Source organism: Streptomyces sp. WM6378 (assembly GCF_001279695.1).
Classification (GTDB): Bacteria; Actinomycetota; Actinomycetes; order Streptomycetales; family Streptomycetaceae; genus Streptomyces.
This window is the reverse complement of the sequence record NZ_LGDD01000212.1, coordinates 1-56831: the sequence shown is the minus strand read 5'-3', so window position 1 is coordinate 56831 and position 56831 is coordinate 1. Positions and strand designations below refer to the sequence as shown.

At 69.8% G+C, this 56831-nt stretch carries 52 protein-coding genes and 1 tRNA gene (1 of these 53 running past the window's edge); 38 read left to right on the top strand and 15 right to left on the bottom strand.

Translation table 11 applies throughout. From position 1 onward, the window contains the following. The 5 genes from ADK54_RS46785 to ADK54_RS17455 form a co-directional block, all read left to right on the top strand. Positions 1–773 carry the 3' portion of a hypothetical protein gene (locus ADK54_RS46785; protein ID WP_063801996.1) on the top strand. The gene continues 52 nt to the left of window position 1, outside the view, so 773 of the gene's 825 nt are visible here — the last part of the coding sequence; its start codon lies beyond the left edge, outside the window; its stop codon occupies positions 771–773. 95 nt (positions 774–868) lie between these two features. Then, entirely contained in the window at positions 869–1762 is an 894-nt protein-coding gene (locus tag ADK54_RS17470) for a hypothetical protein (RefSeq protein ID WP_053726572.1), read from the top strand. 124 nt (positions 1763–1886) lie between these two features. Further along, positions 1887–2072: a hypothetical protein gene (locus ADK54_RS17465; RefSeq protein WP_053726571.1), complete on the top strand. Its 186-nt coding sequence runs from the start codon at positions 1887–1889 to the stop codon at positions 2070–2072. Between the two features lie 210 nt (positions 2073–2282). Further along, positions 2283–4811, top strand: a complete 2529-nt coding sequence (locus ADK54_RS17460) for a hypothetical protein (RefSeq protein WP_053726570.1) — start codon at positions 2283–2285, stop codon at positions 4809–4811. A gap of 117 nt (positions 4812–4928) precedes the next feature. After that, a complete protein-coding gene (locus tag ADK54_RS17455) occupies positions 4929–5348 on the top strand; it encodes a DUF3592 domain-containing protein (RefSeq protein ID WP_053726569.1) in 420 nt (139 codons plus the stop codon). Between the two features lie 161 nt (positions 5349–5509). Here the strand turns inward: ADK54_RS17455 and ADK54_RS17450 are convergent, their stop codons facing one another. Beyond that, positions 5510–5875 (bottom strand): hypothetical protein, encoded by a 366-nt coding sequence (locus tag ADK54_RS17450; protein ID WP_053726568.1) that lies wholly within the window; start codon positions 5873–5875, stop codon positions 5510–5512. Between the two features lie 695 nt (positions 5876–6570). Between ADK54_RS17450 and ADK54_RS17445 the strand changes: the two genes are divergently transcribed. From ADK54_RS17445 to ADK54_RS17415, 7 genes are all read left to right on the top strand, one after another. Then, positions 6571–6843 carry a hypothetical protein gene (locus ADK54_RS17445; RefSeq protein WP_053726567.1) on the top strand — a complete coding sequence of 91 codons (273 nt, stop codon included), beginning with the start codon at positions 6571–6573 and terminating at the stop codon, positions 6841–6843. Between the two features lie 82 nt (positions 6844–6925). Beyond that, positions 6926–7768, top strand: a complete 843-nt coding sequence (locus tag ADK54_RS17440; RefSeq protein WP_053726566.1) for a hypothetical protein — start codon at positions 6926–6928, stop codon at positions 7766–7768. 346 nt (positions 7769–8114) lie between these two features. After that, positions 8115–8345, top strand: coding sequence for a hypothetical protein (locus tag ADK54_RS17435; protein WP_053726565.1), 231 nt, complete (start codon positions 8115–8117; stop codon positions 8343–8345). Positions 8346–8564: 219 nt separating this feature from the next. Then, positions 8565–8960 (top strand): DUF3307 domain-containing protein, encoded by a 396-nt coding sequence (locus ADK54_RS17430; protein ID WP_053726564.1) that lies wholly within the window; start codon positions 8565–8567, stop codon positions 8958–8960. A 121-nt stretch (positions 8961–9081) separates the two neighbouring features. Next, positions 9082–9621 (top strand): HD domain-containing protein, encoded by a 540-nt coding sequence (locus tag ADK54_RS17425; RefSeq protein ID WP_053726563.1) that lies wholly within the window; start codon positions 9082–9084, stop codon positions 9619–9621. 127 nt (positions 9622–9748) lie between these two features. Next, positions 9749–9958, top strand: coding sequence for a hypothetical protein (locus ADK54_RS17420; RefSeq protein ID WP_053726562.1), 210 nt, complete (start codon positions 9749–9751; stop codon positions 9956–9958). Between the two features lie 26 nt (positions 9959–9984). Then, positions 9985–10488, top strand: a complete 504-nt coding sequence (locus ADK54_RS17415) for a hypothetical protein (protein WP_053726561.1) — start codon at positions 9985–9987, stop codon at positions 10486–10488. 67 nt (positions 10489–10555) lie between these two features. Here the strand turns inward: ADK54_RS17415 and ADK54_RS17410 are convergent, their stop codons facing one another. Together ADK54_RS17410 and ADK54_RS17405 are read right to left on the bottom strand one after the other, a co-directional pair. Beyond that, positions 10556–10774: a hypothetical protein gene (locus ADK54_RS17410; RefSeq protein ID WP_053726560.1), complete on the bottom strand. Its 219-nt coding sequence runs from the start codon at positions 10772–10774 to the stop codon at positions 10556–10558. 133 nt (positions 10775–10907) lie between these two features. Continuing rightward, the gene (locus ADK54_RS17405) at positions 10908–11162 is read right to left on the bottom strand and encodes a hypothetical protein (protein WP_053726559.1); all 255 of its coding nucleotides are present in this window, start codon (positions 11160–11162) and stop codon (positions 10908–10910) included. A 748-nt stretch (positions 11163–11910) separates the two neighbouring features. Between ADK54_RS17405 and ADK54_RS17400 the strand changes: the two genes are divergently transcribed. The 11 genes from ADK54_RS17400 (at position 11911) to ADK54_RS17350 (ending at position 23564) form a co-directional block, all read left to right on the top strand. Then, a complete protein-coding gene (locus ADK54_RS17400; RefSeq protein WP_053726558.1) occupies positions 11911–13041 on the top strand; it encodes a helix-turn-helix domain-containing protein in 1131 nt (376 codons plus the stop codon). A gap of 86 nt (positions 13042–13127) precedes the next feature. Then, positions 13128–14369, top strand: coding sequence for a helix-turn-helix domain-containing protein (locus ADK54_RS17395; protein ID WP_053726557.1), 1242 nt, complete (start codon positions 13128–13130; stop codon positions 14367–14369). A gap of 236 nt (positions 14370–14605) precedes the next feature. Further along, on the top strand, positions 14606–15031 hold the full coding sequence (locus ADK54_RS17390; RefSeq protein WP_053726556.1) for an ATP-binding protein: 426 nt from the start codon (positions 14606–14608) through the stop codon (positions 15029–15031). 68 nt (positions 15032–15099) lie between these two features. Then, positions 15100–16170 (top strand): radical SAM protein, encoded by a 1071-nt coding sequence (locus ADK54_RS17385; protein WP_234392113.1) that lies wholly within the window; start codon positions 15100–15102, stop codon positions 16168–16170. Beyond that, a complete protein-coding gene (locus ADK54_RS17380) occupies positions 16170–17354 on the top strand; it encodes an enolase C-terminal domain-like protein (RefSeq protein ID WP_053726555.1) in 1185 nt (394 codons plus the stop codon). Before ADK54_RS17385 ends, ADK54_RS17380 begins: the two co-directional genes overlap by 1 nt. After that, complete coding sequence (locus ADK54_RS17375) at positions 17336–18061, top strand: HAD family hydrolase (protein WP_053726554.1); 726 nt, start codon at positions 17336–17338, stop codon at positions 18059–18061. The genes ADK54_RS17380 and ADK54_RS17375 overlap by 19 nt, the downstream gene beginning before the upstream one ends. Continuing rightward, complete coding sequence (locus ADK54_RS17370; protein WP_053726553.1) at positions 18061–19224, top strand: hypothetical protein; 1164 nt, start codon at positions 18061–18063, stop codon at positions 19222–19224. The genes ADK54_RS17375 and ADK54_RS17370 overlap by 1 nt, the downstream gene beginning before the upstream one ends. After that, positions 19221–21380, top strand: a complete 2160-nt coding sequence (locus tag ADK54_RS17365; protein WP_053726552.1) for a phosphoketolase — start codon at positions 19221–19223, stop codon at positions 21378–21380. Before ADK54_RS17370 ends, ADK54_RS17365 begins: the two co-directional genes overlap by 4 nt. After that, the gene (locus tag ADK54_RS17360) at positions 21377–22225 is read left to right on the top strand and encodes a phytanoyl-CoA dioxygenase family protein (RefSeq protein ID WP_053726551.1); all 849 of its coding nucleotides are present in this window, start codon (positions 21377–21379) and stop codon (positions 22223–22225) included. The genes ADK54_RS17365 and ADK54_RS17360 overlap by 4 nt, the downstream gene beginning before the upstream one ends. Positions 22226–22270: 45 nt before the next feature. Next, positions 22271–23080 carry a class I SAM-dependent methyltransferase gene (locus ADK54_RS17355; protein ID WP_053726550.1) on the top strand — a complete coding sequence of 270 codons (810 nt, stop codon included), beginning with the start codon at positions 22271–22273 and terminating at the stop codon, positions 23078–23080. Positions 23081–23096: 16 nt separating this feature from the next. Further along, positions 23097–23564 carry an NUDIX domain-containing protein gene (locus tag ADK54_RS17350; RefSeq protein ID WP_063801995.1) on the top strand — a complete coding sequence of 156 codons (468 nt, stop codon included), beginning with the start codon at positions 23097–23099 and terminating at the stop codon, positions 23562–23564. A 155-nt stretch (positions 23565–23719) separates the two neighbouring features. On the opposite strand, the gene ADK54_RS17345 is transcribed toward ADK54_RS17350, so the two are convergent. After that, positions 23720–26206, bottom strand: a complete 2487-nt coding sequence (locus ADK54_RS17345; RefSeq protein WP_053726549.1) for an ATP-binding protein — start codon at positions 26204–26206, stop codon at positions 23720–23722. 339 nt (positions 26207–26545) lie between these two features. Between ADK54_RS17345 and ADK54_RS17340 the strand changes: the two genes are divergently transcribed. After that, entirely contained in the window at positions 26546–26737 is a 192-nt protein-coding gene (locus tag ADK54_RS17340; protein ID WP_053726548.1) for a hypothetical protein, read from the top strand. 140 nt (positions 26738–26877) lie between these two features. Here the strand turns inward: ADK54_RS17340 and ADK54_RS17335 are convergent, their stop codons facing one another. Both ADK54_RS17335 and ADK54_RS17330 read right to left on the bottom strand, forming a co-directional pair. After that, positions 26878–27372 (bottom strand): hypothetical protein, encoded by a 495-nt coding sequence (locus ADK54_RS17335; RefSeq protein ID WP_053726547.1) that lies wholly within the window; start codon positions 27370–27372, stop codon positions 26878–26880. Between the two features lie 46 nt (positions 27373–27418). Further along, on the bottom strand, positions 27419–27802 hold the full coding sequence (locus tag ADK54_RS17330) for a hypothetical protein (protein WP_063801994.1): 384 nt from the start codon (positions 27800–27802) through the stop codon (positions 27419–27421). Positions 27803–28000: 198 nt separating this feature from the next. Here ADK54_RS17330 and ADK54_RS17325 point away from each other — a divergent pair, with 198 nt between their 5' ends. Continuing rightward, the gene (locus ADK54_RS17325) at positions 28001–29254 is read left to right on the top strand and encodes a hypothetical protein (protein ID WP_053726546.1); all 1254 of its coding nucleotides are present in this window, start codon (positions 28001–28003) and stop codon (positions 29252–29254) included. Here the strand turns inward: ADK54_RS17325 and ADK54_RS17320 are convergent. Further along, entirely contained in the window at positions 29235–29900 is a 666-nt protein-coding gene (locus tag ADK54_RS17320) for an HAD family hydrolase (RefSeq protein ID WP_078966445.1), read from the bottom strand. The genes ADK54_RS17325 and ADK54_RS17320 overlap by 20 nt on opposite strands. 72 nt (positions 29901–29972) lie before the next feature. On the opposite strand from ADK54_RS17320, the gene ADK54_RS46035 reads away from it, so the two are divergent. Then, positions 29973–30149 carry a hypothetical protein gene (locus ADK54_RS46035; RefSeq protein WP_159047804.1) on the top strand — a complete coding sequence of 59 codons (177 nt, stop codon included), beginning with the start codon at positions 29973–29975 and terminating at the stop codon, positions 30147–30149. Positions 30150–30273: 124 nt separating this feature from the next. On the opposite strand, the gene ADK54_RS17315 is transcribed toward ADK54_RS46035, so the two are convergent. Beyond that, positions 30274–30951, bottom strand: coding sequence for a hypothetical protein (locus ADK54_RS17315; protein ID WP_053726544.1), 678 nt, complete (start codon positions 30949–30951; stop codon positions 30274–30276). A 552-nt stretch (positions 30952–31503) separates the two neighbouring features. Between ADK54_RS17315 and ADK54_RS17310 the strand changes: the two genes are divergently transcribed. Both ADK54_RS17310 and ADK54_RS17305 read left to right on the top strand, forming a co-directional pair. Continuing rightward, positions 31504–31577 (top strand) — tRNA-Met (locus ADK54_RS17310). Positions 31578–32063: 486 nt separating this feature from the next. Further along, positions 32064–32561, top strand: coding sequence for a hypothetical protein (locus tag ADK54_RS17305; RefSeq protein ID WP_159047803.1), 498 nt, complete (start codon positions 32064–32066; stop codon positions 32559–32561). 189 nt (positions 32562–32750) lie between these two features. Here the strand turns inward: ADK54_RS17305 and ADK54_RS17300 are convergent, their stop codons facing one another. The 7 genes from ADK54_RS17300 to ADK54_RS17265 form a co-directional block, all read right to left on the bottom strand. Then, positions 32751–33005, bottom strand: a complete 255-nt coding sequence (locus ADK54_RS17300; RefSeq protein WP_053726542.1) for a hypothetical protein — start codon at positions 33003–33005, stop codon at positions 32751–32753. Beyond that, complete coding sequence (locus ADK54_RS43470) at positions 33002–33433, bottom strand: RNase adapter RapZ (RefSeq protein WP_078966444.1); 432 nt, start codon at positions 33431–33433, stop codon at positions 33002–33004. Before ADK54_RS43470 ends, ADK54_RS17300 begins: the two co-directional genes overlap by 4 nt. Positions 33434–33518: 85 nt before the next feature. Then, the gene (locus ADK54_RS17290; protein ID WP_159047802.1) at positions 33519–34844 is read right to left on the bottom strand and encodes a winged helix-turn-helix domain-containing protein; all 1326 of its coding nucleotides are present in this window, start codon (positions 34842–34844) and stop codon (positions 33519–33521) included. 112 nt (positions 34845–34956) lie between these two features. After that, positions 34957–37473: a hypothetical protein gene (locus ADK54_RS17285; protein ID WP_159047801.1), complete on the bottom strand. Its 2517-nt coding sequence runs from the start codon at positions 37471–37473 to the stop codon at positions 34957–34959. 664 nt (positions 37474–38137) lie between these two features. Then, positions 38138–38983 carry a hypothetical protein gene (locus ADK54_RS17280; RefSeq protein WP_053726539.1) on the bottom strand — a complete coding sequence of 282 codons (846 nt, stop codon included), beginning with the start codon at positions 38981–38983 and terminating at the stop codon, positions 38138–38140. A 545-nt stretch (positions 38984–39528) separates the two neighbouring features. After that, complete coding sequence (locus tag ADK54_RS46030) at positions 39529–40416, bottom strand: hypothetical protein (RefSeq protein ID WP_159047800.1); 888 nt, start codon at positions 40414–40416, stop codon at positions 39529–39531. After that, positions 40409–41314 (bottom strand): ParA family protein, encoded by a 906-nt coding sequence (locus ADK54_RS17265; protein WP_053726536.1) that lies wholly within the window; start codon positions 41312–41314, stop codon positions 40409–40411. Before ADK54_RS17265 ends, ADK54_RS46030 begins: the two co-directional genes overlap by 8 nt. Positions 41315–43002: 1688 nt before the next feature. Here ADK54_RS17265 and ADK54_RS43465 point away from each other — a divergent pair. The 10 genes from ADK54_RS43465 (at position 43003) to ADK54_RS17220 (ending at position 56682) form a co-directional block, all read left to right on the top strand. Further along, positions 43003–44424, top strand: coding sequence for a DUF2637 domain-containing protein (locus tag ADK54_RS43465; RefSeq protein ID WP_234392112.1), 1422 nt, complete (start codon positions 43003–43005; stop codon positions 44422–44424). 1725 nt (positions 44425–46149) lie between these two features. After that, positions 46150–48012 carry a hypothetical protein gene (locus ADK54_RS17255; protein ID WP_053726534.1) on the top strand — a complete coding sequence of 621 codons (1863 nt, stop codon included), beginning with the start codon at positions 46150–46152 and terminating at the stop codon, positions 48010–48012. 358 nt (positions 48013–48370) lie between these two features. Continuing rightward, on the top strand, positions 48371–49315 hold the full coding sequence (locus tag ADK54_RS17250) for a conjugal transfer protein (protein ID WP_234392115.1): 945 nt from the start codon (positions 48371–48373) through the stop codon (positions 49313–49315). A gap of 93 nt (positions 49316–49408) precedes the next feature. Next, positions 49409–49639, top strand: a complete 231-nt coding sequence (locus ADK54_RS17245) for a hypothetical protein (protein WP_053726532.1) — start codon at positions 49409–49411, stop codon at positions 49637–49639. Between the two features lie 10 nt (positions 49640–49649). After that, a complete protein-coding gene (locus tag ADK54_RS17240; protein WP_053726531.1) occupies positions 49650–50234 on the top strand; it encodes a hypothetical protein in 585 nt (194 codons plus the stop codon). Continuing rightward, entirely contained in the window at positions 50234–51058 is an 825-nt protein-coding gene (locus ADK54_RS17235) for a hypothetical protein (RefSeq protein WP_053726530.1), read from the top strand. The genes ADK54_RS17240 and ADK54_RS17235 overlap by 1 nt, the downstream gene beginning before the upstream one ends. Next, complete coding sequence (locus tag ADK54_RS17230) at positions 51055–51885, top strand: hypothetical protein (protein ID WP_053726529.1); 831 nt, start codon at positions 51055–51057, stop codon at positions 51883–51885. The genes ADK54_RS17235 and ADK54_RS17230 overlap by 4 nt, the downstream gene beginning before the upstream one ends. Next, a complete protein-coding gene (locus ADK54_RS17225; protein WP_234392111.1) occupies positions 51882–54482 on the top strand; it encodes an ATP-binding protein in 2601 nt (866 codons plus the stop codon). Before ADK54_RS17230 ends, ADK54_RS17225 begins: the two co-directional genes overlap by 4 nt. Before the next feature lie 56 nt (positions 54483–54538). After that, the gene (locus ADK54_RS46025; RefSeq protein ID WP_159047798.1) at positions 54539–54688 is read left to right on the top strand and encodes a hypothetical protein; all 150 of its coding nucleotides are present in this window, start codon (positions 54539–54541) and stop codon (positions 54686–54688) included. After that, positions 54685–56682 (top strand): hypothetical protein, encoded by a 1998-nt coding sequence (locus ADK54_RS17220; RefSeq protein ID WP_053726528.1) that lies wholly within the window; start codon positions 54685–54687, stop codon positions 56680–56682. Before ADK54_RS46025 ends, ADK54_RS17220 begins: the two co-directional genes overlap by 4 nt. Positions 56683–56831: the final 149 nt, after the last annotated feature.

Genomic DNA, 56831 nt, shown 5'->3' with positions numbered 1-56831 from the left:
TCCTCGCCGCCGAGCACCGCGCGGAGCTGACCGTCACCACCGTCGACACCGGCTGGAGCGTCGACCGCGCCGAGACCTACCTGACCTCGCTGGCCGGCGCGGCCCGCCACTTCGCCCAGCACGTCATCTATGCCGACGGCATGGCTGACGCCGACGACCTGCGCCCCATCTTCGGCTCGCTGTGCGAGCCGCGCATCGCGCTGTCGCGGGCCGTCACCCGCGGCTTACGCGAGGGCTGGTGGCCCCAGGGCACGCCTGAGCCCATCACTCCGGTCTACGACCCCGACAACCCGAGCCGGCAGAAGGCCATCGCCTACCAGATGACCGGCGAGAACGTCCTCATCTTCCGGGCCGCCCTGGACCGGCTCCTCCCTCATGCCCAGCAGGCCGGGGACCTGGGACTGCCCCCCGGTGGCCTGGGAAGGACCCGGGCCACCTTCGTCCTCGGCCCGGACGGTCAGATCGACGCCTCGCGGCGCTGGACCCCCGCCCCCGCCGACGACCAGGAGGCCGTGAGCGTGCCCCGTACGCCGGAGGAGGTCGCCGACGCCATGGACGCCTGGGAAGCCGCCAACGGCACTACCGACCTGTACGACGAACTCGTCGCGCACCTGGGCACGGTGACGGCGGACAACCTGTGGGACGCGGCCTGCCGCCTCTACGACCTCCGACCGGCGGCCCCCCTGGACGATCACGAGGAGGCGCACGCCGGGTGCATCGAGCCGCACCACTCCGCCGACGGCTACGTCGACTGCGACGGGCGGCCGCTGTGACCGACCCGACCATCACCGAGCACACCGACCTCTACGAGACGATCAACGTCCTGCTCACCGGCCCGTACGGCACGGCACTCCCGGAGGCCTGACCGATGGCTGCCGCTCTCCACCTCGCCCACGCCCACCAACTCCCGCCCGGCCCCCAGCGCAAGCGGAAGGACGGAGACGGCGGCAGCGGGGATGCCGAACTCGGCATGCTCGCCCGCCGCATCTTCCAAGACGTACGCGCCGACCACGAGTCGAAGGAGCTCCTTCTGGCCCTTGCGTACGCCCTCACCACCCCGCGCGACGGCGAACGCGGCGTCTGGGCCATCGCCCGGGATGCCCTCGGCAAGAGCAGGACCGGCCGCTGGCGCATCGCCGAACTCGTCGCCAAGGACGCCCCCCGCTACGTGTCCCCCGCCCTCTACAGCCACCGCCACGACGGCGACCTCTACAAACTGTGCTCCGCCCCCAGGCTGCGCCCCTACCGGGACAAGTACGCCTCTGCACACCAGTCGCCGCTCAGCCCGCCGATCGACCTCGGCGCCACCGGCGAAAGCCCCTTCGGGAATGAGGAAGAGAGGCCGACCGCCGCGGCGGGCCGACCGGGTGGGGGTTCCGATGAGGACTTTCGAAACCGGCTCGGGGTGTGTGGCAGTGAGGCCAGCGCCTACGCGATCGAGAAGCTGCCAGAGACCGGCTGGCACAAGGTCCGCTGGTACTGCAACCGGCACCGCGCCGAACTCGAACGTGTGCGGCGCCAGCTTGTGGAGCCGAACAAGCGCGCCCCCGAGCCGATCCCGAACCAGGGCGGTCTCATGCCGTGCTACTTCGATTCCGAGTGGGAGGTCGTGTACCGGCACGTCCTCGGGGACCAGTGGCAGCCGCCCGTCTACGGAATGCGAGCCGACGACTGGCCGGTGCCAGGGCGCCAGTTGGTTCCACAACGGGCTCGGCTCCGCCTGGCGACGCTGGATGGCGAACTGCTTGGCGGCGCAGGGTGAGCCCGCCCCTTCGGCGGTCCCTGACACGAGAACTTAGGGAACAACACGACGGTGGAGCCCACGTGCGGGCGGGGCTCGTGGAGCGGGCCCGCCGGCGCCCGTCGGCCCGAAGGACGGACCTCCCATGAGCAGCACGCCCGCCGCGCCCGGCCTCCTGCACGGCATCCGCAACGCTCTCGTCGCGGCCGGCGTCCGCCAGGTGCCCGATGCCGAGACATGGGGCGATGCCCGCGACGAGGTCCTCGTCAAGGCCGCCCTGGCACCGACCGCCGCCCGGATCTCCGCCCGGGGCGGCGAATTCGGATTCTGAGCCCTCGATCCATCGCGGCCGCCGGTACGTCCGGCCCGCAGGCCGCTACGATGACGGGCGGGCAGACCTGCTGCCACCCGCCTCGCATCGCGGCCCGGACCCGCGTATGCGCTTGAGGGCGCTAAGGGGGAGATCCTCACAGTGAGCTGACTTTGCTGCGCCCACTCACGGCGTGCCGGTCCGGGAGCCACGCCGAGAATTCGGGACATCATGGCGAAAGCCGACCGCAACGCCGTCGCCCGCGCCGCCGTAACCGGCGAGAACCACGCCCAGGCGACCTCCTGGATCAAGGCCCACGGCCTCCTGCACGGCCTGGCCCCCGACGCCGCCTCCACCGAGCAGCAACTCCTCGAAGCCTCCCTCCTGTTCGCCCTCACCCGCCGCAGCGTCCCCTTCGGCCCGATCACCGCGGCCGGCACCCTGTTCGGCATCGCCAAGGCCAGCCCGGGACCCAACGACGAGCTCAGGCTGTGGCCGGCGCCCGGGTACGAGGCCGAGGTCCTGGCCCGCCTGTTGCCCAGCCGTACGGACGAGGCCATCTCGACCGTCGCCGGCGTGGCCGGGCTGCGCTGGGTCCGCAACGGCAAGTACCTGACGCTGGCCCGGGTGCGCGCCGCGGCTCAGGTCCAGCTCGCCGCTCAGCCCCGCGACGTACGGGAGGCCGCCCGCCTGTGCACGCAGGCCGGCCTGCTGCCGCTGTGGGACCAGGACGGCACCGTGTTCGAGGACACCCCCCGCCGTGTCATCGACGTCTCCCTCGCTGAAACGGCGCCCGCCTGGAGCCGCGCGTTGCGCCGTCCTCTACTCGCCCAAGAAGTCGCGGCCGCGTGGTCGACCCGGGAGCCCACACTCGCCGAGCTGGCCGGTGATGAGTCCGCCCTGATGCCGCGCCCACACGGACCGCTCGCCCGGCGCCCGCAGATCGTGCACGTCCGCTCGACGAAAGGCGGGACCGGCTGCAGCACCATGAGCGTCCAGATCGCCTACGGGCTGACCCGCGCCGGGCGCACCGTGGCCCTGGTGACCGACGAGGCGATGCTGCGGCACGTAGCGAAGGACGCGGCCGATGAGACGGCGGTGTGGCACGAGCCGTTCGCGCCGGCCTCCGGCGGCCGGCTGATGGCCGCCGCGCACGGCTACTTCGGAGAGAACCTGGATGCGCGCGCCGCGGAGGCGACCAGCCGCGGCGAGGTCGTCGTCCTGGACGTGGGCAATCGCACGCCGGCCGAGCTCGCCGGGCTCCCGGCCGCCGACCTGACCGTGTTCACCGACCACTACCGCGGCCGGGACTGGGTACGGGTCGACGTCGTCGACACACGGCCCGAGCAGGTTCGGGTGTTCGCCGCGCTGGGCGAGGCCTTCGGGCAGTGGCGGGGCCCCTCGGTGGAGCCGGCCGACGCCGACCGGCTGCTTGCGGCGCTGGACCGCGAGTTCTTCTTCTACGCCATGGTCCGGCTCGAAGCCCCCGACGAGGTAGACGTCTGGGACACCGACGATGCCGAGGACGTCGAGGAGTGGTGGGACTTCGGATCCCACTGGGGACCCGGACACCCCGACGACCTTCTGCCGCCGGAAGACGCAGCCCCGCTCGACTCGTGGCGGCGCCACTTCCTGGACTTCATCACCCCCGAGGGGCAGCGCCGGCACCCGGAGCACTGGGACGCGGTACGCGACTCCTGGATCGCGCACAACCGGATGCGGAACCTGCAGCGCCTCAGCGCAGACGGCTCCACGCTCGACGAACTGGCCAAGCGGACTTCCGAGTTCCTCGTGGCGGCCGGGCAGGACCTGCAGCCGCGTGCGGCCAGTGCCGAGGAGCGTCAGACCTGGCGCACCGCGATGCTGACGCGGTGGCTCGATGCCCGGTTCGCCGCTCGTCTGCGTCTCGATGCCGCGTACCTGCCCCGGCCCGCGGCACAGACCGTGATGGCGGTTCTCGACGCCCGCTTCCACACGCACGGACCGCACAACACCGAGGGGTTCGCGTCCCTGGCCGATGCGGTGACGGGCGACGAGTGGTGGGATGCGCCGGCGGCCGCCCGGTCCCTGGAGGGCACCGGCTCGCTCCCGCCCGCCCCTGACCGCGATCCGTCTGCCCGGGACGTGGAACGGGCATCCTTCCTCACTGCGGTCGAGGCCGAGGGTGCCCGCCGGCACGGCGAGGTGTGGTCCGAGGTCCGCAACCACTGGGCGGAGCATCACCGCCGCCTGGAGCAGGACGAGCAGGAGCCGTTCGCGCCCGACGAGGCCGAACTTCCTGAGCTGCGCCGCCAGTTCATCGCCTCCCTCGCCCCGGTCACGGCCGCAGGGGTGGACTGGGAAGCAGTCACCGGGCTGTGGCTGGCAGGGGCGCGGAGTGACGCCGCGCGGGTCCACGACTTCGACGACATGATCGAGCGCCGGCAGCGGCCCGCCACCGGCGAGGAAACGGCCAAGTCCCTGCTGCGCGAAGTCCGAGCTCTGGGTCTGGAGCCGCAGACGCCCGTGGCCGTGATCATCAACATGTACCGGTCCGTGGGCGAGCCCGAAGCCGTCGCCGAGACAGCTGCCGCTCTGCGCGGCCACGGGGTCGTCGGGCTGTGCACGGTGGCCCAGCGCGAGGCCTTCGAGGAGCTCCTCTTCGCGCCGTCCACCTGGAACGACGAGCGGGTCAGGCCGGTCCAGGAGGAACTCGGCACGATGGTGCACAGCGCCCTGAAGCGCACCGCCACGACGCCAACGGCCACGGGAAGCAGCTGACGCCGGCCCGCGCCCCGTCGCCCCTGCGGTCGTTGGCCGCCCAGGGCGGCGGGGCGCCGCCGTTGGGATCGACATCCGTGCTGGAGGTGTCGGGCACCAGGCGTCTAGCCTGCGCCGATGGAGCTCCTGGTAATAGGTCTGATCGGTCTGGCCACGTTCGGTTTGCTGTGTGCCGTCCTGGTGCGGCAGCTGGCGGACCGGCTGCGCTCGGTGTTCGGCGGACTGGTCGCCGACGGCGTGTGCGTGCGCCGGTACTCCAGCGAAGGCAACACCCATTGGCACCACGTCTACGGGTTCACCACGGCGGACGGTCGGTACCTAGAGTTCGAGGAAGATGCCGCGTTCATGGCGCAGGGCCAGGCGGTGACGGTCCGCTACCGGCCCGGGAGGAACCCAGAGAGGACCGCCACCGTCATGGGCCAGGGCGGAGCGTGGTCCCCGCTGTTCGGGCACCTCTTCGGCATCACGATCACCGGCTGCTTCACGCTGCTGGCCGTGCTGTTCATCTGGCTGGGCCTGGACGAACTCGGCCGATAATCCGCGACGCGGATCGCGAGCTCCCCGGCCTGCGGCGTTCCGCACCGCCAGTTCCGGGCGTTAAGCCGGGCATGGACGCCATCACCACCGCGACCGGCGCCACCGCCGGCGTGGGGCTTCCGCAAGGTGGCGCCCGCCCGGGTCAAGGCGGGCGCCTGTGGTCACGCGGTGCGGGGAGAGCCAATCCGTGCACAGTAGGCAGCTGCGGCTTCGGCCACGGCCTGCTCCGAAGGATGGCGCGCGACGGAATCCCAGATGGCGCGCACCGCCTGCTCGCCGTAGTCACGGTGGATGGGCAGCAGAACACGCAAGTGACCTTCGCGCACCAGGTTCACACTGTCGGTCGGCACGGCACGCAGAACCGGCATAGCCCGCAGTGCCTCCCGTACGCGGTTTTCGGGAAGGCCGGGCCCGAATACGTAGACGACTTGGTCCACGCGGCCCTGCGGTCCGCTCGGCCAGCGTTTGATTGCTTCCCAGCCCATGCCCGCAGCGAGGATCATCACGTCCTCCAGGGCGTCCAGCACCTTGGGCTGTGTGAGTAGACGGCGGTTCAGAGGCGGCGGGCAGGTGGTACACCCGGCGCGTACCGCGGCGATGAAGGCACTTGCGCAGGACATGTCGGTGGCGGGGTCGGCGGCAGCGAAGCTGATGATCGGGTGGTCGTGGAGGGGTCCGGCTGCGGCCGAGGCGTAGGCAGTTGCGGCTGCGGTCAGCGCCGGGCGAGGCGGATGCGGGCGCCAGGTTGATGCGCGGGTGGTCGTGGAGGGTTCCGGCGGCGGCCGAGGTGTAGGCGGCGCCGGTGCGGTTGTGCAGGCGGCGGGCCTTGTTCTTGCGGGCGTGGTCTTTGGACATGACGGCTCTCGCTTTCGGACGCATCGGACCCATGACTGCGATGCGCGCGGCGAACAGCGGCATGCGGACAGAAAGGCCGGCCGGGAGGCTGGCGGGTGGATCGCGCAGTTGATGCGGCTCGGCCGGACCGGTTGCAGTCCGGGCACCTTCGCTATGGCGCACCGCGGTCATGGGCCGCGGTGCTCGCGTGGGCCCATGCGCTCGGCCGTGCCGCACCCTACCGGTTCCCGGGCAGGGCGCGAAGCCGTGTGGCGCCGCTCCGGGGCGGCCCCGTCCACCCCGTCGGGCTAATTCTTCGTAATTCTTGACGTTGTCTAGTTATGCGTGAGATCATAATTCTTGACGGTGTTTAGCATTAGGGGAGAACATGGCGACCAAGAAGGACCTCAACCAGCTGAAGAAGAAGGCGGAGCAGCAGGGATTTCGGTTCATAGAGTCCAAGAGCAGCCACTACAAGGTGTTCCTTGTAGTGACCGAAGCCACCGCGACCCAGGAGGAGGTGTTGACGTTCGTCTGCACGATGCCCAGCACCCCGAGTGAGTACCGGGGTCTCAAGAACGCGAAGGCGGACCTCAAGCGATTCGGCTTCGTCTTCGAGACCGAGCGCAAGGGCAAGCCCAAGCCCCAGCGCTCCAACTGACCGGCCGGGGGCGCCGGGGAACACCCCCGGCGCCCGGCCGACCGCGCCGTCACCGCCCTGCCCCCCCCGAGACGAGGAAGCCATGACCCAGACCAGCTACAACGTGCGCGTCGAGTACGACGTGCCCGAGACCCCGCCCGACGAGATCATCACCGCCCTCTACGAGGACCTGGCCCCCTACGGCGGATCGATCGGCTCCTCCCCCGCCGGCGGACTGACCGTGCGTCTGTTCCTCGATGCCGACAGCCCCGTCGACGCCGGCACCCGGGGCATCGAGTACGTCCAGGGCGCGCTGCTCAAGCAGGGGCTCGACATCACCTTGATGAGCGGCTTCGAGGTACTCACCGAGGCCGAGTTCGACCGCCGGCTGGCCGAACCGCCGGTGCCCGAGCTGGCCGGCGTCGCCGAGGCTGCCGAAATCATCCAGGTATCCCGCACCCGGGTGGGCCAGCTGCTCGCCGAAGGCGATCTCGACACCTACCACGTCCAGAGCCTCGCCTCCGGCCCGATTTTCCTCGCCGCCGGGCTGCGCGGCTACGCCGCCACCGAGCACAACCGCACCCGCGGAGTGCGCCTGAGCCCCCTTCCCCTCACTCCCGTCGAGCGGGCTCTGCTGGAGGCCCTGGCCGCCACCGCAACCGGCACGCCCGTACCGAAGTCCACTGCCGAGCACCAGGCCGTCGCAGCCTGCATCGAAGAGATGCCCCGCAACTTCCAGGTGCGCCTGCACTCTCAGCCGGCCGACTCCTCAATCGCCCCTGCCCTGGCCACACTCGCCAGCCACAAGCTGATCCGCTCGCGCGGTGTGGTCCGCAGGGAGGCAGAGCCCGGTCACGAGGACGACCTGGTCATCACCGTCCTCGACAAGGGACACCGTCACGCCGCCGCCCCGACCTCCGACGGCGAGCCGCAGCAGGCACGTTGAGTACCCTGCAGCCGATGTCTGCGGGAGATCGATTCCCAGTGAGCCCGGCCTGGCGAGCGGTCAACGGCTGCGGCGGCGTCCGGGCTCCTTCTCGAGCGGGGCATCGCGTGCCCCGGGTACTGCCGAGTAGAGCCGCTCATGCCGTTTCGCCACGTCAGGACCATCTTGGGCGCCATGACGGACACGCCTGAAGCGGTGCTCGACACGTGGATCGCCCTCACGGGCCTCCCCGGCTCCGCCGGAGTGCGGATCGACGTGATGGTGCCGGCCGCTACGCCCCGCCCCTCGACCAGACCCGTACGTCGTCACGTCGTCATCCCGCCCCAGGAAGTCAGGAGATCAACCGATGAGTTACGAGGACCTCACCGAAGCGGAGGTCGAGCGCCGGATGGCCGACGCCGCGCAGGCAGAGCAGGAGGAACGCTTTCGTGCCGCAGCCCGCCTCTATCAGGATCTCGGCAAGGACATCCAGACCCATCACGGACGTTTCGACGCCCGCGCGCTCGACGCCTTCGAGGGAGTGGCCCGCGCGATCGGCAAGGGTGCCGACGCTGCCAAGGGCCAGGCGGCAGGGTGATGGCGCGGCCCGAGCCGGATGCTCCGCGCACCCGGCTCCCCCCGTCCGCGGGCCCGCTTCGAACTCAGCCGTCGGTATGCGTCATCCGCGCGCTGCTGCGCTGTGAGGGGCCTCACTCCTGGTCTGGTCTTCGGGAGCGGAGCGGCGGGCCCGGCGCTCGCACAGTGGGTCTGCGCATTGCGACGCGCTTAACTCGCCCAGCCGTGGAGGAACTTGCTCATGTTCGCTGCCGTGTTCGTTCTGCTGTACGCCGCACATCTGCTCTCCGACTATGCCCTGCAGAGCGATCACCAGGCCGAGCACAAAGCCGAGCGCGGCGTCACCGGATGGAGTGCCAACCTGTCCCACGCCGCGACGCACGTACTGGTCTCGGCGATGCTGCTGTCCCTGGGGACGGTGGTGCTGGACCTGCCGTTGAGCACTCCGGTCACGGCCGCCTCCCTGGCGTGGGTCGGTGCCTCGCACGCTTTTCTGGACCGCCGGTGGCCGGTCCTGTGGTGGATGGAGCACGTCGGCCGGGCGCCGAAGTACGCGGCCGAGGGCGGTGCCGCCTTCGTGGACCAGGCCGGCCACGTCACCGCGCTCGTCCTGGCGGCCCTCGCGGCCGCCGCCTGATCCGCACCGCCGCCGCACACCGTGCCCGCCGCCTCACTGGGTAGGGCAGGGTGTTTTCCAACCAACCCGGCCGTGTGACGGTCGTTGTCGAAGCCGGGTGCCGCCCGGTGAAGGAGGAACCATGTTGTCCGTCAGCGAGGCCGACTTCCTGGCCGACCGTGCGCATGCCGGGCAGGTCGACAAGATCGGCCGCCCCTACATTGAGCATGTCCGTGCGGTGGCGGCGGGCCTCGCACCGTTCGGCGACGAGCTCGTCATGGCGGGCCTGCTCCACGACATCGTGGAGGACACCGACTGGACCGCCGAGAAGCTGCTGGGCACCGGTGTGCCCGCCCGGGTCGTGGAGATCGTCATGGCGGTGACCAAGCAGCCGGGCGTCGCGTACGAGGAGATGATCCGGCGGATCACCGCTGACCCGCAGGCCACGCTCGTGAAGGTCGCCGACAACGCGCACAACTCCCACCCGGACCGCGGCGCGCAGCTCCCGGCGGAGATGCGCGAGCGGTTCGCCCAGAAGTACCGGGACGCGCGCGCCGCGTTGTGGCCAGCGGCCAGCCGACGGGACATCGAGACGATCGTGCGGATCGTCAACCCGTCCCTGCTCGTTGAGCTCGACGCAGAGCACGGCACGTCTTCGGTTCCGGCGGGAGAGTCGGCATGACCCACCAGCACCGGCCCGGCTTTCCGCCCGATCCTGTCGGTGAGGTTCTGCGGCTGCTGGGCTCGGCGGCCGGTCCCATGAATCCCATGGTGCTGTTGGACGGCCCGCCGCGCGGTTCGAGATCGCCGTGGTCGCCGACGGGCCCGACGCCACCGCTATCGCCGGGGACGTCACCGCCCGGCTGGCCGACTGGAACACGTTCTGGCGCAGCCGCGGCGCCCACCACCTTCAAGTCCACGCGGGACGCTCCGGGGACACCACTCCCGGCACGGTCATCGCCGAGCGCGGCCACCACATCCTGCGCGCGGTCTGGACGCCCACCTCGACGTCAGCCTGACCGGGTGAGCAGGCATGATGCTCTGCATGAAGGACGAGGAAGCACCTGCACCGGAGCTGACCGCGACGGCGGTGCGCCGACGGTTCACCGCCGCCGCGTGGGGGTCAGCCATCGCCTGGCCGCTGCTCATGGCCGCGGTCGCACCGCTGCTGATGTGGTGGATGGACATCGGCTGGGACGAGGCGCTGACCGCCGACTTCGCCGCGGCCGGGCTCCTCCCCCTCGTGCCGGTGACCTTGTACTTCTGCTTCGACGCGGTACGTACCGTCCGCAAGGAGCAGCAGGAGGTCACTCAGAGCGCCGTCGAGCTGGTGGCCGCTGTCCGGTCCGGCGACCCGTCGGATCTGCCGCACGCGGCGCGCCACTTCGGCAATTGCCTGCTGCAGGCGCGAAGCGCGTTCAACACCCGTGTCCTGCCGCGCCAGGCCACTCTTCGCTTCGCCCGGCACTTCGTGCGGGAGGCGGAGGCCACCGAGCTCAGCCCGGCGTCCCTGCGGGTTGTCCGGGAGCTGGCCCGGATAGACGCGTAGCCGCGCCACGGCCCATCACGCCATCTCGTCGGACAGAGTGGAGGACCCCCCGGATCGTGCGGGGCGGCTACGGCACATTGCTCGCCCCGCCGTGAATCCCTTGCCACGCCCTTCGGCGGCCGCCCCGCTCGGAGATCGTCTCCCACACGCCGCCGGGCAAGAGCCCGCCCAGGGCCAGCGAGTTGACGTTGGTTTTCGCGATGCCGAGCATCGCGGCCAGGTCTGATGCCGTGTAGCGGGCGTCCGGGTCGATCCGGTCCACTACGCGGCTGAGCGGATGGCTCATGTCCCCAGGTCCTGCCTTTCGGTCTATCCCCGCGTGTGCGGTATTCCTCGCCTATGCTGTCCGGTTTGTCTGCGCGGCATCAAGCATGATGGCAGACACCTCTGACAGGACCCGAGACCATGCCTCGGAGCGGTCAGCCCCCGGCCAGCCAGCGCGCCATTCCCTCATAGGCGTCCAGCACCTTCCCGTCGAACGGGCCGACGCGTTCGCGCAGGGTGTCACCGAGCTGCTGGTACAGAATGGCAGCGCTGCGGGGGTCACCGCGCTGGCCGGTCAGCTCTGCGAGCTTCGTCCACGCCTCGATGACCTCCGGGTGGGCCGGCCCGTGCTCCTGCTGCAGACCATCAAGATGTTCTTGCACCACGGCTATCGGGTTCTCAATGGCCATAAGGCTGCTCTCCGTTCGGGGCGAGGTCCACGGGACGGGCGGACAGTCGGTGTCGATGCCCGGCGGCCGGCTGGCGTCGGGGTAGCGGGTCGCGGGCGTGGCTGGATCTGGGCGGTGATCTGTACCAGGAGCCGGCCGTCGCGGCGTAGATGCCACAAGATCGAGTCCGTGCCGGACGGTGTGTGGTTCTCCGTGCGGACCTCGATCCGCTCCATTGCGCAGCTGAGCGGATGGCTCACACCGAGATCCAGTCCTTCGCCTCATCCCCGCGTGTGCGGTACCGCGTGCCTACGGTGTCCGACTCGCCTGTGCGGCGTCAACTTCGCCCGCACGCCTGGTGGAGAGGACCGGAAGTCGGGCACTGCGGCGGGTTGGACGGATCCGCGGGTCGTTCTGGGCTTCCCAGCGCCATGCTGGCGCGATCCGCGAGCTGAAGGACTGCGTGGCCGCGTATGCCAGCCAGATCAAGGTTCTGACTGTGCACAACGTCGAGCCGGAGGGGGAAAGACGCGGCTCCTCGAGGAGTTTCCGTATTCCGGGGAGAACGTCACCGCACTGCCGGTCCGGAGCCGTCCCTCGCTCCGGCCGGACGCCACACCCGCTTGCTCGCACCGTCTTCAGCGGTGTGACTAATGTGTCGCGCGAAAGGCATACGCGCTCCTCTCGGGGTTCGGTGGAGGTGGATTCGCGGGTGTTTGTCCTGGCGGAGCGCGCGGTTCGGGCGAGTGGGTAGGCGAGCATTCTGGTGATGCGCGAGCGGGACGAGACGGCCGACGGTGGCCCGGTCGGGGCGCGTCTGGCGGCCTGGCGCCTTCGCCGGGGCCTGGCCCGGGATGACCTTGCCTCCCGCGCGGGCTTGGAGTTCGATTACGTCGTCGGGCTGGAGACGGGCCGGGAGTGGATGGACCGTCGCGGCCGACTGGCCGCGCTGGCCACCGCCTTGCGGATTGACGTCGCGGACCTGACCGGGCAGCCCTACCCGCCCTGTGGTGAGGAGCACGCGGCGGTGCGGGCGGTCGCCTTCCACCTGCGACGGCGCCTGCTCGGCCCGTACCCGTCGGATACCGCACCCGGCCTGCTGCTGGAAACGTTGGCCGAACGGACCCTGGCCGTCGCACAGGACGCCGCCGCAGGCGATGAACACAGCCTCGCGCTCGCGTTGCCGGAGCTGATCGAGATGGCGGACCGCGCGGTCGCCACCGTGCCGGCGTCCGGACGTGAGGAGGCGGTGCGCCTGCGGGTACAGGGTCATGTGCTGGGCGCTGGGCTGCTACGGCGCTTGGGCTACAAGGATCTGGCCTGGATGCTGCTGCACCGGGCCCGCTCCGGCGCCCGTCAGCCGCTGCCGGTGCTGGTCGAGGAGGTGCGTCTGCTGATCGACCTCGGCTTGCCGGAATACGCGCTGGTCCGGGCCGAGCGCGCCGCGGACGTGGGAGCCGGGTGGGAGCTGCCGGTGCTGGCCGGGTTCGCCCGGGCCATGGTCGGGCACCGCCAGCAGGCGGATCGGCTCCTTGCCACGGCTGCCCAGCGGGCCGCCGGTGCACGGGAGTTGGCCGTGGTGGTCGCAGCCCGGGCCGCCGTCGCCGCCGAGCACGGCGATGCCGGGGAAGCCATCGAGCATGCCCGCGCGGCGGATCAGGCCGCACTCGGCGGCGCCCAGCGGTCCCGTCTGCTGACGGTCGCCGCTGCGGCCGAGGCGCGCCAGTGCCACGTCGATCGGGCCGCCGCACTCCTCGTCGAGGCCGACGCGGTGGCGCCTCTGCGGCTGCGGCTGGACCCCTTCGCCCGGGACCTGGTCGCCGCGCTCGCCGCCCGCACCCTCGACACCGTCCAGGTCTCGGCGGTGCGGAATCTGGCCGAGCGGGCCGGGCTGCGGTGATGTCGGCCCGCTTGGCGGGAATTCCTCATGAGGGTGGTCGGCGCGTCCTACGCTACGGCTGCGGCACGGGAGTTGAGACGGGAGTCATGGACGAAGAGCAGGCCCGAAGGATCGGCGAGCGGCTGCGGTCGGCCCGCCGCCAGCGCGGGATGAGCCTGCGCAGCCTTGCGGGCCTGGCCGGGGTGTCGGTCGGCCAGTTGTCGATGGTGGAGAACGGGCGGCGGCTGCTGGACCGCTCCAGCCATATCACCGCCCTCGCCGAGGCGTTGCAGATCGCCCCGTCCGAGTTGACGGGCCAGCCCTTCGCTCCGGTGGACCCGCACGCGAGTGCGGCCCATGAGGCGATCCCGGCTCTGCGGCTGGCCCTGATGGGGATCACCCTGGTCATCCCGTCGGACCGTCGTCCGCCGGAGGTTCCGGCGGGGGTGCTGGCCGAGCGAGTTGCGAGGGCCAACCGGCTCTACCACGCGGCCGCATACGGCACCCTCGCGGCCGGTCTGCCCGCGCTGCTGGCTGACTTGCACGCCGCTGCTGAGGCCGCTGACGGCGCCGCGCGGCATGAGGTACTGAAGCTGCTGGCGGACACCTACCACCCCGCCTGCACCCTGCTGCTGAAGAACCTCGGCTACACCGACCTGGCGTTCATTGCCGTCACCCGTGCCGCCGAGGCGATTACGGAACTCGACGACCCCGTCTACTGGGCCCTGTCCGGCTTCTTCCACACCCATGTGCTGATGGCGGCCGGCAGTCCCACTCAGGCTCTGGCCCAGGCCACCGCCGCCGCCAACGCCCTTCAGGGGCATCTGACGAGCCCGGACGCCCACGCGCTGCTCGGCGAACTCCACCTGATCTCGGCCACCTCGCTGACCCAGGACCGGCAGCGGTCCGGCGACACCCGCGCTGAGGAGGTCCGGGCCCACCTCGCCGAGGCCGCCGACCTCGCCGGCCGTACCGGCGAGACGCGGGCCTGGCACCTGAACTTCGGCCCCACCAACGTCGGCATCCACCAGGTGAGCCTGAACACCGACCTCGGCCTGCACGGCACGGCCGTCACGGCCGGGGACGGGGTTCATCCCGAGGCCCTGGATGAAGCTCCGGGGCGGCAAGCCGCCTTCCACGCCGACCTGGGCCGAGCGCTGGCCCATCTGCGCGGTCGGGAGGCTGACGCGGTCACCGCTCTGCTGACCGCCGAGCAGATCGCCCCCCAGCGCATCCACGCCAACGCGCCGGTGCGGAACACCGTCGCCTACCTCACCGACCGGCAACTGCCGGCCCACACCGCGCGGGACCTGAGGGGCCTGGCCCACCGCATCGGCCTGCCGCTCTGAGCATCGGTTCCTCCTCGCCCCGCCGAGGAGACGGGTCTGACCACGCCGTCAGCGCGTCGTACGCCGCTGGGCGCATCCGACCGTACTGACCTCTGCGCTCACGTCGCCGGGACCGACCGGTGCAGCCTTGGTCCGGTGTTCATGGGTTCACCGTCGTGAACACCCCGGCCCGCTACGGCTCTTACCTTCGGTAGCGGTCCGGGCGGCTGCCGCCCGGAGGGAGGGCGGGTTGGGCGATGACCAGCACTGCGATGCACCACGACTTCCAGGTGATCTCCACGGCCGAGCACGTCCCGCTGGCCCGCCGCGAGACCGTCCAGGTCCTTGCCGGCTGGGGCATGGCCGAGCAGGTCGTGGACACCGCCTGCCTGATCATCAGCGAGCTGGTGACGAACGTGGTGCAGCACGCGGCCGTGCTCTCGCCCACAGCCGTGGTCACCCTCGCCGTCGAGGAGCCGGCCCGCTTGGTGCTGGCCGTCGCGGATGCTCACCCGCTCAAGCCGAAGCCCCTGCCGGCCGCTCACGGCCTCGGGGGCCGCGGCCTGTTCCTGGTCGACGCCCTGGTCCGGGAGTTCCGCGGCAGCGCCGAGGTCGTCCCGGACACCCCGACCGGCGGCAAACGGATCGTCATCCGCCTGCCCCTGGTCCCCGTCCCCGCCTGATCCACCGCACCACGCCCGCACCTCCGCCAGCCGTGTCTGGTCCGCAACTCCCGTCATGAGAAAGGGACATGCTGATGCTCGAATCGGTCCGCCACCTGGAGCAGGTGGCCCGCGAGTGGAACATCAACCGCGAGGACGTGCTGCTGATCGCGCTGAACGCGTCCGGCGCCCGGTCCCCGCTGGCCAAGCCCCGTATGCGCTTCAAACTGCGGCTGGACTCCCGCCCGGACACCCCGCTGTTCCTGATCCTCTCGCTCGGCTGGCAGGACTCCCCCTTCGAGCTGGACGAACACGAGCTGCGGCTGAACGGTGAGAAGGTCGGCGAGGTCGACGGCATCGAGGACGACGACGCGGTGCTGGGCTACTGGCGCAACGGCACCCGGATGCTGACCCTCAACTCCAACGCCCGCTCCCAGTGCACCGGTTGCGTATTCTGCCCCAACACCCTCGAAGACGCCTCCGATCCGAGCATCAAGGCCCTGGACCTGTCCGGCTACCTCGGGGCGCTCGCGGCGAACTCCGGCATGACGAGCCTGGCCTCGGTGGAGACGGTGACGGTCTGCACCGGCTGCTTCCTCTATGAGCACCTCGCGCTGGCCCACCTCACCGAGGTCCGCGCGGCGATGGGCGCGAACGGCTGTACCGGCACCTTGCACTTCCTGTCCTCGGTGCTGACCAGCGAAGCCGGCCTGGACGCCGCCGCCGACCTCGGGCCGTTCCATCTCACGCTGACCGCCGAGTGCTTCACCGAACGCCGTCAGATCCTCAAGGAGTCCAAGGCCAAACTCACCCCCGCCGAGATGGTCACTGCCCTCGGCAGGGCGAAGCAGCGGGGCCTGACCACCGACTTCACCTACATCGTCGGCCTGGACCCGCTCGACGATGCCGTCGAGCACCTCAAGACGTTCGTGCCGGTCACCACGACGTTTCCCCGGTTCCAGACCTACCAGGCCCACAACCCGTTCATGGACGTCTACCGCACGCCCGGTTCGGCGACGATCGAGTGGCACCTGGCCATGCGCCGCAGCCTGGAAGAACTCTTCGGCCCCACGGGCCTGCGGCCGCAGTGGTGGCAGAACTACCGCAGCCCGTGGTGCTTCACCTTCGCCGGTGAGGAACTGACGGGGGCGAAGATCTGATGACGGCATCCCCCCTCTCCGCCACACGGGCCGCCGCTGCGGCGGGGACCGTGATCCGGACGGTCCGCGCCTGGCAACTGCCCCCGCAGCCCGCCGGGCTTCCGCACGGCCTGCCCGAGCCGCTCGCCGCCGCGGCGGGCGTGCGGCCGGCCGGACCCGCCCGGGCCGAGCACCGCACCCGGTTCGCCATCGAACTGGTCGGTGACGGCGTCTCCGGCTGGCAGGCCCCGGTGGGCGAGACGGTCGCGCAGATCGTCGCCGACGACCTGGCCGCAGGGCTGATTGGGCACGACGCCGCCGAACCGCGCCGCCTGGCCTACCGTCGCCAGACCGGACGGCACCGCAGCGGGGCACACGCCCGGCAGGCCGCCTCGGCGGTCGAACTGGCCTGCTGGGACCTGGCCTCCCGCGCCGCCGGCGTGAGCGTGACCAGCCTGCTCGGCGGCACCATCCGGCCCTCCGTTCCCGCCTACGCCTCGGCCCTCGGTCTCGACCCGGCCCATCCGGCCGCCCGCGAGGCGGCGGCCTGGATCACCGGGGCGGGGTTCTGGGGGCAGAAGTGGCCGCTGCCCCAACAGCTCATCCTCGCCGGACCGAAGGCGGTCGCAAGGACGCTCGGTCCGTTACGGGAGGCCGCGGGCGAGGGCCGGTTCATGGTCGACGCTCTGGGCTGCTGCCGCCTGGACGACGCGATGCGGCTGCTGCCCGTCCTGGCTGACTTGGAGGTCGCGTTCGCCGAGGAACTGCTGCCACCGGGATCGTGGGGCTGGCACCGGCTGCGGGCGGTGGGGGCGGGGGTGGCGCTGGCGGCGGGCGAGCACGCGGTCGACGCGACCGAGCAGATCCGCCTGCTGACCGAGAGTGTCGATGTCTGGCAGGTCGACCCGGGCTGGTCGGGCGGGCTGGCCCGCTCCCTGCACACCACCGAGGTCGCCGCCGATCTGGGGATGGCGACGTTCCCGCACGGCGACCGGCTGTGGGCGGCGCTCGCGCTGGCCGGCGCGTGCTGCCGGGACAAGATTCCGGCGGTGGAGTGGCACCTGACCCTGGAGCCGCTGCGCCAGCAGGTGTTCACCGAGCCGGCCGTCGTCCAGGCGGGGATGCTGGCGTCGGGCCCGGCCAGCGGGCTCGCCCCACTGCCGGTCACCACCACGCCGCTCCCGGCATGGACGGTCGCATCGTGACCGGCCCGGTGAACTGGTCTGCCGTGCGGGCGGTCTGCTTCGACCTGGGCGGCACGCTGGTGCGCCCGGAGGCGGTGGCGACCACCGGCCAGGTGGCCGAGGTGCTCGGCATCGGCCTCCAGGAGGCTCGCGCACTGCTGGGCCAGGATGCCAAGCGGCGCCCGGTCACCCCGCAGGACCTGGCGCACGAACTCGCGGCCGGCTTCGGCCGCCCCGCGCTGGCCGACCCGCTCGCCGCGGTGCTCATTCGGGCCCGGTGCCGGGCCGAGACCCCGCCGCTGTACCCGGACGTGCCCGACACGCTGGCCGCGCTGCGGGCGCGGGGCTTCGCCCTGTACGCCATGACCAACATGCTCGGCTCCTCGGTGCCCGAACAGACTCCGGATGTCTTCCGCGACCTGCTGGACAGCGTCTTCTACTCGGCGCGCACCGGCGCGATCAAACCCGAGCGGGAGGCGTTCGCCGCCGTCGAGGACGCCTGCGGGCTGCGGCCCACGGAGTTGCTGCACGTCGGGGACTCCCTGAAGGCCGACGTACGCGGGGCTGCGGCGGCCGGCTGGCACACGGCCTGGGTGGACCGGCACCACGCGGCCGGCCCGCAGAGGCCCGACGTGCCCACGGTGCGCCTGCACTCCCTCAGTACCCTCCCGCCTCTTCTGCCCGCCCGGGTGGCGCCCGGCACGATCACATCGGAGGTGGCCGGCTGATGGAGCCGTCCCGTACGTCACACCCGGCAACGTCCCGCGCCCTCGATCCGCTGGCCTCGTCGGTGCCGCTGTTCGATCCCAGCCAGATGCCGCTGCGCACCTGGTGCGCCGGCAGCCGCGAAGACGCGGTCACCGGCCTGGTCGCGTTCCCCGACTTCCACAGCCACATCCCGCGCTGCCTGGACGCCGCCCTCGACGAGGGACGGCTGGTGGCACTCGCGATCGGGGACGTCGACGGGCTGAAAGACCACGTGGAGCGGACGAACTCGACCAACCCGGCCTCCTACGGGCACCTGGCCGGCAACGAGGTCATGGCGACGGTGGGGGCCACGACCCGCGCGTGGTTCCGCGAACAGCCCTTCGACTCCGGCTGCGCGGCGACCTTCGGCGGCGACGAGGTGATCCTCGCCGCGGCCGTGGACGACGCAGCCCAGTTCCACCAGGCCGTCGGGGTCCTGCGGGACCGGCTCGGCGCCGTGCTGCCCGTGACGGTCTCTGTCGCCCTGATGTTCGTCACCGCCGCCGACCGGCCCGCCGAACGGCCACAGGGCTGGAAGCACAGGTTCACCGATTCCCTGCTCGGAGAGGTCGACCGCACGTTGTTCCTGCACAAAGCGGCGCGCCGCGCCGGCCGCGGTCAGGGCGGCATCATCGCCGTCACCCGCCCCCTCCAGGCAGCCAAGTCCCGCCCCGAGGCGCCGGATCCGCTGGCTCTGCTCCCGCTGCCGGCCGCCTGTGACCTCGTGCACGTGGTGGCACGGCCGGAGCGGATCGGCGACCGGGGCTTCCTGCTGCTGCCCTGCCATGGGCCGACAGGCCAGCGCGGTGCCCGGCTGCGCGTCACCTTCCCCACCGGCACGTCCAAGACCGTCGTCGCCTACGCGCTGCGCGGTCAGGCAGCGGTGCCGCACGCGACGGTCACCGACGAGGTGACGGGCATCGCGTTGAGCGTCCAGGGGGTGCGGGACCGCGCTCCACGCAGTTTGCCGCGGGACCTGGCCGATGCGCTGGAGCGGGCCGGGCTGGACTGGACGACGGTGCCCGAGCACGAGCAGGCGCAGATCCTCCACCTGGTCACCGAGGCCGGTGCCCCGGAGATCCGGGCCAGCCGGATCACCGCCGCCGTGGATGCAGTCGCCGCGCGGAAGGGGACGGCCAAGTGACCGACGCCCCTGTGCTCCCCGGCCCCGCGGCCGCGGGGCCGGAGGACTTCCCCGACTGGAGCCGGGCCGCCGCCCACGCCGCGGCCCGTGTGCCGGACGCGGCCGTGATGGCCGCGTGGCGGGCGCTGAACTACCTGTGCGCCGCGCAGTTGTACGTGAACGACAACGTGCTGCCCGTCCGGCCGCTGCGGGTGCAGGACGTGAAGGAGGCGCCGAGCGGCCACTGGGGGGTGTGCCCGCCGGTGAACTTCATGCTCGCCCAGCTGGGGCCGCTCACCGCCGGGCGTCCCCCGGGCAGCGAGGTCCTCATCGTGCACGGCGCCGGGCACGCCGGGCCGTCCGCCCTGGCCCACGCCTACCTGACGAAGGTCCTCACCCTGGCCGGCAACCAACCGGGCTGGTCCGCAGCCGGCCTGCGCGCGCTCGCCGCGGGCTTCCCCCACACTCGTGTCTATGGCGAGGAGATCACCCCGCTCATCCCCGGCGTGCGCTACACCGGCGGGCAGCTCGGGCCGGCGCTCGCCGTGGCGCAGGGCATGGTCCTGGACTCCCCGCACCGCCTGGTCGTCGCGCTGCTCGGTGACGGGGAGTTGGAGACCGGTACGGCCGCGGCGGCGTGGACGGCCCGGCGGGCGCTGTTCGGGTCCGGGCTGCACGGCGTGGTGCTGCCCGTCGTGCTGGCCAACGGCCTGCGGATGGGCGGCCCTTCCCTCCTGGCCGGGCTCGACGAGGACGAGCTGCGCGCATATTTCACCGGCTTGGGGTACGAGCCGTTCCGCCACGACGGCTCCGACGTGGCGGGCTTCCGGACGGTGCTGGCCGAGGTGTTCGCCCGGCTGCGCCCGCTCGGGGCCGCCCGCCCGCAACCGGTCCTGGTCCTGACCATGCCCAAGGGGGCGACCGGGCCCGAGCAGGTCGGCGGCCGCCGGATCGCCGGGACCCCGGCGGTGCACAAGACCCCGCTGAAGGACCCCGCCCGCAACCGTGAGGAGTTCGACGCTCTCGCCGCCTGGCTGTCCTCGTATAGGCCGGGCGAGTTGTTCACCGAGCGCGGGCAGCCGTGCGACCTCGTGCGGCAGGCGCTGCCGCACCCGGCGCCCCGGCCCCGCCCGGCCCCGCCGGTCGCGCCGCTCGCCGTCCGCGGCGCCGAGGCGTGGCCGCTGGTCAGCACGGTGATCCGCGAGCGCGCCGCCGCCGGATCCTTCCGGCTGTTCAGCCCGGACGAGGCCGCCTCCAACCGGCTGCGCCTGGCCGCCGACGGCGCGGACGACCAGCTGCCGGAGTGGGCGATCGAGATCCTCAATGAGGAGATCTGCCACGCCTGGCTGCAGGGCTACACCGAGACCGGCCGCGACGCACTGCTGGCCACGTACGAGGCGTTCGCCGCGGTCAATACCAGCCTGCTCGTGCAGCACCTCAAGCACCGCAGCGCGCGGACCGCGACCGGAACGGGCGGGCTGGCGAACATCAACTACCTGATCACCTCGCTGGGTTGGCGCAATACCTACACCCACCAGAACCCCGGGCTCGTCTCGGCGATGCTGGAGACGGAGAACCCCACCGTGCACGTCTACACCCCGGCCGACGCCACCCGCGCGGCCGCCGTGCTCGCGGTCATGCTCGCCGGGCGGGACCAAGCGAACTTCCTGATCGCCGACAAGCACCACCCACTCACGTTCCCGCCGGACACCTTCCGCGAGGAACTGACCAACGGCGCCGCGATCTGGCCCCACCTGAGTGCCCCCGGCTCCGAAAGCCCGGACATCGTCCTGGCCTCCGCCGGGGACGTCGCGGCGCGCGAGGTGTCCGCCGCGGCCGGCCGGCTCGCCGCCGCCCGTCCGGACGCCCGCATCCGCTACGTGCACGTCAACGACCTCACCGTCCTTGGCGCCCCGGGCACCTGGCCCGCCGCGCTGTCCGACGGCACCTTCGCCGGCCTGTTCCCGGCCGGCGTCCCGGTGCTGCTGGCCACCGTCACCCAGGCCCCGGCCGTGCGGGCGCTGCTCGCCGGCCGCGGGGATGCCGCCCGCGTCCATGTGGTCGGCTACCGCGACCCCGGCCGTCCTCTGCCGTCCGCCGACCTGCTGGAGCAGTGCGGCATGTCCGCGGCCGCGCTCACCGCCCAGGCGCTCTCGATGCTCAAGGAGCCGCGATGACCGCCCCGCTCGTACCCGACCCGGAGCAGGTGGCCGCCTTCGACCGCGACGGCCTCCTCATCCTGCGCGGCGCCCTCACCCCCGCGGTCCGGGCCCGCGCGGCCGAGGCCGCCGTACGGCTGCTGGCCAGCGACCGGGCCGCGGGCCGGGACCGCTCGGCCGACGGCAAGGACGGCTTCCGCGGCGTCGTCGCCCTGGATGATGCCTTCCTGCCGCTCGTCGCCAACCCGGCCGTGCTGCCCACGCTCGTCGCGCTGCTCAGCCCCAACATTCATCTGCTGTCGAGCAACTTGATCTCCATGCCGTCCCTGCCGGACGAGCAGCGCACCATCCGCGTGCCGTCCCGGCACGGCTGGCACCGCGACATGTCCTCCACCGTGGCCGACCTCGGCGCCCGGCACACGCCCCGCCTCGCGATCAAGGTGGCGTACTTCCTCACCGGCCCTGGACCGGACGCCGGGTTCACGATGTTCGTGCCGGGCAGCCACACCCGCACCGGGCCCGTCACCGTCCCCCAGGGCGACATCGACCCGCCCGGCGCGATCACTCCCGGCACCGGCCCCGACGACGTCATTCTCTTCGAGAACCGCACCTGGCACGCCGGCGGCCTCAACCGCTCCGGCCACCAGAGGCTGGCCGTGATGATGCAGTACGGCTTCCGCTGGCTCAACACGGTCGACGACCCCGCACCCGCGCTCCTTCACCGGCCGGGCCTGGATGACGTCGAGCGGCAGCTCCTCGGCGCCCGCGACCGCCACCCCGACAGCTCCGTCGCCCGGGAGGGCTCCGGCGCCCGCCCCCTCACGGACTGGTGGGCACACCTGACGGCAGCCCCCGCTCGTTGACCGATCACCCGCCCCTTGACCGCATCCCCACGAGAGACTGGACCCGTGACCTCCACCCCCTCGTACACGCCGGAAGAGCTGTTCGCGTCGACGGCCCCGTACTACGCCGCCTTCCGGCCCCGCTACGCGCCCGAGTTCTATGCGCTGCTCGCCGACCGCTTCGGCCTCGACGGCACCCAGCGCGCCCTCGACCTCGGCGCCGGCCCCGGCATCATCGCCCTCGAACTCGCCCCGCTGGTCGGTGAGGTCATCGCTGTCGATCCTGAGAAGGGCATGCTGGACGAGGGCCGCCGCCTGGCAGCCGAGCACCACATCACCAACATCACCTGGCGCGAGGGCGACTCCACCACCCTGCCGGCGATGAACACCGGGCCCGTGCTGCTCACCGTCATGGGCGCGGCCTACCACTGGATGGACCGTGACCAGGTCGCCCGGGACCTCGACCGGATCATCGAGCCGGGCGGAGCGATCGTCCTCGCCTCCGGCGGCGCCCCCGGCGACCTCGAGCCCGCCGACTGGCGTCACGTCGTCGACGAGGTCCGCACCCGCTACCTCGGACCCGAGCGCCGGGCCGGCTCCGGCACCTACTCCCACCCCACAGAGCGCCACCAGGACGTCCTCGCCCGCTCCCCGTTCTCCCACATCGACACCGCGCACTGGGACCACACTCTGACCCGCAGCGTGGACGAGGTCATCGGCCTGCAGTTCTCCTACAGCTACTCCAGCACTGTCCAACTCGGCGACCACAAGGACGCCTTCGAACGCGACCTGCGCCAGGCACTCAGCGAGTTCAACCCCGCCGGTGTCTTCGACGAAGCCGTACGCACTGAAGCCATCATCGCTACACGCCCCTGACTGCCGGAGGGGATCCATGAACGCTCTGCCCCTGCGGGAGGCGGCCCGAGCCGTGGTTCTCGATGCTCACCAGCGCGTCCTGCTGCTGTGTTACGAGGAGAGCGACGGCTTCTGGGCTACCCCCGGCGGCAGTCTGGAACCAGGCGAGGACCACCTCGCAGCCTTGCTGCGAGAGCTCGGCGAAGAACTCGGTATCGAAGAGAGGGACGTTGAACTGGGCGCCCAGCTCGCGGAGCGGAGCTCGAAGCACGCCGTCGGCGGTCACGAAGTCTGCCAGGTCGAGCGGTATTACCTGGCGCGCTTCGCGCCCGAGGACATCGATACTTCCCACGCGTCCCAGTCCGACAACATCCGTTGCTACCGCTGGTGGACGCTGCACGAACTGCAGACCACTCACGCCACGATCTACCCGGTCGGCCTCGGGGACCTGATCACCAGCATCCTCTCCTCGGGCCCCCCTCGACGCCCCGTCGTCCTGGGCTGAAGGCCTCGCGAGTCGGACACGATGGCCGATGCCGACAGGATGAGCGGGCGGACGTCCCGTGGTCGGACGGAATCCCACGTCATCGTCTTTGAAGTGTCCTTAAGGTGCCGTCTCATGACCTTGCTTCCGCGGCACGGACAGCACCTCGGACGCGTTCAGGATGCATCGGGGAACCCCACTGATGGCGGCGGCTGATTGGTGTCAGGTTCGGCAGGTGGTGTGAGGGCTGGTGATGTGCCGTTGGCGGAGGAGGTGTGCGGTGGGAGCCCTGCGCGGGCTCGGGTGACATCGGCTCTCGCACGCATCAGCTCGGCCCTTGCTCGGATGAGGTCCGCGTCGGCCTGTCCCCGGGCTTGAACGTACTTGGCGTAGGAGGTCAGCACGACGCCGATCAAAGTGCCGGTGGCAGTGGCCAGGGCGACGATCGCTGTTACCACCGCGGGTGTATCGGAGGGCCCCAGCTGTGCGTGCTGCTGGACGCTGTCGAGTACTTCACGCACACTGAAAGACGCGGCAGCCAGCAGGACGGCAACCCACAAACCGACAACGGTCAGAACCTGCCAGTGCGGCCGGCCTTCCGATCCCCTGCCCTGTCCCAACGGCGCCTCTGCCCTTCCCATTGCATCGGATGCTGCCTGCAATGCCCTGCCGGCTCGCCCCCCATGGCGTCGGCTGCTGAGCAGGATGTAGTCGCGCTCGTCGGCTGACAGGTCCTCGAGATGCTCATCGAATCTGTGCAGGGCCTCCAGCAGGTCAGATCCGCTGAGCAAGCGAGCGGAATCCTGGGGCTGGGCCTGCCAGCGGCGCAGATCGGCCCGCAGCTGCTCCTGCCAGCTGCGGAAGTCCCGGCAGTCAACAAGCCATTGCCTCAGGAGGGGCCACTGTTGGATCAGAGCCTCGTGCGGCAGTTCGACAATCTCCTCCCCTTCGGCACCGCCCGGGGCATGGGAAAGGACAACGAGCCTGCGGGGGGCCAGTTCCCGTGCCAGGTTGATGAGTTCGGGGGCGAGGTCGGCGACGCGAGCGGATCTCCGGGAGAAGGCGTTTCCGTCGCCGGGCCGGGCCAGTTGGACGAACAGCCGCTGGGCAAGCGACCATTGGTCCTGGGACACGTAGGTGGTCGCCTGCTGGACGGCTATGCCCGCGACACCGCCCATAGCGTCGTAGGCGGAGTGGGTCAGCATCGAGCGGCCGCGTTTCGTCCACAGTTCACTCAGGACGGCCTGGACCAAGGACATCCGCCCGGGCTCGTCGCCCGCATCCGCGAGGATCCGTTCTGGCAGCCCCGGCTCGAACGACAGCCGCGGCATAGCGTCGACCGGCCCGGACATCGCCCTCCTCAGGTCATCGCGGGTCAGCGGAGCGAGCTCACACACCTTCGAGCTGACGCGGATTGCGGCGCCGTCGGTGCCGAGCTCACGCAGAGTTCCGGGCCGTGCGGTAGTGACAACCCGTAGCCCGGCAACGTGGCAGCCGTCAGCCAGGGCGTCGAGCAGCCCGGCCAGATCACGTGCGGCCGCCGGTGCGGCGTCCGCGTAGTCCTCAAACTGGTCGACAAACAGCACGCGTCCGATGCCTCCGCGGGCGAGGATCCCGGCCCGCAGTTTGCCGACCGCGTGCATAGTGTGGATCTTGAGTAGCTCAGCCAGCTCCTCGGCCTGAATGAGGCGTGCGGCCTCGTCGAGCCTCGGATCCAAGACTTCCGCCAGCGCCGGGGCGAGCACAGAGGTCGCCGGTTTTCCAGGCATGGGCCGTAGCTCGGAAATACTCATGCCCCGGGCCCGTAGCCGGGGCAGGACCCCTGCCCTTACAAGGGACGACTTTCCACAGCCCGAGGGGCCCATCACGATTGTCATCGGCTGGGCGCGCACGGCCGAGAGCGTGCGCAGGACGTCACTGTCTCGGCCGTAGAACGACTCCGCGTCGTTCTCCGTATACGCCGAAAATCCCTTGAAGGGGCAGCAGCGCAAGTTCAGAATCGGGTCGTTGAGCAGCGTGTCCATTGGCAGCAGATATGGGAGGTTCTCGCCCTGGCTTGTGTCGACCATCATCCCGAAGACGCGGTTCTCCGCCTCGTTCCAGACCGGTGACCCGGTGAAGATCTGCGGGAGGCGGGTATGTGGCCCCCGCGCCAGCATGTCCATCTCCTTCCAACGCGAGGCGTGCCTGTCCCGCAGCGCGCCCGTGGCCCAGATGCCGTGGTCGGCTCCTTCCGGGTAGCCGAAGACGCTGAACCCGTAGTCCGGTCTAGCGGTCCTGCGGAAGATTGGCACGGATGTCGTGCCTTCGACTCCCGAGTGCAGGTTCAGCAGGGCGACATCCAGTCTGCCGAACCGCCAGGACACCACGTCTGTCCGTACCCGAGGCTGGCCGTCCAGCAGCGGAAATTCGACGTCTACCGGGCCGTCCGGCGCTTCGCCGGTAGCTGACACCCCGAGTGCCCGGGCGACGACTTGAGCGCTGGTGCACACCACATAGTCAGTGATGAGGAACCCGGCGCCAACTACTTCACCCGTGGTCGAGCGGACCCGCACCTGCGACGCCTTCACGATGTCGCCCACCTGCTCAGAGACCACGGCTCCCCCATTGGCCAACACGTTGATCAGAACATGACACGTCAGCATCCTCTGGCGCAGCACCATCGCACAACTCTCAGTGGGCATGGAACAGTTGAGGCCTCGAGGTGCCCGGTCGCACACGGCACCTATTGTCGGTACCGCCCTCCTGCGTGTCTCTGCCGCGTGGTGTCGAGCAGTTCCGGAGCCCGATCCACGAACCACGGCCTTGACCCTGACCTCTGCTTCCGAGCTCGTGGTCTGAGATGGGAGGGGATCCAGCACGCTCCATTCGCCATCGCAGGGTGAGCATGACGTGCAGTGCGTGGGGGCGGCGACATGATGTCGACTGCGAACTGATGGTGTTCGCGAGCCCCGAAACAGCAGGTGGTTCCGCTTCAGATGTCCTGTCCATAGGCTTGTTTCATGAACCACGCCGACCAGCACCGACGGCACCCTCTTGCCCTGGCTGGCTACGCCGGGGCCCTGACGTTCGCCGTGACGGTGCTCGCTACTGACTGGGAGGCGGGCCCGGTGGCCGAGTGGTCCCTGGTCGCCGCGCTGGTGATCATGATGTTCGCCGGAACGGCCTTGTCAGTCCGCGCCGGCAAGAGCTGACCGGATGTACGCGCCGCCCCCTGGGCATATGACGTACCGTGCCCACCAACTGATGGTCTTTGATCGCAACCGCCAAGGCGCTGCCGAGCGCGGGGCCCCCGCACTCGGGTGTCACGTAGGTGCCCGGGCAGGCTCGGCGGTCAAGGTTCGGAGCGGCTTTCGAGGAGTGCGGTGCCTGCGTTGATCATTTCGGTGACGCGGACCGGATCGCACAGCGCGCCGGGCGCAGGCATGGGCATGGCCCAGTAGCTTGCGCGGGACTCGTCCGGTTCGTTGTCCCCGACACGGGGCACGCCGATGTAGTTGCCGAGGCCGAGGTATGTCGCATGCCGGCCGAGGCTTGGGCCGGGCGGGGAGGACGGAACCAGGGCGTAGAAGCGGTGGTTGCGCGGGTCGTGGATTACGGGCCCACTCAAGCTGCGGAGGGCTGTGCTTGTGGTCGCCGGCTCCGTGTCGGCCGCGACGGCGTACACCAGCTCGTCGGCCAGGCGGACGGCGGAGAACCGTCGGCCGAGTGCGAGGACGGCGAGGCGGCCGTCTTTCCATTGCAGGCGTGCGCTGCTGGGCCGGTTGAGGCTGTCGGCCAGCCAGGCCGCGACGGCTTCGTTCTGTGCGGCGTCGGTTGCGGTGCTCACGAGGACTCCTGACCCGGGAGGGCTGGGTGCGTCGGCGAAGGTGGGATTAAGGGGTGTTCCGTACGCGGGCATCGAGGGCGTCCTCGACGGCCGCGCGCAGTGCGGCGGGCTCGGTGTGCCAGTTCGTATCCCCCGGGCAGATCCGCCAGTACGGGCCGGGCCCCTGCGTCCGGCGGGCGGGCGGCACGGTGAGTGAACTGCCCGCCGTCAGCGGCCGCGTGCTCTCCAGCTCCCAGCCGTCGACCGAGCCGAGAGGGAGGAACCAGTACAGGGCGTGGCCGTCGTCGATGACGGCGCCGGAGCGGGGGCCGAGGATGTCGAGGGCGGTGAGGCCGAGAATGCGGGGCACGCGGATCGCGTCCCAGTCGACGCCCGCCTCTTGCAGTTCGCAGCCCCCCGCGGCCTGCAGTCCTGACTGTGTTGGGTGCATGGCACTGGGCTCCTCGCTGCCGTCAGGGATCTGGCTGGGGGTATCCAGAGTGGGCCGCAGACCGGGCCAACACGAGGACTTTCAACGGGCTTTCGCTGCAAGGAATACGGACTTTCCTGGCCTCATCCGGGTGAGGCCTAGCCATAAACCGGACTCTGCGACGAGACTGATGGAGCACCCACGCATCGGAGGTGACCCGTGCCGCGCCCCGCAGGCAACACCCGACTGAGAGCCGCCCGAGTGGCGGCCGGATACAGCTCGCAGCAGGCCCTCGCCGACGCGCTCACCGCGCTCGGCCTGTCGGTCGGCGAACGGCAAGTGCGGCGCTGGGAGTCCCCCAACCCGCCCTGGCCGCACCCCGATTGCCAGCGAGCCCTGGTGCGGCTGCTCGGCCAGGACATGCAGGCCCTCGGCTTCACTCCGCCCGACGGGCGGGACGAGGCCCGCCCCGACCCTGTCCGCCGCACACTCGTCGCCGGGAGCCCTGCCGCGATGGGCCTGGCCACGGTCCCCGCCCAAGCACGGACCGTCATGCAGCCCGCCACCGTGGCCATCGACTTCGAGGCCGTGACCCGCTCGCACCGCCGCATGTACTGGTCTGTCGCCCCCGCCGACCTGCACCCGTCAGTCCTCGCCCATGCCCGGCTCGGCTGCGGCCTCCTCAACGAGACCGCCGGAGCCGCCCGCAAGGCCCTCGCCGGAGCCCTCGCCGAGAGCTACCTGTTGGCCGGCCGGATCGAGTTCTTCGACCTGCGCGAGCCCGATGACGCCGACGCCACCCTGTTGCGTGCGCTCCAGGCGGCGGGCGAGGCCGACGACCCGCTGCTCGGCGCGGCCGTGCTGGCGCACATGGCGTTCATCCCGGGGTGGGCGGGGGAACGGGAGAAAGCGGTGGAGCGGATGGTCGCCGCGCGCACGTATGCCCGGCGCGGCCCGGCCAGCGCCGAACTGCTGGCGTGGCTGGATGCGGTCGAGGCCGAGTGCGAGACGCGATGCGGCAACACGCGCACAGCACTGCATCTGATCGGGCACGGAGAAGACGTCCTCGCGGCCGGGGCGGATCACGCGTCGCCGGGATGGCTCGACTGGTTCAGCGCGGCCCGGCTCGCGGCGTTCAAAGGCAACACGCAGTTGAAGGCCGGGCACCTGCCGCAGGCCCGCGAGACCCTGACTCAGGTCCTGGAGGAACTACCGCCGGAGTCGGACAAGCAACGCACCGTGGTCCTCGGCGACCTCGCAGCGGTGGAGGCAGCCGCCGGGAACCCGGAGGAGGCATGCCGGTACGCGTCGCTCGCGCTCGATCAGCTCACCGTCACGTGGTACGCCACCGGCATGGACCGGATCCGCGAGGTGCGGCGCACCCTGACACCGCACCAGCACGAACAGTGCGTGCGTGACCTCGATGACCAGCTGTACGGATGGACGACGACGGTCAGCGCTCTGACGCGTTGAACTTCGCGATCAGTTCAGGGAGTTCGGTGAGCCTTTCGACCCGCATCGTCGGCAGGTTCCGGGCCTCGTCGGTGTTCCACTGGATCGTGGCCCACGGCCCACGGTGCACGAGCGCGGTCCGCATGCCGGCATCGACCGCGGGGCGCAGGTCGTTGTCGACACGGTCACCGACGTAAAGAATCTCGCTGTTCTCGAACGGCACCGCTGCGGCGACCCGCTCGAAGAACGCGACATCGGGCTTGCTCGCCCCCCAGTCGTCCGAGGTGCCGATCAGGTCCACGTCGTCGGTGAACAGCGACCGCAGGATCCCGCCGGCCCGCACGGTCTGGTTCCCCGCGATGCCCAGCCACAGACCCTCAGCCCGGAGCTGCGCCAACGCGGGGCGGACGTCGTCGTACAGATCAGACTCGTCGAAGTGCTCGGGCTGGCCTGCGTCCGCTCGGGCCTGGCGCTGCCCATACAGGTCGAATCCAGGACAGAACTCCTGGAACGTCTCGCGGTAGTCGCGCCCCTGGGCGATGACGGCGCCGAACATGGCGGCGAACGTGTGGCGGGGCACGCCCAGCCAGTCGGCCCAGGTGCCGTACTCGCGGGTCTCGTCCACCAGGCACTCGCCGACGTCGAAAACCACAGCGCGAATCGTCATGACCGGATCCTAGGCGGTCCCGAACCGGCGCCGCTCCGTACCCTGAATTCCCTCCCCCTGACCCACGGTTTCGTGCCGCCGACACGCTCCGATTCGCGGGCCGCTCCCACGCTCGCCCTGGAACTACTCGACCATCTGCGCCGCCACGGCGTTGTCACGGGCCAGGCGCGGGCCCTCGACAAGTCGGCCCACATCATCGCCGGCGAGCCGCTCCCCACCCCGCGTACGGTCGGTGGCGTGGCCCTGTAACGGGTATAGACCGTGCTGATCGGTGAGGGCTGAACCACGCTGTGCCGCCCGGCAGTGGCGCCGCCCGTGGAATCGCTGCGCGGGGCCGGACCTGGTCTTGGGTACAGCCGGACCACTGTTGTCGCTATGCGGCTGCTCGCTCCTGCTGAGATGTCCCTCGTCGCCATTCCCGGCAGCCGGTCCCCCGGCATGGCGGACGCCCCGCTGTTCCGCCTTCGTTGCCCCGGTACCCGCTCGGCGTGCTGCACTGCGGGTGTTCCTGCCCGAGCACGCACAGCGACCACCCGGCCTCGTCGAAGGCCTCGGCGAAGTCCAGGTCCCAGTTCGCCCGGCCGTAGACCTGGTGGAGCGTCACCCCAACCTCCTGCGCTGCCTCCGGGACCGGCTTCTGGGCTGCCACCAGCTCCAGGACTCGCTTGCGCTGCTCCGCGGTGAACGCCTCCTCGGCCAGAGCCCGTCGGCGCTCCAGGCTCTCGACGCTGTGTGCCTGCACGCATGCAGGGCAGCGGCAGCCGACCCGGTACAGGGTCGCCGCGGCGAACTTCTCATGGTCGTAGATGACACGTACAGGCCGCTGGGCGATCCGGAGCAACTGCTTGCCGGTCCAGACATGCTGACGGCCCCCACGCGCGTGGGGGCGCAGCCTGCTGCCCGGCAGGAAGCCGTGGTTCACCAGGCCGCTGACGCTCGTGAGCGCCATACCGAGCAGCGCAGCGACCTTACGCACCGTGTAGACCTCGGCCGGGTCGATCTGGTCGGCGTACGGGGCCAGGGGGTGGGGCTGGGTGATGGTTCGGGACACCTCGGACCGCCTTTCGGATCGCCCGCGGGCACGGGGAACACGCAAGATCGTCACTGCCTTTGAGGCGGCACATGCATCCCTGCCCGGCAGAGAGCAGACACCGCTTCACCCCCGCAGCGGCGGGGAGCACTTCCCAAAAAGGGGAGAGCTTTGCACGTCCGGACCCCCCCCCCGCGTCGGCGGGGAAAAAGGGTGCGTTCGACCTGCGCGACGGAACGATATCGATCACGGGTCCACCTCCGCTCGCGCGGAGAGCACGCTCCCACTCTAGCAATCCGGCAGGCCTCGGAAAGAGGGAACAGCAAAGGCCCCGAACGGGCTTCAGGAACCTGGCCGCAGCCGCCGGCCGCCCCATCCGGTGTGGAACCGCGACCGGATGTCCAGGTACCCGAGACGAGCGTCGACCGTCGCCTGGACCGTCGCGCTGGGGACGGGTGTGCCGGCGCATGGGTTCGTATCGGTGGTCCGCGAGCAGCCTGGCGAAGTCGCTGGTCACGTTGCGGAGAGGCCAGGGCCGAGTGGCACCGTGCCAGTGTAGAGTGGCGCTACCGACGCGGGGTGGAGCAGCTCGGTAGCTCGCTGGGCTCATAACCCAGAGGTCGCAGGTTCAAATCCTGTCCCCGCTACTGGAAGATGGGGGCCCGGCTGCTCGGGCCCCCATCTGTGTTTCCTGAACAGTTCCAAGGGCTCCTGGGCGTAAGGCGAGACAGCTCTGTGATGCCCGGGGTGCTCTGACAGTTGTTGGTGCTGTCGAGGCCGAGCATTTCACCGAGCACCTCTGCCGCCGGCCCTGGAGACTAGAGCAGTTCCAGCATCGGGGCGAAGCTGCCCAGGCGGATCCCTTCTCCGGATATGACTGTGGCGCCGACGATCATTCGAGACCGCCGTGATCACCCACGGAGCCGATGCTTCTGCTTCGCTGCGGAGACGGCCGCCCGGCTGCGGAGCGACAAGCGCGGCCGCGGCACCCGCCATCGGGAGCTGGATCCCCTGAGCGCCGGGGACACCACGTCCGGGTCGGACCGAGCTGAGCGCGCCGGCCACGCGCTCAGCTCGGTCTGGGCACCCGCCCGATCGGCTGCCTGATGGTGCGAGCAGGCATGATGCTCCTCATGGACGATGGAGAAGCGCCGACGCTGACATCGGTGGCAGTGCGCCGGCGGTTCACCGCCGCGGCGTGGGGTTCGGCCATCGCCTGGCCACTGCTCGCCGCCACAGGAGCACCGGTACTCCTGTGGTGGCTGGACATCGGCTGGGACGAGGCGCTGACCGCCGACTTCGCCACGTCCAGCCTCCTCCCCCTCGTGCCGGTGATCTTGTACTTCTGCTTCGACGCGGTACGCACCGTGCGCAAGGAGCAGCGTGAACTCGCCGAGTGCGCCGTCGACCTGATAAGTGCCGCCCACGCCGGTGATCCGCTGAAGCTGCGCGTCGCCGCGCGCAGCTTCGGCACCACCTTGTTGATGGCGTCCACGGCCTTCAACACCCGTGTGCTTCCCCGCCGTTCGGCCCGGTCTTTCGCCCTGCGGGTGTTCGGGGAGGCGGAGGCTGAGGGGCTGAGTCCTGCGTCCTTGCGCGTGGTGCAGGGGCTTGCCCGGATGGTGGCCTAGTCCGGCGGCGTGGGCACGGACCTCCGCGGCGCCGGGCACCGTACAGTTCTCCGGTTCCACGACGGGACGGGCGATGGGTCGGTGGCGGCCTCCTGGGCCAGCCCGGGGTGGCACAGGCCAGGTCTCCGCACGGCGCGGCGTAGCTGAAGAGCAGGGATTTGGCGGACTCGGGTATCCGCTGGAGGGTCGTCATGGCGCCGGGGGTGTGCCGTGCCCGTTCGGGTATGCCAGAGGCCCGGGCTGGATGATGCCGGTCTCGTAGCCGCGCGCGACTGTGTGGGGGAGCGTGCGTGCGCGTAGCCCGCTCTGGGCGCCGTGCAGCAGCCGGCCTGCGGTCTCCGGGCGCACCTTGAGCACCTTGGCGATCTCCGTGTGGTGCAGGCCGCGCGCGAGGAGTCGAAGCGCGGTCAGTTCGTGTTCGGTGAGAATCGGTTGCCATGTCATGGCAGGATCGGCCGGTCGATGTGGAGGTGTTCGGTCTCCACGCCGTAGCCGGCGGCTCGTAGGAGGTCGGCGAGATCCTCTGCGACGGCGACCGACCGGTGGCGGCCGCCCCCGCACACCACGTGCAGGTCGACGCGCCGGCCGTCGCTCGCTTGGGCGAGGAGCGCGAGGGCGCGGCGGGCGCTGCGCTCGATCAGGCGCTCGGCGCCCGGTGAGTTGCGGACGTAGGCACGTACTTCGGGGTCCAGGCCGTTGGCGTGGAGCATCCGGGCACGGACGGCCGGGTCCTCGGGCGGGTTGCGGAGCGGGCGGGTATCCACGCGCAGTGCGTCGCCTCGGGGAGCGTCGCAGTGTCCGTCGCCATAGCTGATGATCACGCTCTGGATGAGGGCATGCGGGGACTGGGAACCCTTGAGGTCGCTGGTCATGGGACCAGTCTCGGGTCAACTAGAGTTCTGTTGAAGCTAGTTGGGTCTGTTTCACGTTTCATCTTCACCACGACGGCGGGTTGACTCATGCCGCCTGCGTCGGCGTGGGCTGGTTGGGCAGCGGGATTGCGCCGGGGGCGAGCCAGACGGGGCGGGCGGGGTCGGAGGTGTCCCAGCCGCGCCATCGTTCGTCGAGGAGTTCGCCGGTCGCGGGGTCGACGATGCCTTCGGGTACGAGGCGAGGCCTTGGTCGCGGTCTCCGGTAGCGCAGGGTGCGTTCGGTGAGCCAGCGCTGGAAGTTCGTACGTTCACGGGCGTGGCGGGCGCGCCGGCGCTCTCCCATCCCGGTGGTTCCGTGCTGCTCGGCAGCCTGGTCGAGGGCCCGGTCGTCGGGGTGGAGGCGTACGGGGCCGGCGAGTTCAGGGGCCAGGTAGTACAGGCCCTCGCGTTCACGGGCCAGACCGCTGGCCACGAGGTTCTTCAGATGTCGGCTGATGGTGGTGCGGTGCAGGGTGGTCGCCTGGCGCAGGGCAGCCGGGCTGAGTCCCTCGGTGGGGTCCAGGCAGGCCAGCAGGCGGGCGCCGCTGGTTCCGTGGGCACGGTGGTGGCAAGCATCGTGGGCCATCACGTCGGCGAGGGCGGCGGTGTCGGTGAACGTGTGCAGGTCCGGGACACTTTCCAGCTGCGGTGGTGGGTGGGGGGTCAGTGACTGTCCCGAATCTGCCCCCGCCAGGTATTCGCGGACAGCCGGGGGGACCTGCAGACGCCATCGGGTGCCATGGTTCTTTCCCCGGCCGACTGCTTCCTTGACGATCCAGCCGGCCTTCTCCAGTCGACCGTTGCTCTGCTCAGCAGTCGACCGTGCACAGCCCATGGCCTCGGCGAGTGGCCGCACGGCGATCGTGTGGTCCAGTCCGCCGGAGCGCTCGCACAACGTGAGGCGGGCGGCGAGGTTCTTGAGGTCGACTGCTCCCCCGCCGCGGGACCTCCAGGCGAGCGACTCGATGACGTGCCGGATCTCGACAACGTGTTCGGTGGCGTCCTCGCGGCCGGTGATCGTGCCGTGGGTGTCGGCGAACCGGCGGGCCTTGTCCAGCATCGCGGTGAGCTTGGTCTCGGCGTACTCGCCGCCTTTGCGTTCGCGGAGCTTGCGCGCCCACCATCCGCCCGGAGTCGGGGAGTAGAGGAGGGCCTCGTGGAAGTCGGCGGGCGTCCACTGCCGGCCAGGTTGGGAGCAGGCCAGCGCCAGGGCGGCCGTGAGCCGGTAGCCGGCCTCGGATTCGTTGTGTCCGGCGTAGCGGCCATGCACGTCACCTTCGAGAAGCAGGCGCTTGGAGCGGTCGGTGAGCGGACGCCGCTCCCACACCGGCACCGTGGCCCGCCGCGCCCGCCACACAGTCCGGGCGCTCATGACAGCTCCCCCGGTCGCGGTGGGGACACCACCGGCCGACGTCGCGCCCCGAGCCGCGGTCCAGGTGAGGCGAACCGTACGAAAACCTGGGGTTGCAGGGTGGCGGTCGGGTTCACGCTGCACTCACCGCCGCCCGGGGTACGTCAGCGGTGCGTTCCTCGGTCAGGGGCTGGGCAGCGAGTTCGGCACAGCGCCTTGCCCAGTCGGTGGGCACCGGCCGCTCGGGCTGGAGGCCGCGGGCGGCCCGCAGCTGCCGGGTCCGGTCGGCGAGCAGGAACTCCGCGGTGCGCAACCGCGCCTCCTCGGCCGCGCGTTCGGCGGCCGCGACGGCCGCCGGCGGGGTCGGATAGCGGTGCTGCGAGCGCATCGTGGCCGCGTAGGCCTGGTCGGCCTCGGCCGTGGCCTGGCCCGACCGCATCAGCCGGTCGCGCAGGCCCTGGAGGCGCTGGTTCCGGAGCTCGTCCAGCCTCCAACGCGCCGCGAACAGCAGCACCACTTCCTCCGGGGATTCACTGCGCAGCGGTGCCAGGTGCTGTTCCAGCAGCACCTGGGTGTTGGCCGTGCACCGGGCGGTGACCTCGGCGACCTCGGCCGGGTCGGTGAGATCGGAGCGGGCCATCACCGCGAGATCGACCGTCTCGGCCAGCAGCCGCTCCACCGTGCGGCGTTGGGTACACGGCAGGCACCGGCCGCCCGCGTCGGGAGTCCCGCAGTCCGCACACGGCTGCCGACGGCGCTCCTCCTCGGCAACGGCCTGCTCAGCCCGCCGCTGCTCGAGGGCCCGGGCACGGGCCTGCTGCTCGGCCAGGGCCTCCTCATGCCGCACGACCCGGAGCTCGGCTTCGCGCCTCACGGCGGTGTTCAACCGCTGCTCGACCTCGGCCTGCAGGACCTGCGGTGTGGCGCCGGCCATGTCGCGGGCCGCTTGGGCCCACATGCTCGCGCGCTGTCCCCGCCGGTCCCCGATCAAGCTCTGGCAACTGGGGCAGCCGGCGCCGGTGTCCATCCGCCAGCCCTCGTCGCACAGCTCGGACCAGCACCACGCCCGCTGGACCAGCCCCCGGCCGAGGATCCACCCCACCGGATCGGTCACCGGTCGCCCCATCTGCTCCCCGAGCCGCCGCCCCAGGCGGTCAGCGAGCACGCGTTCGGCCTCCTGCGGGCCCAGGACCCCACGCACCACGCCGAGTTGGACCCGCACGGCCGCCGCGACATGCCGCCGGGCGGCCGAGCGGGTGATCCGCTCCCACACCGACCGCACCGGTGCGAGCACCAACGCCAGATCCTCCGGCACCGAGGCCGGCTTGACGAACATCACCTGCCCGGCCTGCGGCGCGGAGCGCTTTGAGAAATGACGCCCCGTCACCTCAGCTGACCCCGGAGCCGTTTCCTTGCGCTTTTCCCCGCGTAGCGGGCCGCCCAGCACCCGCTCCCCCGCAGCCGAAGCTTCCTCGCTGCGGTCCGTCCGGTCCTCGCGGGCACCCGCGCGCTCCGGCAGACCACAGGACCCAGGAGCGGCTTCGCCGGAAAACCCAACAGAGAGCGAGAGAGACCCATCTACATCAGCCAACGGAGCGTGGGAGGCGTGGTGCACGACACCGGAAGACACTTCGGAACCCTCACCTGACGGGGAGCATTCCCCCAGGTCAGGGAATGTTTCGAGGCCCTTCGAGTCGAGCGCGGGCAGTGACTGATCCCTGAGTGCACCAACCTCGTCGACGGAAACGCCCACATCAACGACGTCGAAAGCCTCCTGGACCCACCCGTCGCCTTCGAGGACGAGCTCAGAGCCGACCTCCGTCTCAGCCCCGGACATCCCGCACCTGGCACAACCCGGCTCGCTACCAGGTACCTCGCCTGCATCCCCGGGCACGGCAGGCGACTCGGCCTCCGCGCCACGTCCGTGAGCATCGGCGACTGCGGGAATCGACAACCGCTCGCCGGAACATCCCCCAGGAGAAGACGCTTTGAACTCGACCAGGCCCTCGGCGATCAGGTCATCCAGCACCAGCTCGGCGTCCTCGACCCCGCAGCCCAGGAGGTGACCGATCGTCGCGGCAGCTCGTCGGTGCCCGCTCTTGACGGCACCGCCGTCCAACCTCACCCGCCCGTTCGGGCGGGCCTTCAACGCCAACTGCAGCAGCGCCAACCGGGCCGTCGCCGCGCCCCTCCCCCGCCGGCCGCCCAGCAGACCGGGTGGCGTCGGCGCCTTGTCCACCGGAGCCCACCCAGGGGCGAACAGCCGCTCGCAGAAACGCAGCAGCGTCGCCGCCTCCGCCTTGTCCAGGACCAGCGGACCGCCCCGGACACCGAGCGCCGCCGTCAGCGGCAGCAGTTCCCACTCCAGCCCATCGACGTATCCCTGCGAGTCCTGTGTCACCTCGGTGCTCACTGCACCCGCCCCACGCAGCCCCGGCAGCACACTCCGCAGGACGTAGGACTTGTTAAAGCCCAGCCACCGGGCCATCTCTCCCGCCCGGAGCGCCAACTTCGAGGAACCCACAGAAGCCTTCACGAGCAGCACCACCACAGCCAGCCGCTCGGCATCGGGACGGCCGCGGACACCAGGGTCACCGAGGAGCGCATCCAGCGCGGACTGGAATCGCGCGCGCATCGTGTCGCTCAGCACCAACGGGTCATCAGGTCCCTTAGGCGGGACCGGACCGGCCTGGTCAATCACCCGCCCCTGACGGGCAAGACGCCTCAGAGACATGCCGGCAACCTTGGAACGAGCCACTCGGCCAGCCGATTTTGGCATGACTGAGCCAGCCCTCGTACGGATAGCGATGATCTGCTCCATAATCGAGGAGGGAAGGGAACTCCGTCACCGCGGTCCGATTGGCTAGGGCAAGCACGATAAACGGACCCGGCGACACCGGAACTCAGCTGGCTATCTGGCTGACCGACACCCCCTCCATGCAGTGCGCACGGCCCGGGATCACTAGTCCCGGGCTCGTCGCGCTTCGAGTCACTCTGCAGCAGGAGTCCTGTGGAAAAGATCCGGTCGTCGCGGAGACAGGGAGTCCTTCACTGCGACACGGCATGCGCCCGTGTGCCCTGGTGGGAAGCCGTCGTGTCACGGCTTCCCACCAGGACACACGGGCGCAGAGAACGGACGAAGCAGGCTTGGGGCGCAGTTCGTCCGCAGGTGGTAGCCGTGTGAATCTGGGATTTCCCGGGGGTGCGTGCATACTGGGGGTGTCCTTACGATCCCGCGTCGGCATATCCGACTCGGCTGTCAACGGCGGTCCCAGATACTCCAGGGGCCGCCGTTGTCTGTTGGATGGGGCAGGTCACCCCACTGCTGGTGAGGCGTCGAGGAAGGGATCTGAGGTGTTGTGTGCCCAGGCGCCGACCGGGAGGCGGATGACGGGTTGATCGTTGAGGTCGTCGATCAGCCACTTCGCCGCGTCGCCCGTTGTATGCGTCACCACTGCGACATTTGGAGTGGCCCACACGCTGGTGTGGATGCTCAGCTCCGGGTGTGTGAGGGCCTGACGTACGGCCTGCAGAGCGGCCGAAACCCATGTGGCGAACCCCTGATGCAGCCCAGTAGTTGTGAAGGTGGTCTGCGACCAGGCGACACCATCGAGGGATGCAGCGGCTTTGAGCACGATGACGTCGTGAGTGCTCAGGCGATGGAGGTCGGTCAGATCGGCAGCGGCGAGGCGGTGCAGGAGTGACAGAGGTGTGCCAGCTGCGCGGGAGACGATGCGGGTGTCCTCGTCGAAGTCCCGCGTGGCGTAGCGGATTTCGAACGGGTGAGGGAGCGCAGCCGCCCATGACCCGACCGGGAGTTTGACCACCGTGCGGTCGGAAGTACGTGCGGCGTACGCAGCAGCGTCCTGCGGCGTGTGCGTGGAGACGGCTCCCTCTTTACTGGCCCATACCACGGTGTCCGGGTTTGTCTCAGGCGAGGTGAGCGCGTCACGAACGGTGTTGAGCGCGAGCTTCTGCCAAAGTGCTGTCTGCCGCGAGTCCTTGGGGTCGCGACGTTCACCGGGCCAGACGACTCGGTCCAGGAACGCGTAGCTCCGGATCACGATTACGTCTTCGCCCTCAAGCGCCGACCCGTCTACGAGACCCTCGTTGATAGCTCCGGACACCCAGCGGGTGTTGACGTCGGCAGCTGTGGCCACGCGATGTGGGGTGTGGCCAAACCGTGCGTCTGTAGGACTCGACATCGAGGGGCTCCTTCCTGAGTTCGCCGCGGCGTGCTCTCGATCCGTACGAGGCCGGTCCGAGAATCACACCGTCGCGAGGAATGTTACGCCGTATCAACCTCGGTGCGCGCCAAGGGCGTCAGTTGGGCGTTTCGCGCGTTTCGCTCCCTCAATCGGTCGCTGATCTCTTCACGTCGTATCAAAAAATCTGTGTGGAGTGGAAGAGAGGATGCCTTTCGGAGCAGAGCCAGACCAGACTCAGGCAGTACGGTGCAACGGGTAGAGCAGCACACAGCGAGCCGCACGGGACGTGAAGATGTGCATGCCTATGTAGATGGGCAGCTAGATGGTGAGCTACCTACGTAGCTGCCTATCTACATGCCTACGTACCTACTGATGTAGCTACTTGGCTACCTACCGGGATCCCTATGTGTGCTGATCAGCGGCATGCGAAGAAACAGTGGTGCCCCCCTGAACAGCTCAGGGGGGCACCAGGCGGATAGGGCGGTGGGGCTTTGGGCCTACTCCTCGTCGTTCTCCGGCCAGATGAGGGGGCCGTCCTCCTCGAGCTCGTCCAGGAGACGCTGGACCGCGGCTGAGAACACGTGGACAGCGGTGCGCCCGCGACCTGCCGATTTCATGTCCATCGGCATGGACAGGACGAGCGCCGCCATATCCGGCCCGACGCGATAGGTGGACTGCTTGCCGGTCGTTCCGACTCGTCCCGATCGGACGTACGCGGCCGCCAGCGCCACCTGCTCCTCGATGGTTCCCGGCAAGTGCCTTCTGAGCGCGGCGTCGACGTAGACAGCCTGAGTCATCCGTTTACCTGTTGTGGCCGAATCGGCGACCATGCGCTTCGTCAGGACCTGCGCCATGCCCTTGGTGAGGCGAATGGGCACTGACGACCAAGCCCGCGTCCCGAGCATCAAGTCGAGCGTGCTCTCGGTCCAGGAGTGAGCCACAGCTCGGTGCGCGTCGCTCGGCTCAGGCGCACCTCCTTGCTTCCGCTTTCGCGGGCTCGCCTTCTTCTCAGCTTCCAGCGGTTGGGCCTCGGCGGGCGGATCGTCCTTTGTGTCTGCGTCGTTGGTGGGTGGCTTCGAGGCATCCTTACTGCCCGCCACGTCTGGCGGTGCGACTTCGACGACCTGCGGCGCTGCCGGCGCCGGGTCGCTCACCTCTTCCGTAGGGACGGGCTGAGCAGGTGAACCAACGGTGGACTCTGCCTGCGGCTGGGGGGATGCGTCCAGTTGAGCAGGCACCGGCGCCGGCTCGCTCTGCTGGCCGAAGATGGAGTAGCCGACTACATCGTCGGCCCCAGCGAACGCAGGGTTGTTCAATAGATTGCCGCTGAGTGGCGCTGCCCTCTTCTTTGCCCGGGAGGGCCTGGACGGCTTGTCGTCAGGCATTCGTTACGGCTCCCTCGGCATCGTCAACGTCGAGGAACTCGGCTCGCGGCGCTGGGAGCTTCCATTGATCTCCGGGCGTGGAGAGGCGCCTGAGGATCTCCTCTGCGAGAGCCGTGTACGAACGAGCCACAACGCCTCCGGCGGTGATGACCGCTGGAACACCAGTGCCATAGGCCTTCGAGATGAGGCGGTTGCGTCGGACCTCTGCCTCGAACGGCAGTAGGTTTCCCTGGAGCATCATGTTGCGGACGTCCGCGTCCTCGCGGGTCTCGGCTGTGGGCGGGTTCGCCCGGTTAAGAAGTGCGCCAAGGAATACGGGACGCCCCTCTCGCTTCCCGAGGGCCTCGACTGCGGAGCGGAGGACACGAGCGCCCTTGACCGTCGCGTACTCCGGGTTGCAGAGGGTGATTACGGCATCAGCTGCTTGCAGGCCGACCAGGTTCAGACTGGATACGGCGGGGGGCGTGTCAATGACGGCGATGTCGTACTCAGCGGCCGCGCTCTCCAGAAGCTTCCGGAGGATGTAGGTGTCGACGTCCTTCGACTGAACGAAGGTGTCCTGCGCGCGAGTCATCGTGTGCTCGAGTGACGCAAGAACCGCGAGCTTGCCGGCTCCGTCGAAGGGCTCAATCATGTCGGAAACGTCGTGGACGTGAGGGAGGATGTCGGGGTCATCTACTCCCTGAAGCACGGACTGCATGATCCAGCCGAGCGAATGCGCGACGTCAGGCCCTCGGGGGGCGAGGGTGACGCCAAGAGCAGTGCCCGCCTGAGCCTGAGGCTCCAGGTCCACCACCAGGACGCGCTTCCCCGCCATGGCGAGCCGGGCTCCCAGGTTTACGGTCGTTGTCGTCTTGCCCACGCCGCCTTTTTGCGTAGCGACGGCCAAAACCCACATATGGATCTCCCTATTGTCCTTACGATCGCGCACATCCTACGACGTAACGACGTTCGTTGGGTTGAGGCGCTCGGAGTGGCGCGTAACGTCCGAGTTGTCCCTCTCAGGGTTGTCACGTGGTAACAGCTTCCAGGAGAAGGCTTGGTACGTGTCCGTGTCTCTTCATCACCACTTGGGGGGAGTTCACGGCGACCCGGTGAGCCAGGAGACTCCTGCGAGGTGGCAGCCGCGTGATCGCGGCTGTGGAGAGTGGTGGGTCAGAGAGCTTGCAGCGTCGTGGAGTTACATCAGCGTTGGCGACCCACCTGGGACCAGTAGCTTCCCGTGCGAGTGGGGAGCGTGTGGAACCAGTGTGTGATAGCTGAGCGCCTTCTTGACTTAGTAGCAGACGAAAGCGCGCGATGGCGCACGCTCCGACCGACATGCACAAGCGGAGCGTGAACAGCAGCAACTAAAAGGACAGTCAAGGATGAACCTACGCCGTGAGTGGATGGGCAGCACAACAGTAGCCATGAGGGAGGAGTTATTCGTGCATGTGATGAACAGATACGCGTGAACACCAAGTCGCACAGCGTCGACTACGTCGCGTTATGCGGGAACGCATCTTACGGCACAGGAGTGTTGACGGCATCGATCAGACAAACTCATGCATCCACCATCAGAGAGGTAGAGGAGAACTAGACGCGTCAGGCAACCGACAAGGCGCCAAAGAGAGCACCACAAGGCGGAGAGAAGCACATGAGTGACAACGTGAGCACATCACCAAGCATCGACCGAGAAGACCGATAGCAGACACGAAACATGTCCTCGTGAGACGCGGCACAACCAACAACACAGATGACGCGAGCACAGAACAGCGTGACGGCAGGCGTGACATGTGGAAGCAGCAGCATGCGCGCTACACGGGTTCGCTAGCGGGCAGGCGCGCCAATCAACAGTGCAGCACGTACATGCACACATCGACAGGCAGAAAGCCCTTCACATTCGCGCGTACCAGCCTAGCTGCCTAGTCGCGTACCTGCGTAGCTGGGTAAATAGGTAGCTAGGTAGAAACCTACTCAGCTAGCTATTAGCCAAGCTACGTAGCTACCTACGTACATACTTGGCTACCTATAAAGCTAGCTATCTTCATGCCTACATCGATAGCTACCTTCCCGGCTACTGTCATACCTAGGTCGGTACCTACTGGGGTACCTATGTATGCAGGTGGATGGGCAAGTGGGCGCCGCAGAGGCACCTTGCAGCATGCCCCCGAGAAGTCGCGAAGAACGCGCACTCAAGCAGGCGGAATCTCGCCACAACGTAGGCGCGTCACACTGTCGCACCCCAGGAGCAAGAGAGTGGGGCGTGGAGCCGAGTAGATGGGCAGGCCGCCTGAACTGGACGGAGGGTCCCCTGGTGATGGTGGTGGCGGGCGGAGGTGGGTACACCGGGTACCCGGTTCGCCGCAGCGCGGGTGGGGGAGCACTCAGGGGCTCATTGCAGGAGCCTCCTCGATGTCGAACTTTGAGCGACCGGAACTCAAGTGTCTCGAAGAGACATGCCGCCACGCTCATCGATTTCCTCTCCAGGGATCGATCACATCGACCATCTGGGCGATTCACTCACGTGGGCGGTACGGCACTTGTGGACTCTGTCCACAAGTGGTTCATGACACGCTTCCCAGATTCGGAGCAAAGGAGTGGGAAGTGGAGCGCAGCGCAGGGCTCATCAGCCTGAACCGAACCCAGCGCGGCCTGATAGCCGTGGTTGTCTCAGGAGCCGTGGTCATCGCTGCCGTCGGATTCGCAGGCTCGTACACGGCAGTTCGGGAACTTGCGATCCGGAAGGGTTTTGGCTCCTTCGCCGCGGTCTTCCCGATCGGCGTGGACGCCGGCATCGGCGTGCTCCTGGCATTGGATCTCCTGCTGACGTGGCTCCGCATCCCGTTCCCGATGCTGCGCCAAGCGGCCTGGCTCCTTACCGCGGCGACGATTGGCTTCAACGCCGCGGCTGCTTGGCCGGACCCCGTAGGTGTCGGCATGCACGGCGTGATCCCTGTTCTCTTCGTGGTGACGGTGGAGGCGGCCCGGCATGCCGTCGGTCGGCTGGCGGCAATCACTGCGGACCGGCACATGGAAGGCGTCCGGCTCTGGCGGTGGCTGCTAGCCCCCGTGCCTACCTTCAGGCTCTGGCGCCGGATGAGGCTCTGGGAGATCCGGACGTACGACGACGTGATCCAGGCCGAGCAACAGCGACTCGTCTACCAGGCTCGACTGCGAGGTCGCCATGGGCGTCGCTGGCGTTGGAAGGCCCCGATTGAAGAACTGCTGCCCCTGCGGATCGCACGCTACGGCGTGCCGCTTGAGGCATCAAGTCATAGGGAGCACCGCGAACCGGAAGAGGGCGCGAAACGCTCGACCGAAGTGGAGAAGCACTCCGTGCCCGACGGAACTGACCGCCTCCATCTCGCAACAGGGACCGAGCATGCAGGTGGCGCCGAACAGGAAGACCCGTCTGTGGATGAGTCGCTCGTTGTCCTGGGCGAGGTACTTCACGATGATCGGTCGCGAGACGAGGTAGACGAGTCCGGCGCCGACCAGCACGAGGAAGGTCCGCTCCGAGTCGAAGTCCTCGAAGCCGAAAGCATGTCAGAGCGGGACGCGTTGACATCTTCTGCTGCTTCTTCTCGGCGGGGTGCAAGCACCGAGCCGGGTCCAGGTGGGAGCCCGCCAACTCCTGGAAACTTGCCGGGTGATGAGGTGCTGGGTGGAGATTCAGGCGACGGCGCGACTACAGGGGGAGCGGACTCGGATCCCATCGTCCCCAACTCAGTCGAGGAGGCTCCACGCACGACTGGGAATCGCGTACCTGACATCAAAGATAAGGGGGCGGCTGGAAGCGCTGAGCGTGCCGAGCACGAGTCTGCTGTCAGGGGGCTGCAGTCGAATGCGGCTGCGGTGCGGTACGCGATGAGCACCCTGGGCTCCACGCACACTCCGACCGTGGTGAAATGGCTCGCTGCTCACGGTCGTGAGGTGAATCGCGGGCAGGTGCATCGGATCACGAGGGACGAGGAGGAGCGACAGCAACGAGCTCACCACTCCACGGTAGTGAAGGGCGCGTCGTAGGCACGGTGTTCATTTCGAGGATCTTGGGACAGGACCGTAGCCCGGAGGGATACGGTGGCGACTCCGGACTCATCTCTTGGAGGGTGGCGACCCAAGAGACGAGGGGAGGCATGACGGGCAACAGCGCGCCAGCGACCGAATGGACAGGCGGATGAGGTCCGTAATAAGCCTGCGCGGGCGAGCGGTGGCTTGCTGCTCTGGAGGTAGCTCCCGCTGTGGCGATCTGCGGGACGCCGATGTTCTGGCTGTTGTAGGGCAGTACTGGGCCTTCGCCATGTCCAGGTCCGGCACGTTGCGATACCGGCTGGCTGTCTCGGCCGGTATCGCAGTAGACGTCTCGTGGGCAGGAGCTTGGTCTGGCGCTCATCGTATTCTGACCGGCTGCTGCTACTCCTGGTCGCTGCGATGCTGGTGCCGGCCTGCGGCGGGCTGACGTACCGGTTCGGAGCCGCACACTGAGTACGGGTCATCCGAGGGGACATGGCCTCCGGCCCTCATCGAGCGCGCCGCGGATCCGGACGGAGCCATTTGTTCGAGTAGTTTCGATTCTTCGTCAGGACGGATCCTAAGCGGAGGTGGCTTGGGACTGGGTTTGGCGGTGGACGCATGGTGTCCGGCCACGCCAAGGGATTTCGGTAGCGTCCGAGCTACTTCGGCGGGTAGTCCAGTGTCGCAGAGAGAGCTCAACAGCACGGCCCTTCCGGGATGTTCGCCGGGCAGGCCACGTGCGGTGGGAAGAGACCAGTCGATTGCGGGTACCCCGGGTACCCTCTCCGCAGATCGTCGCCGGCCATTAGTCGGGGCTTCGTGCCAGCTGGCGAGTTGCCGGGCTGTGCGCCCTCTTTCCCTGCGAGCGCAGGTTTCTCCGGCTCTGTGTCTCTTCCTTGGCATTCTGCACTGTGCAGGAACGACACCCTCAACGGGGGAAGAACCACCCTGCCCTGGTGCCGAGAGCTCATCCGTGATTCCTGCTGACCAGGCCGCCGCCGCGTATCCCGGGCTGCGTTGGGCGCATCTGCACTCCGTCGGGAGCCTATCCGCTCGCCACGGTGACACTCGATGCCCACGTGACTGCCCGCTACGCATGGAGCAGCTACGAGGTGCACGTCACCGTTGGGCAGGAAGAGCACCTCAACCGTGAAGACGCGGCGGACTGTTCGCTATCCCAGCAGGTCCGAGCATTCGCGACTCTCTTGCCACCGACGTCCAAGACGTCGAAACATGGGGCCACGTCGAGTGGGAGGTGCACGACCGTCGCCCCGAAGCGATCTTCCCTGCCGCGGTGAACGCGGCGACAGCTGACCGGAGTGTTCCCCGGCCCGCCAGTGCGGTTCTGGCCACGGTGGCGAAGGCCCTGGACTACGCCATGGTCGCGACCGAGCATGCACGACCGCGTGCCGCGGAGGCCGCCCAGGAGAAGCAGCGGGAGCGCGAGCGGCCCGAGGGCACGAGCAGGCATTACTGGATGAGGTTGAGGCGGGCTCAACTCCGCCGTCCTGGGGGCAGTCGGAGGGTTGGCGTAGCTGCTGACCAGCCTGGGGTCGGCCCGTGGCCGCTCGCTCCGCGTTGTCAACACGGCTGTTGTGTTGTGCAGTTCAGCGAAATGCGCAGCCAAGGTCTGGCGGACTCTGTCCACAGGCCGATCTTCCTACGTTCGCTCCTGATCGTTCTTCCGCATGCGCGCGGGAGTCGGGAGGGAGTTGAGGGTGGAAGGGGTAGTGGGCCGTGGCGCAGACCAAGTTCGACAAGCAGCTTGAGGAAGGCCTGGAGCAGGGTGTCATGGTCTTCGGGCGGTTCGTCAGCGGAGCTCCGCTGGACGGTGAGCCGCGGGGCCCGGGCAGTCTGCCGCGGTGGGGGATTGCGCTGCTGAGGCTGGTGTTCCTGGCTTGGGCTGGCTGGGCTGCGTGGATGTGGTGGTGGGTGAAGGACCACGACCGCGTGATCTGGGTGTCGGTCATCGCTGCGGTGGTAGCTGTCCCGGTTGTGGTCGTGGCGGTGATCCGTGGCCGTGGCCGGCGGCAGCACATGCGGGCTTTGGTGATTCCGATGTCCCTGGCGCTCAAGGAGCTGCTCTCCGGGTGGGATGACCAGCAGAGGTTGCGCGCCCTTACCGTCCCGATTGACCGGTCGTTCGTCGCGGTCCGGTTGCCTGATGGGTGGCACGACCCGGGCGGGTTCAAGGACCAGATGCGTGAGTTGGTTCAAGACCGGATGGGCGGACTGTGGTCGGGGGAGTGGAACCTCAAGAACCACCCCTTCAATGTTGTGTTCACTCCGCAGAAGCCGAAGCCGAAGCTGGAGCCGCCGGAGACGGTCGACTTCTTCAGTGACGAGGTACAGAAGGCGATCGCTGCGTGCGAGCCTGGGCAGTTGGTCCTCGGGCTGGACGAACGGCAGCGGCCGGTCGTCAAGGCAATGACCGGAGAGACAGCGATGTGGGCCCTGTCGGTGGGCTCCGGTGGTGGTAAGTCCTCGTTCCTCCAGATGATCATCACGCAGCTGGTGCGGCAGCGGGCCACCGTTATCGGCATCGACGTGAAGATGGCGTCCATCAACTGCTTCGAAGGCGTTGAGGGTGTCCACCTCTACACCGACCCGGGAAATATCGGGGACATGCGGTCGGCGATCTCCTGGGTGGCCCGGGAGGTGGAGGCCCGGAACTATGTGAAGAAGGGGAATCCGCGCAAGGACTTCGACCGGCTGACCCTCATTCTTGAAGAGGGCAATGAATTCGGGGACGCCTCGAAGGAGTGGTGGAACGAGAACAAGGAGAAGGGCGAGCCGGCCAGCGATCCCATCTGGGGTGACATTGCCTCGATCATGCGCATGGGGCGGCACGTCAACGTCACGATCATCGGCGTGTTCCAGGACCTGCGGGAGGCCGCGGTCGGCAGCCGGGGCCTGCGCAACATGTTCCGGATGATCTTGATGGGCAACTACAACGCGAACCAGTGGAAAATGATTGTCAACACCACTCCGGTTCCGGAGTCCGTCGACCGGGCCGGCCGCATGATGATCATCGAGGGGAACCGGCGGGTCTGGATCCAGGTTCCGTACGCAGACCCGGACGCATTCCGCGAGCACAGCATGGGGTTGCGTACCGAGTTCGGGTACAGCACCGAGGACTTGTACGGGGCTCCGCCCGGGCGCAGTCCGCAGCGGCTGCCGTCCCTGCTGCAGAAGTCAACGCCCCTGTTCCAGAGGGACACCACCTCGGAAAGGCAGGCTGTACCCGCAGGTCAGGACGGCGATACGGAGCAGTCCCCGCTGGTGAACATGGTCAAGGACGCGCCAGTGGAGCCGGGGAGCAGCGATGGCTCAGGCGCGGTTGACGAGGCGGTGGCCGAGGTGGAGTTGTTGCCGCTGGCGGAGATCTCCCGTCGGCTGGCCGTCGAGGGGATCGAGGTCAGTGCCGAGTTGATGCGCCAGCACAAGCGGCGGCGGAAGAACTTCCCAGCCGGCCACGTCGTGAACGACAAGGAGTTGTTCGCCCTGGCGGACCTCGCCGAGTACTACCAGCCCGACGAGCCGGTCCCGGCAGAGCAGGACGGCCCGGACGAGAGTGAGCAGGAGGCTGACGACGAGTAGAGCCACGCAGCACGGCCCCGGTCACGGCTGACTGGACTGCCGCATAGGCACCTCAGGGGGCCACGGGACATTCCCGTGGCCCTCTGTTTGTCATGCCCGCCAGGCGCGGCTGGTGCGGCGGGCCGCATTCGCCGGAACTTATCCACAGGCAGGGGCTCCTACGTTTTCCGTGTGAGCTTTCCGCGAAAGGCGTAAGGCCGTATGACGATCCGTCATGCCCTTTTGTGCGGAGGCCGGTTATTGAGAATTGGCCGAGGAGTACGGGATGAGCGCGCTGCGGAAGATGCTGAATCTTCCACCGAAAGAGCCCAAGGGCGGTGATGACGGAAACACCGCTGAAACGGACTCCTCGGTGGATGTGCCCTTGACGAAGGAAGGGGAGGAGAAGCCGGCGCGGACGCCGGCAGCGATCGGCTGGGCGGAAGAGGAGGAGTCCTCGGGGCGGTCGGCGGCCCGGCGGGCTGGCCGGGTGGCGATCTGGCTGGTGATCGGACTGGCCGCGTTCACCGGGGTCAGGACGTGGATCTTCCCCGCCAAGCCGCCTGCCCCCGTGGAGAAGGCGGACCCGCAGGCCGAGGCGAAGAAGAACGACGTTCCCGAGGCCGAGGCTCAGGAGGTCGCGGCCCGGTTCGCCCGGGCGTACATGACCTGGAACGCGCAGGACCCCGACACCCGGGCCAAGGAGCTCGGGGCGGACCTCGCCAAGGGCACCGACCCGAAACTCGGATGGAACGGCGCCGGCGTCCAGCTGGTCGCGCAGACCATCCCCGGCACGGTCACCCAGGTCGGCGGCAAGCGGGCACGCGTGCGTGTCGACGTCCGGGTGAGCACTGTCACCAACAACGGCAAAGGCCAGCAGACCGCAACGAGTTGGCGTGGCCTGGAGGTGCCGGTCGCCCAGGGCGAGGGCCGCGTCGTGGTCACCGGGCAGCCCGCGATCGTCGGCATGCCGACCGCCGCCGGCTACACGGCGCCCGCCGCCCCCGAAGCCGACCTCCAGCTCTCGGGCCAGACCCGGGACACCGTCCGGGACTTCCTCAAGGCCTGGGCCGCGGGCAGCGCGGACCAAGCCGCCGCGCCCGGCGCCGACATCCAGCCGCTCGGCGCGGGCCTGGCGCTCGACTCGCTGGACTCCTGGGCCGTGGACGCCGGCGGCGGCGACAAGCGCGTCGGCACGGCGTCCGTGCGCTGGCAGCTCGGCGGCGCCCAACTGCAGCAGACGTACCAGATCACCCTCATCAAGGTCTCGGCCAGCAGCGCGAGCCGCTGGCAGGTCGCGGCGGTCACCGCGAAGACCGCCTAGCCGGCCCCGCCCCATCTTTTCCGGGCCGCTGCCATGGGCCCGCCGCCCGGGCGGCTCTTCACCATCCCCACCAACCCAAGGAGTGGATCCCCCATGGGCGGAGACAACGCGCTCGTTACCTGGATCTTGGCCGTCGTCGGCTCCCTGTTCGCCGCTGTGCTCGCCGTTCGCGCCTTCGGGCACTGGTTCAAAAAGGAGTGGGGCGCGCTGATCAGCCACATCGTCGGCGGCGCCGTCGTCGCCGTCATGATCTTCACGCCGACCCTGGCCGTGACCATCCTCAAGAGCGTGGGCGCCAAGATCGCCTCGGTCTTCACGGGCTGAGGCGGCGGCGATGCGAACCAGTAACACCTACAGCCGGCACTGGGACCTGGAGACCCGCCAGCACGAACTGCTCGGGTGGGACCTGGGCGAGGGCCTGCCGCGGACCACGCTGAAATACGGCGCGGTGCTGTTCCCCCTGTGGTGGGGCACCTGGCTGATGCTCTTCGGGTTTCCCCTGCGGCCGCTGGTGCCTTTGTTCCTGCTGCCGCCGCTGTTCCTCACCTACTACGGGGCGAAACGTTCCACCGCCTACTGGCGGCGCACCAACCTCCTGGTCTGGGGGGTGCGGCTGAACTACCTCAACCACGGAGTGCGCCCGGTCATCGGCCGCGGCCGCATCCCCGCCCCCAAGGCCGGCCTGCGGCTGCGCACCCAGCGCCTGGCCGAACGCGCCCCGCAACTGGCCGAGATGCCGGCCTTCTCCTCCTTGTTCACCACCAGCGACGACACCCCGGACGCGGCGGAGTCCTGCGGCAAGCCGGCCCAACTGCGGCCCCGCCTGCGGATGTACGGGCCCGATGCCGTGGCCAGGGCCCGCGCCAAGACCGCCAAGCGGCGCCGCACCGCCCGGCACGCACCGAAGGACTCCCACTGATGACGACACAGACCTCCATCCCGGTCCAGGCACTGCGCAACGCCGTGCGCCTGAGCGACCGGCACACCCTGGCCGCCCTGGACACCGCAACCGCGCCGCTGCTCGGCCTCGCCGACGGCGACCGGCCACTCACACTGCCCGCGGGCGTCGAGCACACGCTGGTCGCCGCCGGAGCCGGCGGAGGCACCACCACCCTGCTGCGCACGCTCACCGCGCAGGCCCTGGCCCTGGGCGCCAGCGTCGACCTGATCGACCCGGGCGGCGCCGGCCACCGCTGGGCCCGTGACCTGCCCGGGGTGCGCTACCTGTCGAGGATCGCGGAGATCCACGACCACCTGCAGATCAACGTCGCCGCCCTGCAGGACGGCACCGGACGCTGGGACGGCAGCTGGAGCGGACGCCGTGTCCTGGTCGTCGAGCACCTGGGAACCGTCGCGTACGGGCTGCGCGAGTACTGGAGTCAGACCCGGCCCGAGAGCCAGCTGGAAGAGGCGCCCGGCGTCGAGGCGCTCGGCGTCCTCCTCGCAGCCGGCCCCGCGTTCGGCATCCAGGTCTTCGCCGGTAACCCGCGCGTCGGCCTGCCAGGACTGGGCGCGGTGCCGGTCGCCGACGTGTTCCCCACCCGCGTGCTGGCCTACGCCGGCGCCGCGCTGTGGCAGCGCGTCGCCCCCGAGGTCTGGTCGGTCCCGCCGTACTCCCTTGTTCCCGGCCGCATGCACGTGGTCGCCGACCGGTCGGCCACCGCGTTCCAGGCGCTCTACCTCAGCGACGCCGAGGCCCGCGCGTTCGCCCGCGGCGTCATCCCGAGGGGAGAGGGGCGATGAACACCACCAGCCCCTCCTGGTCCGACGGCGCGACGCGGCTTCCGCCCAAGACCGTGCATCTGCGCACGGGCTGGGGCTGGCGCGCGGCCTCCCGCGAGCACCCTCTGATCGGCCTGGACGCCGACCGCGCACCCGTGCCTCTCACCCCGGCCGACGGGCACCTCCTCCTGGTCGCCCCCGGCGGGCACGGCGCCACCGACCTGCTGCGCACCCTCGGCGCGCAGGCCCTGGCCGGCGGGCAGCGCGTCGACATCCTCGACGTCCACCACCGGGCACACTCCTGGGCGCGCGGCCTGGACGGCGTGCGGCTGGTCGAGGACCCGGAGCGGCTGCACCGCCACCTGCTCGGTCTCGCACATCAAGCCCGCAGCCGAGCCGGCGCCGGCGTTCCGGGCGCCCGGCGCCTGGTCCTGGTGGAGAACGACGGCACCACCCAGGCGCTGCTGCGTTCTTCGGCCGACCCCCGCCCCAACGGCACGGCCCTCGACGCGCTCACCGCCGTCCTCGCCCACGGCCGGCTCGCCGGCATACAAGTCGTCTTCGCCTGCCGGGAGTTGCCGCCGCCCCTGCGCCACATCGGGCGTGACTTGTTCACGACCCGACTGCTGGCCGAACCCGCCGCCTGTACCTGGCAGTGGACGGGCCCGCCAGGCGCTGCCGCGCCCGCCTGCCACAGCTCCCGCCCGGGCCTGTGGCACCACCTGAGCCCGGCCGGCCTGCGGCTGGTGCAGGCCGCCCACATCAGCGACACCGACGCCGCCGCCCTCTCCCGTCCTGCCCCAGCCCCGTCCCGGGCTGCCGGCCCCACTAAGGAGTCCCACCTGTGAGCACCACCACCAAGGCGGCAAAGAAGTCCGCCTCGAAGTTCGGCCGGCTGCTGGGCCTGGGCGCTGAACGCCTCATGCGGGAACCGCAGTTGGTGGCCATCGCCGACGGGCTGGTCGTCACCGACGTCGGCGCGGAGGCCTGGTTCACGCTGTCGGCCTCGAACACCGACTTGATGCCCGAGGACCGCCAGGACCTGGAGCAGGACGCGGCCGCCCTCGCGCTCGCCAAGGTCCTGCCGGGCTACGACTGCCACCTCAAAGTCATCTGGGCGCGCCTGGACGGCGAGGTCTACCGGGAAGAAGCCCGGCAGATCTTCACCGCCGGCGACGTCGAGGCGGTCGCCGCGATGTGGGCGCAGCGCCTGGACACCCTCGACCTGCCGCAGCGCCACATCCTGCTGGGCATACGGCTCGTCGAGCGTGACTCCGCGGCGAACGCCACCGTCAAGAACGGCATCGCGGGCGCGCTCGGCGTGGGCCACACCGGGCTGGAGGAGAGCGAACTCGCCCACCTCGACGGCCTGGCCCGCCGCATGGAGCGGCGCCTGGAAGCCACCCCCTGGCGTGCGCGGATCGCGCCGGCCGAGCTGCTGGCCTGGGCCGTCTCCCGCGAGAGCTTCCGCCCGCAGCCCGCCCCGCCCCATCTGCCCACCATCAGCGGCGCATCCCTGGTCCGTCTGACCCAGTCCAAGGCCATCCCGCACGCCGACCACGTACGCATGATGGACGCCCGCGGCGAGACGGCCGCCTGGGTCAGCGTGCTGGCGATGCCTGCCTTCCCCGAGGAACTCATCACCCCCGGCGAACAGGAGTGGCTGCGCTGCCTCTCCGAGATCAGCTACACCCATCCGGTCACCGGCGATGAGGCGTTGGTGTGCCCGGAGGCCTCGGTGCGGTTCTCGGTGTGGCAGAAGGGCGCCGCGATCAAGGCGGTCGACAAGCAGCGCCAGGCCGCCAAGGAGCAGCGCCGCTCGGCCGCTGAGGGCTCGGCCGGCGAGACGTTCGCGGAGACCGAGGAGACCGAGGCGGTCATGGAGGACCTGCGCCGGAAGATGTCGCGCGACGGCATGACCCTGCTGGAGGACCACCCGCGGATCCTCGTCTCCTCCACCGAGTCCCTCGAGGACCTCCGTGCCCGGTGCGACGCGGTCACCTCCCACTACGCGGGCCTGTCCATCGACGTCACGGTCGCCTCCGAGGAGCAGCGCGAACTGTGGTTGGAGGCGCAGATCGGCGACATGCTCCGGGTCCTGGACCTCGGCCACATCCGCACGACCGACGCGCTGGCGGCCTCGATGTTCTGGGGCGGCAGCGAGGCCGGCGACGACGAAGGCCCCATCGCCGGGCTGCTCACCGGCACCACGCCCGGCGTGTGCCGTATCGACATCACCGCCGGCTCGGCCCGCGGCGACGCGACGACGACCGCCTTCGTCGGCCGAAGCGGCCGAGGCAAGACGACGAGCATGATGCTCGCCACGCTCATCGCCGGCCTCAAGGGCGCCTTTTCCCTGATGCTGGGCTTCAAGGGCGACGAAGGGGGACTGATCAAGGCGGGGGAGTACCTCGGCCTCCCCTCCCATCACGTCACCTGCGGTGTCGACACCCCTGCCGTGGCCGACGTGTTCGCCCTGCTGCCCAAGGGCGACGCCGCCCTGCAGGTCGTCAGCCAGCTGCTGATCATCCTGCCGGAGCGGATGCGCGACGCCGGCGTGGAAACCCACCTGCTGCGCGCGTGCAACGCCATCGCCCAGCACGAGGACGCGGCGACCTGGCGGGTGATCGAACTGCTACAGAACAGCAGCGACCCGCTCGCCGCCGAGGCCGGCGAGGCACTCTCGGAGCTATCGCGTACCCAGCTCGGCGCGCCACTGCTCGGCCGGCCCCGCCCGGGCGCCTCGCCGCTGCGCCCCGAACCGGGCCTGTGGCTGGTCCAGGTGCCCGGCCTGACGATGCCGCAGGCCGGCACCCGGCCAGCCGAGATGACCATGACCGAACGCGTCTCCCTCGCCCTGATGCGGGGCCTGATCGCGTACGCCCTGAACACCTCGGCCCGCGCCGACCTGCGCAACCTCCCCAAAGTGGTGGCCATCCCGGAAGTGCATGTCCTGACCGGCACCGACGACGGCCGGCGGTTCGTCGACTACATCGCCCGCACCGGACGGGCGTTGGACACCTCCCTCGCGATCGACACCCAGGACCCGAAATCGCTCCTCGGCATGGACGGCGTCCTGGAAGCCATCACCACCGTGTGTGCGTTCGAGCAGAGCACCCGGCCCCAGCAGGACGCCATGGCCGAACTGCTGCGCCTGCCCGTCTCCGACAACACCCGCGCCCTGATCCACGGCGTCGGCAAGGACGCACACGGCGACATCCGGCACGGCCACTGCATCGTGCGGGACCGCCGCGACCGCGTAGCCACCATGCAGTGGGACGCCCCCTCCTACGAGCTGCTGCGGGCGCTGTCCACCAACCCCAAGGACCAGGCCGAAGACCGTGCGGCCGGCCTCCAGGACGCCGTACCCGAAGGAGAGTTCACCGCCGGTGATCCGGCGGACTCTGTCCACAACCCGCCCGAGGAAGAGTCGGAGGCCGCATGACCCCCACCCGGAGCGGGCCGGCACAGGCCGCCTGCGAGCCAAGGAGGCAGCCCGCCGTGACCCCACGACAGTGCACGCGCACTCCGAGCACGGTCGCCGTCTGCGCGGCCCCCGGCTCCCCCGGCCGCCGCGGCAGCCATCCCACCGGCGCCCGCCACGCTCTCGCCGGGCGCCCGGTGGCCGATGTACTGGAGCGGACGGAATGAAGCATCTGCTGAAACGATTCTGCTGCGCGGTGATACGGCTCTGGCAGGCCCGGCCGCGACTGCGCACCCTGATGATCCCCACGGCCGGGATCCTGGCCACCCTGGGCGTGCTCGCGCCGGCCGCGGCCGCCGACGGCCCGGACGACTACAAGCCGGGCGGGATCGGCGACATGATGCCGAGCCCGTTCAAACCGCCGGGCCAGGGCACGCTGTTCGAGTCCTACAGCCCCGAGGTCTACCAGCTCGACAAGCAACTCTCGTCCAAGCTGACCGGCGGCGACCTGATCGACGGCTGGCTGCACGGGCTCGGGAACATGCTGATGCAGGTCCTGACTCTGATCGGCCGTGCCGCCGTGGTCGTGGTGGGCTGGTGCTTCAACGTGGTGTCCCTGCCCGAGATCGAAACCTCGATCTCGAAGGCGATCGGCGCCGCGGCCGGCCCGATGCTGACCACGTTCCTGCCGACCGCGGTCGCCGTCGGCGGATTCATGGCCTGGGCCAAAAAATCCGAGTCCTCACCGTTCGGACAGCTGGCCTGGGTCGCAGCCTCCGCCGCGATCGCCACGACCTTCCTCGTCGCCCCGTCGACCTGGGTCAAGGGAGTCGACAACGGGCGCCAGTTGGGAGCCTCCGTCGCGATGACGACGATCGGCTCCGGCCTGTCGGGCAGCAGCGACGCCGCGATGCCGTTCAAGACCCCAGAACCTGCCTGGTCGGCCAGCGAGAAGGACAACACCGTCCGCAGGGCCGCCGACGCGGTGTGGCGCACCTATGTGGCAACTCCCTGGTGCATCGCGGATCTTGGATCGGTCAAGGCCTGCCAGAAGTGGGGAAATGAGGTCGTCAAGCGCGGCACCGACATGAAGAAGCGCGAGGACTACCTCTCCAGCACCCTCACCAAAGAAGTCGTCGGCAGCGAGGCCGTGGACTGGCGCCAGGGACACACCCCGGGCGGACGGATCGGTGTCCTCATCGCGGGCATCGTCAGTTGCATCATCTTCTGTGCCCTCGTGATGGCCATGGCGTTCACGACCCTGGCCTCCTTGATCGGCGCGCTCATGCTGCTGGTCTGCGGCGTCGCGTTCGCGACCCTGTGGTGTATTCCCGGCAAGCCGCGGCAGTGGGGCGTGCAGTGGTTCGAGATGCTCCTGGGCTTGGTGATGGTCTCGTTCACGTCGACCATGCTGCTCGGTTCGGTCCTCGTGGTCAGTGTCGCGATGATGTCGCTGCTGCCGACCTACGGCTGGCTGATGGTCAGCGCCCTGAACATCTGCGCGGCGGTGATGGCCTGGAAGGTCAAGGGCCGCCTCGACGGCATCGTGAGCGCCGGCGGCGCGCAGATGGCCGGCCGCGGCATGCTCAACACCATCGGCCGGATGGCCTCCGCCCGCCGCCTGCGCAACGCCGTCGCCGGCGGCCGGGGCGCTGGGCGCTTCGGCGACATGGACCGGCGTCCCGCTCCCGACCCCCGCGGGGGCCGCCCGGGCAGCGGTGACGGCAGCGTGAGCGGATCGCCGAGCACGGGCGACGTCCGCAGCCGGCCCAGCCGCACGATCCCGGCGCCCCCCAACTATCCGCCCCCCGCAGGCCTTCCCAGTGGGGGAGGCGGCGGACCGACGCGCCCCACCGGTCCCGCCGGTGCCGGACCCGGCGCCCCCGGCGGCCGGCGTACCCGCCCCGGCACCGGCCCCCGCCCCGGGCCGCGCCGGCCCACAACCCCCGGACGCACCGGCTCGTCCGGAACGACCGCGGGCGGATACACCGTGCGGCCAGGCGCGCCCCGGCCCTCCGGGCCCCCGCCGGCCAGCCCTTCCGGCGGCAGCGGACGTGTCATCCAGGGCACCGTCATCAACCGGCCGGCCAACCCGGCCGGAGCACGGTTTCGCACCTACCCGCCGGCCTCAACCCCGCGGCCGCCGCGTACGCCCGGCGGCGGTGCACTGCCGGCCAGCGGGACCCGCAACGGACCGCCCAGGCCGCGCGGGAGCTCCTGAGCCCGCCTGACACCAAACACCCCCGGTTCCACCCGCTCGACATCCCCCGGTGGTCCGGCCGCAGCCGCGGCCGGACCACCCGGGGGCCATCTCGCCATGCCCGCACACCCCTTTCTGCGCTGCCCCCTGTACGGAGCCCGCCGTGACGC

Coding starts and splice junctions, on each gene's coding strand:
- ADK54_RS17470 (WP_053726572.1), top strand. CDS start 869: ATGGCTGCCGCTCTCCACCTCGCCCACGCCCACCAACTCCCGCCCGGC.
- ADK54_RS17465 (WP_053726571.1), top strand. CDS start 1,887: ATGAGCAGCACGCCCGCCGCGCCCGGCCTCCTGCACGGCATCCGCAAC.
- ADK54_RS17460 (WP_053726570.1), top strand. CDS start 2,283: ATGGCGAAAGCCGACCGCAACGCCGTCGCCCGCGCCGCCGTAACCGGC.
- ADK54_RS17455 (WP_053726569.1), top strand. CDS start 4,929: ATGGAGCTCCTGGTAATAGGTCTGATCGGTCTGGCCACGTTCGGTTTG.
- ADK54_RS17445 (WP_053726567.1), top strand. CDS start 6,571: ATGGCGACCAAGAAGGACCTCAACCAGCTGAAGAAGAAGGCGGAGCAG.
- ADK54_RS17440 (WP_053726566.1), top strand. CDS start 6,926: ATGACCCAGACCAGCTACAACGTGCGCGTCGAGTACGACGTGCCCGAG.
- ADK54_RS17435 (WP_053726565.1), top strand. CDS start 8,115: ATGAGTTACGAGGACCTCACCGAAGCGGAGGTCGAGCGCCGGATGGCC.
- ADK54_RS17430 (WP_053726564.1), top strand. CDS start 8,565: ATGTTCGCTGCCGTGTTCGTTCTGCTGTACGCCGCACATCTGCTCTCC.
- ADK54_RS17425 (WP_053726563.1), top strand. CDS start 9,082: ATGTTGTCCGTCAGCGAGGCCGACTTCCTGGCCGACCGTGCGCATGCC.
- ADK54_RS17415 (WP_053726561.1), top strand. CDS start 9,985: ATGAAGGACGAGGAAGCACCTGCACCGGAGCTGACCGCGACGGCGGTG.
- ADK54_RS17410 (WP_053726560.1), bottom strand. CDS start 10,774: ATGAGCCATCCGCTCAGCCGCGTAGTGGACCGGATCGACCCGGACGCC.
- ADK54_RS17405 (WP_053726559.1), bottom strand. CDS start 11,162: ATGGCCATTGAGAACCCGATAGCCGTGGTGCAAGAACATCTTGATGGT.
- ADK54_RS17400 (WP_053726558.1), top strand. CDS start 11,911: ATGCGCGAGCGGGACGAGACGGCCGACGGTGGCCCGGTCGGGGCGCGT.
- ADK54_RS17395 (WP_053726557.1), top strand. CDS start 13,128: ATGGACGAAGAGCAGGCCCGAAGGATCGGCGAGCGGCTGCGGTCGGCC.
- ADK54_RS17390 (WP_053726556.1), top strand. CDS start 14,606: ATGACCAGCACTGCGATGCACCACGACTTCCAGGTGATCTCCACGGCC.
- ADK54_RS17385 (WP_234392113.1), top strand. CDS start 15,100: ATGCTGATGCTCGAATCGGTCCGCCACCTGGAGCAGGTGGCCCGCGAG.
- ADK54_RS17380 (WP_053726555.1), top strand. CDS start 16,170: ATGACGGCATCCCCCCTCTCCGCCACACGGGCCGCCGCTGCGGCGGGG.
- ADK54_RS17375 (WP_053726554.1), top strand. CDS start 17,336: ATGGACGGTCGCATCGTGACCGGCCCGGTGAACTGGTCTGCCGTGCGG.
- ADK54_RS17370 (WP_053726553.1), top strand. CDS start 18,061: ATGGAGCCGTCCCGTACGTCACACCCGGCAACGTCCCGCGCCCTCGAT.
- ADK54_RS17360 (WP_053726551.1), top strand. CDS start 21,377: ATGACCGCCCCGCTCGTACCCGACCCGGAGCAGGTGGCCGCCTTCGAC.
- ADK54_RS17350 (WP_063801995.1), top strand. CDS start 23,097: ATGAACGCTCTGCCCCTGCGGGAGGCGGCCCGAGCCGTGGTTCTCGAT.
- ADK54_RS17345 (WP_053726549.1), bottom strand. CDS start 26,206: ATGGTGCTGCGCCAGAGGATGCTGACGTGTCATGTTCTGATCAACGTG.
- ADK54_RS17340 (WP_053726548.1), top strand. CDS start 26,546: ATGAACCACGCCGACCAGCACCGACGGCACCCTCTTGCCCTGGCTGGC.
- ADK54_RS17330 (WP_063801994.1), bottom strand. CDS start 27,802: ATGCACCCAACACAGTCAGGACTGCAGGCCGCGGGGGGCTGCGAACTG.
- ADK54_RS17320 (WP_078966445.1), bottom strand. CDS start 29,900: ATGACGATTCGCGCTGTGGTTTTCGACGTCGGCGAGTGCCTGGTGGAC.
- ADK54_RS17305 (WP_159047803.1), top strand. CDS start 32,064: ATGGACGATGGAGAAGCGCCGACGCTGACATCGGTGGCAGTGCGCCGG.
- ADK54_RS17300 (WP_053726542.1), bottom strand. CDS start 33,005: ATGACATGGCAACCGATTCTCACCGAACACGAACTGACCGCGCTTCGA.
- ADK54_RS43470 (WP_078966444.1), bottom strand. CDS start 33,433: ATGACCAGCGACCTCAAGGGTTCCCAGTCCCCGCATGCCCTCATCCAG.
- ADK54_RS17290 (WP_159047802.1), bottom strand. CDS start 34,844: ATGAGCGCCCGGACTGTGTGGCGGGCGCGGCGGGCCACGGTGCCGGTG.
- ADK54_RS46030 (WP_159047800.1), bottom strand. CDS start 40,416: ATGCCTGACGACAAGCCGTCCAGGCCCTCCCGGGCAAAGAAGAGGGCA.
- ADK54_RS17265 (WP_053726536.1), bottom strand. CDS start 41,314: ATGTGGGTTTTGGCCGTCGCTACGCAAAAAGGCGGCGTGGGCAAGACG.
- ADK54_RS17245 (WP_053726532.1), top strand. CDS start 49,409: ATGGGCGGAGACAACGCGCTCGTTACCTGGATCTTGGCCGTCGTCGGC.
- ADK54_RS17240 (WP_053726531.1), top strand. CDS start 49,650: ATGCGAACCAGTAACACCTACAGCCGGCACTGGGACCTGGAGACCCGC.
- ADK54_RS17235 (WP_053726530.1), top strand. CDS start 50,234: ATGACGACACAGACCTCCATCCCGGTCCAGGCACTGCGCAACGCCGTG.
- ADK54_RS17230 (WP_053726529.1), top strand. CDS start 51,055: ATGAACACCACCAGCCCCTCCTGGTCCGACGGCGCGACGCGGCTTCCG.
- ADK54_RS17220 (WP_053726528.1), top strand. CDS start 54,685: ATGAAGCATCTGCTGAAACGATTCTGCTGCGCGGTGATACGGCTCTGG.